Below are 57,671 nucleotides of genomic sequence, written 5' to 3' on the forward strand. Positions count from 1 at the left end.
TGTATTACCAGGCATCGCGCCCACTGTTCGCCTGGGCCGTTGCACAACCCCGCGCTCCCCCGGCTTTTTCCTGATCGTTGCTGAGTACCGTTAGCACGTACGCCCGTAGGCGTGCGTCTGTCTGGCGGTGTGTCTTCATCTCGAAACAGGAGTTCGCCATGTCAACTCGCCGTAAATTCGTCATCACCCTCAATCTGATTGCGCTCGTGATCGTTGCGCTGCTCGTCAGCATCCAGCGTCATGCTTCTGTCGCTGCATCGACGGCTGAAAATCCAGCCGTTGAAATGCAACTGGTCGCACTGCCGATATTGGCCAGCGCCAGCCAGTGCGGCGCTTCCTGCGTCGTTACCAGTCGCGCTGCGCTTGGCATATCAACACAAATCGCGCAGTAATCCGCATCCATCTTCCATCAGAGGAAATCCATATGAACAAGTTCTTACTCGCTTCATTGCTGAGTCTCGCCTGCGCGTCGTCTTTTGCTCAAGTAACGGTCAGCGACGCCTGGGTACGCGCCACCGTGCCACAACAAAAAGCCACCGGCGCCTTCATGCAACTAAACAGCGCCAAAGGCACACGTCTGGTAGATGCACAGTCACCCCTTGCACGCGCAGAAATCCATGAAATGGCGGTGCAAGACCACGTCATGCGCATGCGTCAGATCAGCAGCCTGGATCTGCCAGCAGGCCAGAACGTGATGCTCAAACCGGGTGGCTATCACATCATGTTTTTCGATCTGAAGCAGCCAGTCAAAGAGGGGGATGTGATTCCGCTCACGTTGACATTTGAAGACAAAGACAAGAAGCGCGAAACGCTGGAATTGCAAGTCCCAGCGCGCGCACTCAACACCGCGCATAAACACTAAGCGCCCTTCAGACTACTTTTGGATCAACAATGAAACTCGTATTTGAAAGCCACACGCTGCCACGTCGACTGGCACACGCTGTTTTGTACACGCATTGCACACTGGGATGTCTGCTGGCGATGCACTCTGCATCGGCGGCTGACACCACCACCTTGCCCAGCATCTCGGTCAGCCCGGAACCAGCCGGCACCTTAAAGTCGCCGGCCTCTACCGGCTCCAACCTGGACCTCACACCATTCCAGACACCAGCCAGCGTCAGTGTCATCACACGTGAACAACTGGAGCAGCGCGGCGATGCCAATCTGGTCGACGCCATTACCCGCAGTGCTGGCATCAGCGGCATGGGGCATCCGGGCAATAGCGGCTCCTCGCTTTCCGCCCGCGGCTTTACCGACACCACCTCTGTCATGCGTTTGTATGACGGCACCCGTCAATACGGCGGCGTCGGCGTGTCCTTTCCGTTCGACACCTGGTCTATCGATCGCATCGAAGTACTACGCGGACCGGCTTCCGTAATCTATGGCGATGGCGCTATTGGTGCGGTGATAAATGTGATACCGAAAAAGCCAACTCGTGGCGCGATACAAAATGAAGTGCAAGCCACCATAGGCACCGACAACACGCAACGCCTGGGCTTCGGCAGTGGTGGTGCTATCAATGACAAGCTGTCATATCGCATCGACCTCAGCGGCGATCGTTCCGATGGCTGGGTTGATATGGGCGACTCACGCAACCTGAGTTTTTCCGGCGCATTGCAACTCGACGTCTCGGCCGACTTCCGTCTGAAGCTCAGCTATGCACAAGGTCGGCAAGAACCAATGCGCTACTTCGGCACGCCATTGGTCAACGGCCAGCAACTGGAAGCCCTGCGCAAAAAGAACTACAACGTCAGCGATAGCAAAATCCAGTATGACGATCGCTGGACTGAATTGTCCGCTGAGTGGACACCGAATGCGGATACGACCGTACGCAGCAAGTTGTACTACATAGACAGCAAACGGCACTGGCGCAATGCGGAATCCTATGTCTACAACCCTGGCACCGGCCTGATCGACAGACCCGCATCCAGCGGTGCGACGGAAATCATGCACGACCAGACCCAGATAGGGAATACCACCGACGCCACTTTCCGTGGTCGTCTGTTCGGCCTTAAAAATCAGGTATCGGTAGGCTTTGACGTGAGCGACAGTTCGTTCCAGCACACCAACAATACTTACTTCGGTGCCTCACCGTCCGTTGATCCTTATAACCCGGTACCGGGTACCTTCTTCAGCGCGATACCTACCATCCCGCGTTACCGCAACAAAGCGCAACAATATTCCGTCTTCGCAGAAAACCGTCTAGAGCTAACGGATAAATGGTCGGTACTCGGCGGCTTGCGTTACGACCATGCCGATGTATCCCGTGCCGACCTGGTGACGAATACGCCTGCCTTTGATCAAACATATTCGAATGTAGGCTGGCGTCTGGGCACGGTCTACAACATCACTCCTGATACAGCGCTCTACGCACAGTATTCGGAAGCAGCCGATCCTGTCGGCGGCCTGTTGATGATTACGGCTGCCAACAGCAAGTTCGACCTGTCTACCGGCAAGCAAATCGAAGTCGGTGTGAAACAGGCATTCTGGAACAAGAAGGGCGAATGGACACTGGCCGCTTACAACATCAAGAAAAATAATTTACTCAGCCGCGACACGACCAATCCTGCGGTGCGTATCCAGGTCGGCGAACAATCGTCTACCGGACTGGAAGGAACCCTGGCGCTGGCCTTCGCTCCGGGCTGGCAACTCGATGCAAACGCAGCCATCCTGCGAGCAAAGTTTGATGACTTCAATGACTCCGTCGGTGGTGTCGCGGTCTCCCGTTCCGGCAACGTCCCGCCGAACGTCGCCGAACGCCTGGCCAATATCTGGCTGAGCTGGAACTTCATTCCCGACTGGACTGCCAGCGGCGGCCTGCGTTACGTCGGCAAACGCTATGCAGACAATGCCAATACTTTGGTCATGCCTGCGTACACCACGACCGACCTCGCACTGCAATGGAAAGCATCACGCGATACCACGGTGACGTTGCGTGGTTTCAATGTGTTCGACAAGCAGTACTTCACCACTGCTTACTACTCCGGCACGCAATGGTTTAACGGTCCTGGACGTCGTATCGAGTTGACCGCCAACTATCGCTTCTGAGTCGTAATATGAATCTGTCCGCACGCGCCAAACGCCTGACTTACCTGATCCATCGCTGGACAGGCGTGGCCGCGTGCGTGCTGATGGCTTTGTGGTTTGTCAGTGGCATCGTGATGCTGTTCATCGGTTACCCGAAGCTGACGCCATGGGAGAGATTGCAGGCTATGCCTGCATTGCAGGTACAGCAGTGCTGTGTGTCGCTGCATCAGGTACTGACACATAGCATCGCGCCGGACAAGGTGCAGGAGATCGTGCTCACGTCTGTCCGCAACCAGCCGTATTACCGTTTGCGTGAAGGCAAAGGAAATTATTTGCTGGTCGATGCACGCAGCGGTGCGCTGGCTCCCGCAATGAATGAGCAAATGGCGCTATCAAGCGCACGTGCCTTTGTCGCTGACGCTGACGCTAATGCACATTATCTCGGCACCGTGCACGAAGACAGATGGACACATGCACGTTCACTCGATCAGCATAGGCCACTGCATCAGGTACAAATGGATGATGCAGACCATACCTTGCTGTATCTGTCTGATCGCACCGGACAAGTCGTGATGGATGCGCCGCGTGCACAACGCATGTGGAACTATGTCGGCGCGTGGTTGCACTGGTTATATATGTTTCGTGACAAACCGGTTGATCCGGTCTGGAGCTGGATAGTGATCGTGCTGTCTGCGTTCGGCACGCTGACTGCGATCACCGGTACGCTGGCAGGTATCTGGCGCTGGCGTTTTCGCGGACGCTATAAATCCGGTGCGCGCACGCCGTATCGCGAAACCTATTTGCACTGGCATCACATCATCGGCTTGAGCTTTGCCGCGATTATCTTTACCTGGATCTTCAGCGGGCTGATGTCGATGAATCCGCTCGGCATCTTTGATGCACGCGGTGAGAAACCAAATAGCGCAGCCTATCGTGGGACGACTCCTGGCATCACGCACTTGTCACTGGACGCGACGCAGGCTATCCATTTATTGAATGATGCAGGGTTCCGTGCAAATGAAATCGAATGGCGCGTATTGCATGGGCGTCCTTATCTGCTGGCACGCAACGCCGCCAATGCGACACGTTTGATCATCGAGGACGGCGGACGCTATCAAGTGCGGGAACGGTGGAGTGATGCCGAGTTGTTGCAGGCCGCAACGCAATTGATGCATGCACCGATACGCGATCATCAGGTGCTGACACACTACGACACTTATTACTACGGACGACAGCAGGAAGCGATGATGGGAGCCGCGGAACGACGCCTGCCCGCATTGCGCATACGCTTTGATGAACCGCATCAAACCTGGGTACACCTCGATCCGTTTACAGGTGATGTAGAAAGCAGCTCGGATCAGGCGCAGCGCACGGGACGCTGGTTGTTCAGCTTTTTGCATAGCTGGGATTTGCCAGTGATGCTGCAAGCCGGTGCATGGCGCGACGCGATACTGATACTACTCAGCCTCGGCGGCCTGGCGCTTAGCCTGACCGGCATCGTCATCGGCTGGCGTCGCCTGCGCGTCTGGCTCGGCCAACATCATCGCGCACATTGACATATCAAGCCGCTGGCACAGATAGATCAGTTCGTACAAATCATGGTGTTACTATTACGCAAGTTCTCGTATCAGCTCATAGCAAAGCACGGCAGGATCACAGCCAGTTCACGATAAACCGGTGTCAACAGATTGATATCGGTGATGCGCCAGCATCGAATCCGGGAGGCTTATGACGATAGTTACCGTATTCAACCAGAAAGGCGGGGTGGGTAAAACCACGACAGCCCTGAATCTCGCCGCTGCATTGGCACGGCGCGGTTGCCACCCCTACGGTATCGACCTCGACCCACAAGCCCATTTAAGCGCCATTGCCGGTATCACCGCGCAATCGGGTGATGACACCATACTCAGCATGTTCCAGCGCGACCGGCCGTTGAAGGAGCTGGTACAACGTTCATCGACCAGTAGCCTGGGTCTGATCCCGTCACATATGGAATTGTCCAAGGTGGATACCTTGTTCGGCAAAGGCTATGACGTCGTCAATCGACTCAATGCCAACCTGCGGGCAGAAAAATTCAACACAGAAAACACACCGGTGATGATTGATTGCTGCCCACTGATAGGGGTGCTGTCACTCAATGCGATTTTTGCGTGCGACTGCATCATCGTGCCGGTATCGGCCGATCATTTGTCCGCCAAGGGTGCGATGCAAATCGAAAAAACCCTGCGCGCGCTGGAGCCCGTACTAAAACGACGCGTGAACCGTCGCTACCTGCTGACGCGCTTCGACGGGCGACGCAGTATGGCGTGGGAAGTACTTAAAGTGCTGGAAGAGAAATTCGGTGCCGATGTATGTCGCACACGCATCGCAGAGAACGTCAGTCTCGCGGAAAGTCCTGCTCACAATAAAACGATATTCGAACATGCGCCCAACAGTCGCGGCGCTCAGGACTATGAAACCTTGCTCGATGAATTACTGGCTGACGGCTTTATCCAGCAACCGGCATTAACGCGAGATGAGCGAGAGGATATCGTCAACTGAGTGCGCAATGCCGGGACGCTGCACCGCACCTTTGATATCACAACGCAGTATTTCGCAATGCCGATACATCTGTCGTAGCTTGCGCTCCGCATCACTACGATCCATACCGCCGATAACGATGCTTTCCAGCCTTTGGCCTTCGCGCGTTTTCACAGAAAAATCATATTTCAACATGAGCACCTCCTTACACTGCACAAATGGAGCAGTCCGCATTGCGCTATAAAGGGGCGCAACGAATTGGCAGATTAGCACGCGTTAACAAATTTGGTTGCCAAAACGTAACACCAGGCAATAAAAATGGGCTTATTTTGTGCAAAAAAGCCACTAACTACGCCTAAAACCCTGATTTACAGCCCGCTACTGCCAAAAAGTCTTACGAAAAGCTTAACTGGAGGAAATCCATAGCAAATATCACGCCATCGTCCTGCTTTTAGATCGGCTATGCTGATGACGCAACCTTTATAGTGAAGCCTGGTCACAAAAGACCTTACCCTCATTTTTCCAAGGACTTGTCATGCGCATAGATATATATCGAAGAGCTGAAAATGCAGGCCACTTTTCTTACCTCGCTGTACCTGAAGGTAAGCTGCTACCGGAAGAAGTCGTCAACACTGACTGGGAACCAACCGACCGCAGCGTCGACTTGGCAGATGATGCGAAACACCTGGCGGATTTTGCGATTGATGATCCTTTCGAACAAATCAATGCCAAAGGGTATGCCATCACCAGCGTAAAAAATCTCGCGAACGAACCACCGCGCTAAAAATAAAAGAATACTGAAACCGGACCGGTGACCCGGCCTGGTTATAGATCAGCCCCTGCCGCGGAATATCACTTCCCCGCTGATCTTTGAGTTGATATAAGCTATCCCGCCCGGCATGTACCGGGCGGTTTTCAAATCCAACTTGCGCAGAGGCCTGTATGCATATTCCATCCATCAGCACTCATCTCCTCGCCGCCGCACTCCTACTCACATCCGTCTGCGCATATGCGCAAAACACCGCTCAGCTACGTACTGAATTACTGGCAGAAGGCCTCGACCATCCATGGGCACTCGCCTTCATCGGCAATGGGCGCATCCTGCTGACCGAGCGCTCAGGAGATATGCGCGTGTTCCAGCCTGGCGCGCCACTGTCTGCACCGCTGACTGGCTTACCCAGGATAGAAGTCGGCGGGCAGGGCGGTTTGCTGGATGTCATTACCGATAGCAAATTCTCCGAGAACCGCATGATTTATTTTTGCTATAGCGAAGAAGCAAATGCCCGCACCGGCGGCAGCGGCAACTCAACTGCGCTGGCATCGGCGCGCCTGTCGAGCGATTTGAAAAAACTGGAACAAGTCAAAGTATTGTTCAGCCAGCAACCTAAATTTGCCAGCCGCGCACACTTCGGCTGCCGCATCGTCGAGCGCCCGGACGGCACCCTGTTCCTGACGCTGGGCGATCGTTACAGCCGCATGCAGGATGCGCAGACACTGGACAACCATCACGGCAAAGTCATACGCATACGCAAGGATGGCACTGCACCACCGGACAATCCCTACGTCGGCAAAGCAGGTGCACTGCCGGAGATCTGGAGCATAGGACATCGCAACTCGCAAGGTGCAACGCTGGGTGCAGACGGCAAATTATGGATGCATGAACACGGGCCGCAAGGCGGCGATGAAATCAACCGGCCGGAAGCAGGCAAGAACTATGGCTGGCCCGTCATTACCTACGGTGAAAACTACGGCGGCGGAAAAATCGGTGCCGGGCTAACCGCACAAGCAGGCATGGAGCAACCGCTGTATCAGTGGACACCATCGATAGCACCGTCCGGCATGACTTTCCTGCGCAGCACGCGCTATGGCAAAGCATGGCAGGGAAATTTGTTCGTCGGCTCGCTCAAATTCCGCTACCTGGCGCGACTGGAACTCAAGGATGGCAAGGTCGTGCGCGAAGAACGCCTGCTACCCGATCTGGAACAACGTGTACGCGATGTACGTGAAGGGCCGGATGGCTTGCTGTACATCCTGACCGATGAGGGTAACGGACAACTGATACGCTTGCTGCCGCCGCAATAAAACTGCACGTATCCCCTGAGCGTGACCTTACTCACTTACAATAGCGACTCTATAAATGGAGTCACTATGTTTTCAAGTAAATCGCTGGACGAACTGTTGGCGCAAAAGAAGGTCAGGCTCGCACTCACCGCGCTGTGCACTTACTTCGCAGTCATGGGTGCTTATCAATTACTCACAGGGGTGAACCAGGTGGACTGGTTGCGCGGTGGCGGCAATTTGTTGGTGTGGGGTGGATTTGCGGTGTCGAATGCAATGAAAGCGTATGGCCGTACGCAGCCCGGCATCAACATTCCTATCAATATCGGCGTCGTGCTAGTGGTCGCGAGCTGGATCGTCCGCATGTAAGCTGGGAGTCATCATGCAATTCAGACATTTCAAAGGCGGCATCTACGATTTCGTGTGCGCCGCCAAACTGGAGTCCGATCCGACGGTCACCATGATTGTGTACACGGCTGCCGACGGCTCCTACTGGACACGTCCGGAGAGCGTGTTCTTTGAGAAAATCGAACACAACGGACAGACGGTGCAACGCTTCACGCCCATAGACGAGTAAGTAACCCAGGCTTGCATTTCCACTCGTGGTACAGGGCAGGCTACAATCACTGCACACCGTTACGATTCCCAACCAGCAGGCAGACCGAGAAGAACACGTGTACGCACTGATCATCGAAGATAACCCCGATATCGTCGCCAATCTGTACGGCTTCCTGGAGCCATTGGGTTACACGCTGGATGTCGCACTGAGCGGCACTGCCGGCGTCACCCGCGCCACCAGCGCGCACTACGATGTAATCGTACTCGACCTCGAATTGCCGGGACTGGACGGGGTCGAAGTCTGTCGCCAGTTGCGCAAGGAACAACGCCTGGCAACGCCCATCCTGATGCTGACCGCACGCGATACGGTAAAAGACAAACTGGTCGGCTTTGAAGTCGGCGCTGATGATTATCTGGTCAAACCTTTTTCGCTGGTTGAACTGGAAGCCCGGCTCAAAGCACTGGTTCGACGTGCCCGCAATGAAACGGTGGAACACATCCTGGAATTCGGCGAGCTGCGCCTGGACCTTAGCCGCAACGAAGCCACCCGCGCCGGACACAAGCTGGCACTTACACCGACCGGCTATAAATTGCTGGAAGCATTGATGCGCAAAGCACCTGCTTTAATTACAAGAGATGAAATACTGCGCGAGATATGGGGTGACGATCCACCGGACAGCGATGCCTTGCGTACTCACATCCATGCACTGCGCCAGGCGATGGATAGATCTTTTGCCCAACCCATGTTGCGTACCCTGCCGGGTAGCGGTTATCGCCTGATCAATAACGATGAAAGCTAGTCAATCACTCAAGAACCGTATAGCCGGTTCCTTCGTCTTGCTCGCTTTCGTACTATGCAGCTTCTTTACGCTGGCCGCCTATACCGCGGTCGAGCTGGCCGAATCACAACTGATAGACCACAACCTCGATAAGCTGGCGACCAATCTGATTACCCAGCACATCAACAAGATCACGCTGGAGTTACCGCCGGATATCAGCTTCTACGTCAACGAAGAAATCCCGCCAACCTTCCGTAACCTGCCAGTCGGCATACATGAAATAGAAACCGGCGAAACCGAAGCGCATCTGGTGGTACGCAAGGTCGGCGATCAGCATTTCGTGGTGGTCGATGACACCAGCGACTTTGAAGAAACGGAACTGCTGATCTTTATCTCACTGGGCGTTGGTTTCGTCACCAGCATCCTGCTTTCGATCGCATTGGGCGTGACCTCGGCCAAACGTCTGGTGGCACCGGTGACGGCATTGGCCGAAGCAGTCGAACGCAACGACGCACCCGGTGATCTGCCGTCGCTGGATAAAGAAAACGAGATAGGCATCCTGGCGCGTGCATTTGCCAAACGCACCGATGAATTGCAGCGCTTCCTCGCGGATGAGAAATTATTTACAGGTGATGTCAGCCATGAATTGCGCACACCGCTGACCATCATGCTGGGCGCTTCCGAGCTTTTGAAGACCAAGCTGGCCGATACCCCGGATGAGCTGGAGGTGGCCGAACGCATACGTCGCGTCGCGAGCGAAGCTTCGGAGCGGGTTGGTGCCTTGCTGCTGCTATCCCAGTCGCCAGATATGCTGGGTGGTTCACAGCTGTCGCTGACGCATCTGATAGAGCGCGAAATCGAACGCTGCCAGCAAATCCTGGGCGATAAGCCGGTCACACTGCAGCTCCACGCACCGCAGGATGTCTGGGTCCATGCCCGTACCGAACTGGCCGGGATCGCGATCGGCAACCTGCTGCGCAATGCCTGCCAATACACGGAACAAGGCACAGTCCAGGTCTGGCTGACCCCTGATGATTTAACAATTGAAGATGACGGCCCCGGCATCCCGGAAAATGTACGTACGCGTTTGTTCGACCGCTTCGTCCGTGGCCACGACAATCAGCACGTCGGTTCCGGCCTGGGACTGGCAATTGTTAAACGAGTCATCGATCATATGGGCTGGGACATACGCTACGAAACACCGGCTGGCGGCGGTAGTCGATTCATTGTTACTTTTGCCAGCAACCAGCAATAAGAAAATAACTGGCTGACGTAATCGGGAAGCATTTCCCGGTCTTAACGCGGCATTAACGGCGCTCTCGATAGCGTAGCGACTTCTTTCCCTTGAAGTCGGTGCGCGTCTTGAAAATTTCCCAGACTGCCGGTACTCCCGGCGCAGTATTAGAAGCAAGTGGCAGCCGCCACTTCTACTCTGCGTTCTTTGCTCGTCTCCCTGCAATCGGAGTTGAAAGGCTGGCCATATTCGCCGGCCTGTTTTTTACACTGAGCTGCAACTACCTGTTCTTTTCTGCAGCGCTGGCCAATCGCGACTGGAGCAGTCCATCTTCATGGCTATTCGGCGCAGGTTTGTTTGTTTCCATCACCGCACTGCAAACTATCGGCCTGCTGGTACTGCTCAATCGCTGGACCAGCAAACCCTTGCTGACTATCTTGTTCATCGTGACGGCGGCGGCGAGCTATTACATGAATAAGTACACCGTGTTCTTCAATACGGAAATGGTCAGGAACATCCTGCGTACCGACGTCAAGGAAGCCAGCGAACTGTTCTCGCTCAATTTTTGCATACACATGCTGGTCTACGGCGTGCTGCCTAGCGTGCTGGTGTGGAAGCTGCGTCTGCGCACCACACCATTGCGTCGTGCGATTCCGGTACGCCTCTTATATATAGTCGGCGCGATCGTGGTAGCGGCAGGTTCTACCATGCTGATCTTCCAGGATTTCTCTTCATTGATGCGCAATCAAAAAGAAGTCCGCTTCCTGATTACACCTAGCAATTACCTGTTTTCCCTGTCACGTGTAGTCGCTGCGGATACCGCCCAGGCCAATACCCCACGGATCAAAATCAGCGATGATGCCAAACTGGCTGCAGGCTGGGGTGGTCGCACCAAACCAATGCTGTTTGTACTGGTCGTCGGAGAAACCACACGCGCTGCCAACTGGGGCCTGAACGGATACGAACACCAGACCACGCCACAGCTCAGCAAGCTGGACGTCGTCAATTTCCCGCACGCGACTTCATGCGGCACCAATACCGAAGTCTCGGTACCTTGCATGTTCTCCATCTATGGCCGTCACGACTATGACGAAGCGAAGATACGCGGCCATGAATCGCTGCTGCACATCATAGACAAAGTCGGCATCAACACCGTGTGGCGCGACAATCAATCTGGTTGCAAAGGAGTGTGTGACGGACTGGAAGAACAAATGCTGGGTGCCAGCAAGGATCCGAAGCTGTGCGACGGCGAACGCTGCCTGGATGAGATCATGCTGGAAAATATGGATGGCGTGATACAGAAAGCCAAGAACGGCAATCTCTTCGTCGTCATGCATCAACTCGGCAATCACGGTCCCGCCTACTACCGTCGCTATCCGGCGGCGATGCGTACCTTCACACCGACTTGCGATACCTCAGATCTGAGCAAATGCACACGCGAACAGATTACCAATAGCTACGACAACGGCGTGCTCTACACCGATCACTTCCTGGCCAAAACGATAGCCTTCCTGAAAACGCAAAGTGATTCGTATGACACCGCGATGCTGTATCTGTCCGACCATGGCGAATCGCTGGGCGAACGTGGCATCTACCTGCATGGTTTGCCATATTCGATCGCACCGAAAGAGCAGACTGAAGTGCCTATGGTGATGTGGATGTCATCCGGCTTTGCATCCAGCTTCGGCGTCAACAAGGACTGCATGCAACGTCGCGCCGGTAATGCAGTCAGCCAGGACAATCTGTTCCACTCGATACTCGGCATGCTGCAAATCGAATCCAAGTACTACGATAAAGCCCTGGATATGACTGCAGGCTGCCGTATCTGAACGATCAGCTAATCTGGTGGGCGACTATTATGCCGCCGACCAGGAAACCGGTCGGTGCCAGCAAGCGTTTCTTGCTGCCCGGCCGGTTCTCTACCCAGCGGAACAACAAAGCACCACCGCCTATGCTGATGCATACCGCGATCAGCATGCCGATAATGTTAGCAATCGGCTGCTGCGGGAAGAAGTGAAAGAACACTGCATTCACGAGCATGCACAAAGGGAAATGTATCAGGAAGACTGAATACGAAATGCGCCCGAGGTAAGTCAGGAAGCCCGGCATCATCCAGCGCTCCAATGCACCAGATTGACGCGCCACACCCAACAGCAGCATCACGCAACCCGCCACCAGGATGCGGCCACGAAATTCCACCAGCAACGCGGCCAATACCACCGCGCACAGTACGGCCAGCCATGCCATGCCCTTAGGTCGGCGCGTCGCCCAGTATGCCAATGCACCGAGGCCATAAGAGCCAAAGAAATACAGGGCGGTTTCGTCCAGTCCCTGATTGCGGTTAAACACAAATAGCGAAGCCAGCGTCAGCAACGTGATGAACAGTGGTCCGAGTATGCTCAGGCGCGGATAGTGTGCTTCGATTTTCCCTGCCAGCCACAAGAGCAGGGCAGCCAATGCAAACAACTGAAAATCGATGGCGACATACCAGACCCCTGCCGATAGCGCTTCCTGGTCCAGCAAATCCTGCAACAGGAAAATATGCGGCAACAATTGTGCAAAGCTGGGTGCATCCGGAATCGAATCATTGCTTACCCACTCACGTGCCAGCGCAGCGCACACAATGGCAAATACCAACGCCACCAGGTAGGGGATGACCAGACGCAGATAGCGCTGGTAAATCGCATTCAGCGGACGACTCACAGTGGCCGCACCTTCCGGTGCAAATTTGGTCGCCAGCAGGAAACCGGCGATCACAAAGAAGGCTTGCACTGCCATCCGGCCATATTGATACAGCAGGTCTATCACAGTTGGCATGAGCGGATAAGCGATATCCGACATAGGACCGTAAAACGCGAGGTGATGAAAAACAATCAATAAGCAGGCAACGGCCTTGAGTGCATCGACGCAAGGCATTCTTGAAACAGTGGACATGAACTCTGACTTGGTGGAATTTAATCTTGGTGCAGGCGCGCCATCCGGGGATGGGCGACGGGCAGCGGAAAAGCGCCGCAAGGGCGCAAGTCTACACGCTGTGAGGCTTTTTTGCAGCGGAGCCTGGTCTCACAACGGCAGCGGAAGCCAATACCAACTATGATATGCACCCCGGTAGCCAGCCATAAAAGATTGCAGATGTACAACGAAGACGCAGAACACGACGCCCCTATCAATGAGCCACGCCTGTGGCGCGACAACGGCTGGACCGCGCGCGTCATCAAGAATGAAGATGACGAAGGCTGGGCGGTGGAAATGATCAAGGATGGCGAATCCGAACCGGCGCTGGTCGGACCGTGGACCATGGGACGCGATAAAAAGAATCCGAAACCGCTGGATACACCCGCCTTCCACACCCTGGTCAAAACTGCATCCGAAGTCTTGCGCCGCCACGAACAGCAATTGCACGCAGACCTGCACAAGAGCGTGATCGTCAACACGGCGACCGCCAGCATCACGGTAAAACTCGATATCGTGCCGGATGAAGATGATCCTTATGCGACCTTGAGCGCTGTCGACGAGGACGGTGAACCGATCGCCGAGGTACGCGTCGCACCCAACTTCAAACTGACGCGCAGCAGTGCGGCGGACTGGATCGCAGCGGAATACCGCAGGCCACGCTAAGGCCGGATATCACACTGCAAAGGGGGAGGATTACAGGCGGCTGTACAAGCGCTGAAATTCTTCTTCGAGCGTATTTTTAGGCAGGCTGCTATTGCCACGGCCATACCAGTAACGTGCATTGCCGAGGTCACCTTCAACCCGGTGCAGATAGCCGTGGATCTGACACGAAAACTCATCCGAGTGCACTTGTACCAAAGCATGTGCTTCTTCCCAGTTTCCCGCTTTTTCCAGATCCAGTACTTTTTTGTGATCGCAAGCCATTTCAATTCTTTCCTGTTGTTTCATCTTCCGGTCCGTAATGCTCCAGTTCAAAGGCCTCCGCATACTCTGCGTTAAGACCTGACCCGGTACGACGATTCACAGCCAGCACGCGCTCATCAAAACCTTGCGCGCGTGTATTCAAATTCCGTTGATGCTGTGATGCATGCAAACGCAGCAACTCAGCCTTCCACTCTGCATCCGCTGTGCCAAACGGCGTGTACAAATCCGTACGCATCGCCACTGTCTTGGCATCCTGATTCAGTACTGCCCACAGCTTCCATTGCTCGGCCAAGGCAACAGCGCGAAACAAAGCATACGTACGCTGGTGCGTGACATTGCTGTCATTACCATGCGGCATGAAGACCAGATCGGGCTGACGTGCCGCCAGGTAATCACGTATGCATCGCTGATTCACCTCATCCAGTCGCGGATTACCTTTTTCATCAGGTGGCAGGCGCAGGAAACTCAATCGTTCCGACGGCAAACCAAAGAATGCGCAACTCGCCGCCTGTTCCTTTTCACGCAAAGCCGCCTTGTCATCAGCAGTATACGCTTCGCCGTAACCATCTTCCACACCGCTGGCACCGGTCGTCAGCACCGCCAGATGTATGGTGTCGCCACGCTGATGGAAATAACGCAGCGTGACAGCAATCGCATCGAAGTCATCCGGATGCGGTGCCAGCACCACCAGTGTCAGTGGCGCTGGCAACACTAACTGCGCTAACTGTAGTGGACGTTCAGCAGGCAAGTGCAACATCAATGTTTCTCCGTACCCAGTTGCTCTGCAGGCTTGGCTGCGTCATGCGCATCGTGATGCGTCATCCCGCGCGCCTTGCGCATCATGCGCTTCAGCCAGTGCTCCAGATCATCGATATAAGTAAACACCGCAGGCACCACCAGCAGACTCAACAGCGTCGACGTAATCAAACCACCGATCACGGTAATCGCCATCGGCGAGCGGAAGCTGGGATCAGCACCCCAGCCCAGCGCCAGCGGCATCATGCCTGCACCCATCGCGATCGTCGTCATGATAATCGGACGACTACGCTTATGACAGGCGTCAACCAATGCATCGAAGCGATTCATCCCTTGCTGGCGCGCCATGATGGCGTAGTCGACCAACAGAATCGAGTTCTTGGTCACGATACCCATCAGCATGATCAGGCCGATCATCGACGGCATCGATAAGGCACGACCAGTGATCAGCAGCGCGACAAAAGCACCACCGATGGAAAGTGGCAGGGCAGCCAGAATCGTGATCGGTTGCATGAAGTCCTTGAACAGCAGAACCAGCACGCAGTAGATACACAAGACACCAATCGCCATCGCCAGGCCAAAGCTGTTGAATAACAGCATCATCTCTTGTGCATCACCCAGTTCCGCGATCTTCACCGCAGGCGGCAAATTGCGCATGGATGGCAAGGCACGTGCTTCGGTATTCAATTCGCCCAACGAGCGTGAACCGAGTTCCACATCCAACGTGACGTTACGGCTGCGATTCAGCCTATCGATCTGCGCCGGACCGCTATCCATATAGACAGACGCCACATTACCCAACATAACCGGGCCATTGCGGCCCGGTACCGTCAGGCGCTCGATCGCAGCCAGGTCGGCACGCATATTGTCCGGCAGCTTGACGCGTATCGGCACCTGGCGTTCGGACAGATTCATCTTCGGTAGATTCATATCATAATCACCGGCGGTCGCCACGCGCACTGTTTCACCGATGGCTGAGGTAGTCACGCCGAGATCACCGGCACGTGCCGGATCCGGACGCACGATGATTTCCGGACGCACCAGCGAGGCGCTGGAAGTCACATTACCTATGCCTTTCAGGCCACGCAGTTCACGTTCCACTTTCTTCGCTGCTTCCGACAAGGCCAATGGATCTTCACTGCGCAAGACCAGTTGCATCTTGACGCCGGTATCCGGTGTGCCGACAGTAAAACGTGCACCAGGAATGTTCGCTATGCGCTCACGTATCTTGGCTTCGATATCCGAGATCTTTTCCTTGCGCTCGCTGCGATGTACGGTCGTCAGCGTCATCACGGCACGACGTGCTTCCGCCGATGCGCCCGGTGCAAATGCATCACCGCTGGAACCGCCACCTATCGAGCTGAAAATGCTGATGATGTTTTTATCCTGCGCCACCGCCAGACGTACCCGCTCGGTGACCGCCATCGTTTCCTTCAGCGTACTACCCGGCGGCAATTCAATATTGATTTGCGTCTGTGCACGATCAGTAGGCGGTACGAAGCCGGTCGGCAGCAAAGGCACCAGCATGATGGAACCGATAAAAAACACACCGGAAGCAATTGCGGTTTTCAGGCGGTTGGTCAGACACCAGCGCATCACTTTGATGTAACGCTGCATCAGCCAGCCATCTTCCTGCTCTTTGTGCTTCTTCGGCTTCAGGATATAAGCCGCCATCATAGGCGTCAGCAATCGTGCGACGACCAGCGAAGCCAGTACCGCCAGCACCGCTGTCCAGCCAAACTGCTTGAAGAACAGACCCGGAATACCCGCCATGAATGCCGTCGGCAGGAACACGGCAACCAGTGCAAAGGTCGTCGCGATCACCGCCATACCAATTTCATCAGCGGCTTCCATCGCTGCCTGCATAGGTGTCTTGCCCATGCTCAGGTGGCGTTCGATATTTTCAATTTCCACAATCGCATCATCGACCAGCACACCCACCACCAGCGCCAGCGATAGCAAGGTCACCATATTCAGCGTGTAGCCAAAGTAAGCGAGGCCGAGGAAAGTCGGGATCACGGACAACGGCAAAGCGGCGGATGCCACCAGCGTCGCGCGCCAGTCGCGCAGGAACCACCACACCACCAGCACTGCCAGCAATGCGCCTTCGTACAGCAAGGACATCGAACCATCAAAGTCTTCCTTGATAGGCTTGGCGTTATCGATGGCTTCCTTGAAGACGATATTGCTATTGTTCTTCTGCAGTTCGGCTACCGCTTCTTTCGCGCCTTTGGCGACAGCCAGTTCACTCGCGCCCTTGGTACGGAATACTTCGAAACCGACCACAGTCCGGCCATCCTGCGATGCCGAGGTACGACGCTCTGCGATGGTATCCGTCACAGTTGCTACCTGCTCCAGGCGGATGTGATGACCATCAGTCAGCGGGATATCCATCTTCGATAATTCGGCAGCCGTCTTCACGGTCGCGATGGTACGCACTGCTTGCTCCGCACCACTGACATCACCGCGTCCGCCCGGTGCTTCCTGCTGTACCTGACGCAAACGACGCGAGACATCAACCGCCGCCACATTCAGCGCTGCCATCTTGGCCGGATCAAGTTCTATCCTGACTTCACGCGTCACGCCGCCGACACGCTTGACCGAACCGACACCCGGCACCGCCAGCAAACGTTTGGAGACAGTGTTGTCCACGAACCAGCTGAGTTCCTGTTCATCGACGAAGCTGCCCGGAGCGGCTGCTGCGGTGAAGGTAGTGATCACTCGTCCGGCGGTAGATACCTTGGTAACCGACGGATCGCGCAAATCGGCGGGCATGTCTGCACGAACCAATGCGACTGCATCGCGCACATCATTGACCGCGTCCGAAATATTTTTTTCCAGGATGAACTCCACCGTCACGGTGACCGTGCCGTCGAGTACCTTGGTATAGATATTTTTAATGCCTTGCAGCGTTGCAACCGAGTTCTCTATCTTGCGCGCCACTTCCGTTTCCAGCTGCGCCGGTGCAGCACCAGGCAAGGAAGCGTTGACGATGACGATAGGCAGTTCGATATCAGGGAAGTCCTGTACCGCACTCGATTTGAACGCGAGCAAGCCTCCAAGTCCCAGCAAAAAGAACAACATAATTGCCGGGATCGGGTTCTTGATGGAAAGCGAGGAAAAATTCACGCGTGCTCCTATTTGGTCGCAGCGGTCGCGCCCACTGGCGGCGTCGCTGCTTTTTGTTCTTTAGTGCTGTCTGCGGTTGCAGGCGTATCCACGACGACTTTCACCAGATCGCCATCGTTGAGAAAGCCTGCACCATTAGCCACCAGCACTGCATCCGTCGGCACACCGGAGATGATCTCGATGCGATCCGCCAGACGACGTCCCGGCTGCACCTTGATCTGCGTCACACGGTTATCCGGATTCATGCGGAACACATAGCTGAAGCCGTCGCGTATCACGATGGTCTGCTGCGGTACCGTCACCGCGGTCGAGTTACCCAGATCAAACTGACCTGTCGCAAACATACCGGCACGTACCGGTGCCACATCCACTGCGGTTGGCGCGAGATCGACATACACCAGCGCCGCGCGATTCTGTGCATCCACGGTCGGTGCAATCATGCGCACCTTGCCTTTGACTTGTGTGCCGTTGGCAGCGGTAATCAGAGCGACTGTGCCGGTTTTAATACGGCCAAGCTCAGCCGACGTCACTTCTGCACGCCACTCCAGGCGTCCTTGTCGTATCAGGCGGAACAATTCGGTACCGGCGCTGACGACGGCACCCACCGTCGCACTGCGTGCAGAAATCACACCATCATCCGATGCCACGACCTGGGTCTGCGACAAACGGACTTCCTGCACAGCCAGCAATGCTTTCGCTGCTTCAGCCTTGGCCTTGGCGGTTTGCTCGGTGGTCAGGTATTGATTGATCTGTTGCGTGCTCAACGCACCAGTGGTTTCCAGTGTGCGTGCACGCTCTGCATTGTTCTTGGCATCAGCCGCATTTGCTTCGGCTTCCATCAGGCTGGCACGTGCTTGCGCCAACTCGGCGTTCACTGATGCAACCGAAAAGGTCGCCAGTACCTGACCGCGCTTCACGACGTCACCGACGTTGACCCGCACGTCGGTCAGCTTCAGGCCGTTCGACTCACTGCCTATGATGGCTTCCTGCCACGCCGTCACGGTGCCGTTCGCCGTCAGGTAAATCGGCAGACTGGCTTGTGATGGCTGGACAGTGGTGACCGCCAATGCCGGTTTAGGGCCGGTTTCGTCTTTCTTCTTCGCGTCTGATTTACCGCCACCGACTACGAGTACTATCCCTGCCAGCACCAGTACGGCGACCACAGCGATAACGATGGTTTTTTTATTGAAACGTTTCATGTATGCGTCCGTCAATTAAATTCAGGATGGTTTTATTTTGTTGCGGCCGTACTTTGCGGATTTACCCAGCCGCCGCCAGCGGCGCGGTACAAGGCTATCCAAGCCGACATGCGCTCACGCTCCAGCGTGGTGGCATTCAGTTCTGCGGCAAGACGGGTACGACGTAAATCTTCGAGGTCGATCAGGCTGGCCAGTCCGTTCTGATACAGACTTTGTGTGCCGTTGAACGAAGCGCGATAACCCTCAACCGCGATGCGTGCATCTTCACTACGCGACGCAGTGCTCTGCAGGTTGACCAACGCTTCTTCCACTTCGCGCACTGCCTGCCGCACGCTGGCACGGTAAGCAACGACCGCTTCTTCATAGCGCGCCTTGGCTGCTTCTACATTCGCCACCCGCGTACCGCCATCAAAGATAGGCAGCGACAAAGACAGCGGGCCTACCGACCAGGTTTCCATATTGGTGGTCGTGCCACCCGAGCGGAAACTACCAGCGCCTATCGAACCACTCAGCGTCAGGCGCGGATAACGTTGTGCTTGCGCGTTACCGACTTCAGCACTGGCAGCTGCGACTTCACGTTCGGCGATGAATACGTCCGGGCGCTGCGACAAGGTTTGCGCTGGCAGGCTGTCTATATTCAACACCGTCGCGTCAACCGATGGCGCAGTGCTGTCGGCCATCTTGCGACGCAAGACCGGCTCGTCCATCGCAGTGAGGTAAACCAAAGCCTTGACGTCCAGATCGCACAGGGCGCTTTGCTGAGTTGCACGACCCTGGCCTTCCGCCGCGCTGGCGCGTGCCAATGCTGCGGTGGCCGGTGCCTGGAAACCTGCTTTCGCGCTCAGCTCCGACAAACGTGCTGTTTCTGCGCGTGAATCTGCATCCGCACGGGTCACGATCTCCAGCTTATTGCAGGTACGCAGGCTGTAGTAACGATTCGCGACTTCTGCTGCGACCGAAACACGTGCGTCGTGCCAGTTCGCCTGCGCACCTTGCAGACGTGCTTGTGCTGCACGCGCAGTCGCGCGATTCGCACCAAACAGGTCTATTTCCCACGAGGGCTGCAAAGCTGCTTGCGAAGTGGTTCCCAATGGCAGCGGTGGTTGTGAATTAGTACGCTGCACACTCGCCGTGACATCCAGCTTGGGGCCCAGCGCTGCACCAGCAGATACACTGGTCGCACGCGATTGCTCTATGCGCGACACGGCAGTTGCCACGGTCGGGCTGACAGCTTGTGCCGACTGGATCAGCTCGACCAGCAGCGGATCGTTCTGCTGCTCCCACCATTTTGACAAATCGGTGAGAGTACCGTGATGCGGCAGGTTCTCGACTTCAGGTGCGGCAGCTGGTTTGGCTGGCATAGGTGCAAACCATTTGCTCGGTGTTTGCACGCTAACGCTATCAGGCGGCGCAGTCAGTGCGCAACCAGCGAGCCAGATAGGCAAGCTCAGGCAGGCAAGTAATTTTGTATTCTTCATGATTTTTTCTTACTGATCAGCGCACGACGACGTTGCGCTTCAAACTCGGTCATGGCTTCGGCATAGGCGGTGATTCTCTCAGCCCATTCATCAATTTCAGCAGGGCTCGCCATCAATTTAGGACGAATCGCATCGATCACATCGCGCGCAATATACATTTGCAGCGGCAAGCCGACGATGGAGAAAGCCAGCCTGTGGATTTCATCATCGGCTTCTTCTACTCCCAGATATCGCGCCAGCATCGCCACCATCGCAGCATGGGCAGGCTTGATGTTGTTATCAATATCCTCGGCCCACAAACCGGTGGGTTCCAGCATTTCGCGGAAGTGCAGGCGCACACATAGCTGCACCAGATCACCCTGCTTCAGCGGCTCGAGGAAACCGGCAAAGAATCCCTGCAGCGATTCGCGTAGCGTCAGGTCCTGCTCGACCAGCATCATGAAGTCACAGGGATTGCCCATAGGTTCGGTAAACACCGCGCGATACAAACCCGCTTTGTCACCAAAGTAGTATTTGATCGCGGCGATATTCACGCCCGCGGTCTGGGCGATGTCACGCGTCGAGGTTTTGCTGAAGCCTTTATCGGCGAACAAACGCAAAGCCGTCTGCAGCAAACGTGCTCGCGCTTCAGCGCCATCGGAACGCTGCTTACGCGCGTCACCATCGACGTGAGAGGACTCGGCACCTTGCTGGGCGGCTGGGGGAGGGGTTTTATGGGCGGCAGAATTCATGCCTCGCATTAGAACACATAAATCAAACGTTTGATTTAATTAAATCGTTTGATTGTGTTTATTTGAGAAGAATAGTTGCCAAACAGGAATTACTCCGGAGAGCAGGACACGCTATCTGCATGCCGTGCGCCCGGATGCAAGACTTAGCGGGTGCTATCTGCGCGGACAGGGAGGAAAGTAATCATCAGGGCAGACAATGACAAAATGCCGAGTAATACCGCAGCAAAATCCGGCTTCATGGCAAACCAGCCTATGGAGGAAATAATTCCCCCGGTAGATAAAAGCTTGGCAATAGATAACATCGTGTCCCCCTGTCTCAATCTGGCAGATCCGGCATTTCTGGATCAGATGTCAATGTAGCCAAGATGGGTTCGGGAAACTATAGGATTAACAGCCGACTACGTGTCAGCGCAGTCCTACGTAGCCAACAGCTGTTAATCAGGAACGGCGGGCCTTCCTCGGCAATGTGCGCACTTTCGGTACATGCTTCTTTTCCCACTCCGTCAGCGCGGCGCGATACTTCTCCATTTCGAGTTCATACAAATCGAAGATACAGGGCTCGCAACCGCTATGACAGCACTCGTCGTTATCGGGACGTACGGGCGGAACTGGCGCAGTCGTATCGCTGGTTTTACTCATAGACCTCGTTAGCGGATTCCGGAAAATCGCGGAAATAAATTCGCACTCGTGTTTTCTTTAATATACTGCGGACTCTGATGTCGGGGCGTAGCACGCTTCGAGCTATCCACCCACGCATACAGCGCCGTCAAACTGCGCATATCTAAATATAGCCCACTGCGCATGAATGACACGTTTACGCTTTTCGGTCTGGTCGACACCACCGCGCTGGAACTGGTTTCCTTTGCGCTAGCGCTATGCATGGTATTGCTCAACATCCGTCAATCACCTTGGGCATGGTTATTCTCCATCATATCCGCCGCGACGTACGCAGTCGTGTTCTACGACAGCAAGATATATGGTGACATGTCGCTGCAGTTCTTTTTCATCGCAGTCTCGCTGTGGGGCTGGTATCAATGGCTGTTTGGCGGCACCACGCATCACGGCATCCAGGTGTCACGTATGGCGCCACGTTCCTGGTTGTATTCAGCAGCGGCATGGCTGGTCGGCTTCTTCGCCATTGCCGCCTTCCTGCGCATGTTCACCGATACCGATGTTCCGCACATAGACGCCTTCCTCACTGCAGGTAGCCTGGTCGGTCAAATCCTGCTCTCGCGCAAGAAGCTGGAGAACTGGTATGCATGGATAGTGATAGACCTGATCTACATCGGTCTATACCTGCATAAACACCTCTACCTGACCGCACTGCTGTTTGCGATCTTTGCCGTGCTGGCGGTGGTCGGCTTGCGTGCATGGGAGAAATCATTGCGTGAACAGGAGCTGCAGCAATGACCAGCCCGGTACGACGTATCGCATTACTCGGCGCAGAATCGACCGGCAAATCGACACTGGCTGCGGCATTGGCAGATCACTACCAAACCGTCTGGGTGCCTGAGTATCTGCGTGAATTTGTGGAAGTGAATAAACGCACGCCGCAAGCACACGAGCAGATACTGATTGCGCAAACCCAAATCGCGCGGGAAGACTTGGCCATTGAGCAGGCAAATCGCTATCTGTTCTGTGACACCACGCCGTTGATGACGGCGCTCTATAGCGAATTCTATTTTGGTGCAGCTGATGCGGCACTCATGGAGTTGGCGCGTGAACATCGCTATGACTGCACCATCGTGGCTGAACCGAGTAATCCTTGGGTTGCTGATGGATTGCAGCGGGAATCGGATAGTGTGCGGCAGGAAGTGCACAGGCGTTTGCTGCGGCAATTAGATAGCGAACGGATAGCCTATTTGCTGGTTGCCGGGGATACTGAAGAGCGGGTGAAGCAAGTTGCTGCTTACTTGCTAAGGCAAGATTTATTTTAGCTTGCTAATACTGCTCTATCTTCGATCAGACTTGGTTTGCCGGGGGTGGCCCGGCGGCCACTCACTTTTCTTGTCTCGCCAAGAAAAGTAAGCAAAAGAAAGCGATCACGGCCTCTTTGCATTTGATGCATACGCTTTTCTTAAAGTACAAATAAAAAATGCCACCTGGCTACGGTGGCATTTTTAAAATCAAACAAACTAAATCAGAAATCGACCTGCGCCGACAACCTGAACAAACGCGGCGCTCCCGGAATCAAATACCCACCAAAGGCATTCGCCGAATCACCCCAATAGAATTTGTTGAATACGTTATCCACGCCAAAACGGAAGGTCGTAGTCTTACCGCTGATCTTGGTTGCATAACGTGCACCCAGATTCAACACATGGTAACCATCCACTCTTTTATCCAGCGAAGCAATCTGGCTGTTAGGTGCAAATACCTTGCTGGTCGAGTAGATCCAGGTTGCGTTCAATTTCACCGCAGGCATTTGCGGCAAAGCATAGTCAGCATAAACCGCTGATTTGAACTTAGGCACGTTACCAACGCGTTTACCTTCAATCGCGGAATCACCGGTATCCACTGCCTTTGCTTCCATCGCAGTGAAGCTGGCACCCAACATCAGGTCACGCGTTGCACGACCCTGCAATGCGAACTCCAAACCACGATTGATTTGCTCACCAGCCGCCACATACGCTGCAGTAGTTGCAGTCGCGGTCAAGTCCGATGCTTTTACATATTCGTTGCGACGTTTGATCTGGAACAGCGCAGCAGAAACGGTGACATCCGGTGTGATGTCAGCCTTTACACCGACTTCGATCTGTTTCGATTTGTATGGATCAAGCACCGACTCCTGGTTAGGCAAACCCGACGGGATTTCGCCACCTGGTTCCAGGCCTTGTGCATACGATGCGTAGAAAGAAAGATTCGATTTCGGGCTGTACACCACCGCAACGTTAGGCAAGACAAAGCCTTCGTCGGTATTACGGATATTTGTGCCATCAGCTGCAAACTGCACACGCTTCAACTTGGTATAACGCACACCTGCAATCACCTTGAATTGCTCGTTGAGTGCGATTGCATCTTGCACGAAGACGGAGCGCTCATCATCCTTGCGACGCAGCGCGACCGGCAAGGCTTGCTCCGGCACCAAAGCACGTTGTGGCAAAGTATAGATATTGCCCGGCAAACCGCCGACGGTCGAAGTGAACAAGTAATCTGCGAAGTTGTCCCGACGATTCAACGTTGACACACCTGTGGTCAGGTCATGCTTCACGCTACCTGTTGCAAACTTGCCTTGCAACAAAGCCTGCGTGGTCATGACCGAACGCTTGTCGTTCTCACGGCGCAGGTCGTACAAACCAAAGTCGCCGTTTGAGCAATAACCGAATGCGAGGCCTTGCGACGGACAGCCGGATGACAACGCCACCGCATCATCCCTACGCAATTCGAATTTATTAGCCTGCAAAGTCGTACGCCAGTTGTCATTCAACTCGTACTCAAATTTGACGCCCAGGTTGTTGGTGTCGTCAGTAACCGGCAAACTCCAGGTCTGGTTGTTCAACATAGTCTTGCCACTGACGCCGGTCGGTATGCGCTGCTCAGGACCGAGCAACTGGAAGCCCGGCACCGTCAGCTGCGACTTATGCTGGTAATCCATATCCACTTGCAGCAAGGCACGTGGGCTGATGCGCCAGTCGAAGGAACCGGAGACGAAACGACGGTCACCGTTTGAACCTTTTACATACGATTTGATGTCTTCGGCAGCGGCATTGATGCGATAGCCAAAACGCTTGTCGTCGGAACGACCGCCGAGATCAATCGCGCTGTATATCGTGCCGCGCTCACGCACTTCAAAGGTAGCCGACCGCACCGGTGTGTCGGTAGGGCGTTTGGTTACGTAATTGAGGATACCGCCAGCCGAGGCGATACCTGCTTGCATGCCAGCCAGGCCCTTCAGGATTTCCAGACGCTCCTTGTTTTCCATCGGGATCGCGGAATGCGCGAGGATGACCATGCCGTCCTTGCGATAGTTCGAGCCCATGTCCAGCGTGAAGCCGCGGATCGCGAACCAGTCGGACAGACCGACCGCGTTATAGGAGTTCTGTACGCTGGCATCGTATTTCACCGCATCGGTTGCGGTACGTATGCTGCGTTCCTGCATCTGTTCAGCAGTGATGACGCTAATGGATGCGGGTGTCTGCAACAAAGGTGTTTCCGTGAAACCGCCAACGCTGGCATTGCGTGCGATACCGTCAGGTGCCGATTCGGAAGTGACGACCACTTCGGGCAAGACGTTTTCAGCAGACTCTGCCATGGCGACAGGCGCAAACGCACAGGCTTGGGCAACAGCCAGGGCAATCAGGGAACGACGGGAATGTGGTGCAGACATGTTTTGTTCAATCAATCGCGTTAGAAAAACCAATGCGCGCGAAGGAATGGACAAAGAAATTGCGTGGACTTTGCGCTTCCCTACGCTGGCATTATCCAGGTCAGGTACGGAGGGTTTTATCTCACCCGAAGACGTTTAACTCTTCAGGACCCCTAGCGTGGCCGAATGGTAACACGAAAGAAGAAGCGGACGGAATGGCATTTTTGCTGCAAGTTGCCGCAAATTTCGCCGATCTTAACCGAGGTCAACAAAACGGCGGGGCCTGCCCGCCGGATCGTCAACAGCTGATACGGCTTATTTGACCTTTTTGGTGATCGCCGATGTGCCCTGGCGGATACGCGTAATACCGGAGGTTACAGAGATGGGATCGCTGGCAGGGAAGCTCAGGTCCAATGCGGTATCAAGCAATTCGTCCTTCGCTTTTTCCTGCTTGGACGGTTCGCTGTCATGCGGCATTTCTGCCACCGGATCACTGGCAGGAAAGGTCGCCTCCAATGCATCGTCCAGCAGCTCTTCGTCATGTGTATGCATTGTTACGTCGGACGGTTTACCTGCAACTGCCGGTTTCGCTTTGGAACTGTGCTCTGTCATGTGAGACTCCTTGCGATGGTAGATAGTGCGCTTAACTATAGGACAACGTGCAACAACACACGTTCAACTGCTGCGCGGATAACGTACTGTCAACACTTGCAACTCTTCGTCACCGGCTGGTGTCTCTAACGATACCGCATTGCCTTCGTGCGCACCCAGCAGGCTTTGCGCGAGTGGTGATAACCAGCTGATTCGCCCTTGCGCCGGATCCAGCTCATCCAGGCCCACTATAGTCACCCGATGCCGCTCGCCTGCGGCATTGTCGTATTCCACCGTTGCACCAAAGAATATCTGGTCGCCATCTGCATGCACACTGGCATCGACTATCTCTGCCGTTTCCAGGCGAGTCTGCAAGTAATGGATGCGTGTATCAATTTCGCGTAGCGATGCTTCCGGCGCGGATTCCATATCGGCACTTTCAGCGTCTGCCTGTAAAGCCGCAGGTCGTGCGACATCCAGCAAATGCTGCAATTCTGTTTGCAGTGCTTGATAACCATCGGGCGTGATGTAGTTCCTGACGCCGACCGGCATCTCCGGCATTGGCGATACCGCATCGTCGTCATTCGTTTCTTTTACAAATGCCTTGTTCATGATCGCACTCCTGCCACTACACATGCATAGACGACTACCTTAGCGCATCCTGGGAGAAACTGCTGTACGTTGCAGCACGAAGGCATCAACGTGGACTAAGGAAGAGTTCCATACGATGTAGCTCTTCCTCCAATGCATTGCGGAAAGCGGCCGCTTTGGGTGCTGGACCTGCCGCATAGCCGAATGTAGCTTCCGGTTGGCCATCACGCGCCGACACATTCGCCCAGCCTATGACCTGATCACGCCAGAGCATGGGCAACGCGTAGTAACCGTACTGGCGTCGGGCTGGCGGCGTATAGGCTTCGAATTTGTAGGTCCAGTCCCAGAGCAAGGCGAAGCGACGCCGATCCCAGACCACCGGATCAAAAGGTGCGAGTAATCGCACACTATCGTCGACAGCATAGCGACGTGAACGAGGGTTTTCATCGACTGGCCAGTACCAGGTGGTGCCATCAATACGACAGCTGGCCAGATGCTCACGTGCCAGTCGCAGTGCTGCTTGCGTCTGCGCCGCCAGATGGGGTGCTCCGTAGCCTAGCAAGCGCGCCAGGTAAGTCAGGCTGGCGGCTGGCAATGGCGCGTATTTGCGCAGTATCAATTCGAGCAGGGCGGCCGCACGTAGTGCACCGGCCGTGGGGCTATCATCCGCAGGTGGATGCGTCGCCACTTCGTAGACACGTGTACCACTATCGCGTCGCTTCACCCGCAACAGCCCGCGGTAATGCATACCATCCAGCAATTGCGTGCTGGCATTGCTGGAGCCACCCCAATAGTTTTGCACACGTCCGTGCGCGAAATGTTGTTCGACCTCGCGTGGATGAACCACACCGCGCTCACGCACGAAGGCCAGTACGTCAGCCGCCTTGCGCTGGGTTTCGGCATTCCAGGTTTTCTTAGGCTGACGTGGATGCATCAGCGCCAGATGTGTACTTGGCAGGAAGCCGTAGTTGACGAAGCAGTCTTCGTCGATCGCGAGACGCGCATAGCGACGTTCCAGATCACCGGCACGATAATCCTTGACGCGATGACGCAGCGTTAAGTCCTGTGCCCGGGCTGGCGCTCGTATCGGATCTGCCTGTACAAAGCCCAGACGCTGGATCGCTGCTGGCAGCGTGGTCGGCCTGAACAAAGTCCGCGCGACCGCGTAGCGACGCAGGTCTTCCAGACTCGGTTGAGTGGGCATGGGAGAGTGAAAGTGCTGATGTACTGCGGACTAGAAGTGCACGCCTGTAAGCGCGTGCACTTCAGCATCGGACTTAAACGTCAGACCAGAGTTTACCGCCAGTCGCCCAGTTTTCACGCTTCACGTCTTCGATGATGATATCGACGGATTCAGCGCTGGAACCCAGAGTCGCGACCGTCGCTTCGGTCACCGCTTTGACGAATGCACGTTTTTGTTCAACGGTACGGCCTTCGAATAATTGCACATTGATGGTAGGCATGAGTTTTCCTTTTTAGTTAGTAGTATTAAAACGATTAGTTACGATAAGACGGCGACACTGCATCCAATTTGCGCAGCAGCGCAGGCCATTCGAGTATGCCTTCCGGCGAGCCGTCGCCCAGCAATTCCTTGTAGGTCTTGGCGCAGATTTCTGGGGCCGGTATATTCAGCGAACCGCCGCCGGATTGTGCTTTCAGCTGAAAAGAGCAGGCTTTGTCCAGCGTATCCATCAGCACATAGGCTTCCGCTATCGTGCGACCGCTGATCAGCGTACCGTGGTTACGCAAGAGCATGGCCGGGTAGTCACCCAGGCGTTCTATCAGGCGCACCTGCTCCACTGGCGACAGAGCCAGGCCTTCATAGTCGTGGTAACCGATCTGTTGATAGAAGCGCATCGCGTGCTGCGACAAGGGCAACAAGCCCCCTTGTTGCATGCCGATCGCGACCCCATTTTCATTATGCAGATGCATGACGCACATCGCATCCGCGCGTGCTGCATGCACCGCACCGTGGATTGCGAAGCCAGTGACATTCACGCGATAGGTCTGGTCGCCGATGATATTGCCCTGCAAGTCGATCTTCACCAGATTGGATGCAGTGATTTCATCGAAGCGGAAGCCAAAAGGATTGATCAGGAAACGACCTTCTTCGCCCGGTACCGTCGCCGATATGTGTGTATAGATCAGGTCGTCCCAATTCTTGAGGGCACATAAATGGTAGCAAGCAGCGAGGTCTATGCGGACCTGCCATTCGGCGGCGCTCATGCCTGCGGGTGGGGTTGCTGGGGTAGTCATATCACCTTGCCAAGTATTTGAAGCAAACGACGCCGTACCGGCGTCACCAAGGTTGAAATTATAGAGTCATAGCGTGCAGCCCGCCGATTCCGGCTGAAATCCGTCGATTTCACATCGATTTTTCTTTAAAAACCGGCTTGTCACACCGGAGTCGCCGTAAGACTGCATAATAGTGGATTCGATATCGGCTATGGCTTCGCCTTCTTGATAGCGAAAATAAATTGATTTACAAAATTAAATCAATTATGCAAATGATGGATACTTGTCTATCATTCGTACTTGTGCAGTAACGAACCCTCTTTTTTTAACCCAACTAAGGAAATACGACATGTCCCTTATTAATACACAGGTCCAGCCATTCAAGACCCAAGCTTTCCACAACGGCAAGTTCATTGAAGTTACCGAACAATCGTTGAAGGGCAAATGGTCCGTGCTGATTTTCATGCCAGCAGCGTTCACATTCAACTGCCCAACCGAAGTTGAAGATGCAGCTGACAGCTATGCAGAATTCCAAAAATTGGGTACCGAAGTTTATATCGTTACAACCGATACCCACTTCTCGCACAAAGTTTGGCACGAAACATCGCCAGCAGTTGGCAAAGCTAAATTCCCATTGGTTGGCGACCCAACTCACCAACTGACCAACGCATTCGGCGTGCACATTCCTGAAGAAGGCCTGTCGCTGCGCGGTACGTTCGTAGTCAATCCAGACGGCGTTATCAAAACCCTGGAAATCCACTCGAACGAAATCGCTCGTGACGTTTCGGAAACTCTGCGCAAGCTGAAAGCTGCTCAATACACAGCAGCTCACCCGAACGAAGTTTGCCCGGCAAAATGGAAAGATGGCGAAAAAACCCTGGCTCCATCGCTGGATCTGGTCGGCAAAATCTAAGTTGTAATTAAGAAGTAGTTGCAAGACTGTCCGGGCCGTGTGGCCCGGACATGCAGGACTTTATTTTTAAACTGAATAGAAAGCAGGGACCATCATGTTAGATGCCAATCTCAAAACCCAATTAGCCGCTTATTTGGAAAAGATCGTGCAACCGATCGAGATCGTTGCGTCACTCGATGGCAGCGACAAATCTCGTGAATTGCAGGAGTTGCTGCAAGAAATCGTCGTGCTGACCGACAAGATCACACTGGTCGAACGCACCGATGACAACGAGCGCAAACCTTCTTTTGTAATCAAGCGCCCGGACGCACACGCAGGCATACAATTCGCCGCGATTCCGATGGGACACGAATTCACTTCTCTGGTCTTGGCCTTGCTGCAAACCGGCGGCCACCCATTGAAACTCGAAGACTCGGTCATTGAACAGATCCGTAACCTGGACGGTGACTACACCTTCGAAACTTATATGTCTTTGTCTTGCCATAACTGCCCGGAAGTGGTGCAGGCGTTCAACGTCATGGCTTTGATCAATCCGCGCATCCGCGCCATCACGATTGATGGTGGTTTGTTCCAGGACGAAGTCAAGGAACGCGAGATCATGGCTGTGCCGACGACCTTCATGAACGGGCAACCGTTCGAGTCTGGTCGCGTCAGCATCGAACAGATCCTGGCCAAGCTCGACACCGGCGGCAACAAACGCAAAGCCGAAGAGCTGAGCGCGAAAGCACCGTATGACGTGCTGATCGTCGGCGGCGGACCTGCAGGTGCAGCAGCAGCGATTTATGCAGCACGCAAAGGCATACGTACTGGTGTAGTTGCTGAACGCTTCGGCGGTCAGGTGCTGGATACGCTGTCGATCGAAAACTTTGTTTCGGTACAGGAAACCGACGGCCCGAAATTCGCCGTCGCGCTGGAACAGCACGTACGCAGCTATGAAGTCGATATCATGAACGTACAGCAGGCGTCCGAGCTGGTACCGGGCAAACTGATCGAGATCAAGTTGAAAGATGGCGGTTCGCTGAAAAGCAAATCCGTGATCCTGGCAACCGGTGCACGCTGGAAAACCATCAACGTGCCGGGCGAAAACGAATACCGTAACAAAGGTGTTGCGTACTGCCCGCACTGCGACGGCCCATTGTTCAAAGGCAAACGTGTAGCAGTCATCGGTGGTGGTAACTCCGGCGTCGAAGCAGCAATCGACCTGGCCGGTATCGTCGGTCATGTGACCCTGATCGAATTCGGCGCAGAATTGCGTGCCGATGCAGTCTTGCAACGCAAGTTGCATAGTCTGGCCAACGTCACTGTGATCACGTCGGCACAAACGACCGAAATCACCGGCGACGGCAAACGCGTCAACGGCCTGGTCTACAAGGATCGCAAAACCGAAGAAAGCAAATCGGTGGAACTGGAAGGCGTCTTTATCCAGATCGGCCTGGTGCCTAACACCGAATGGCTGAAAGGTACGGTTGCCTTGTCGCGTCATGGCGAAATCGAAGTTGACTCGCATGGCCGTACCTCGATACCAGGTGTGTTTGCAGCTGGCGACGTGACCACGGTGCCGTACAAGCAAATCGTGATCGCGGTCGGTGAAGGTGCGAAGGCATCGTTGAGCGCCTTTGATTACCTGATCCGCAGCTCGGATACGGATGAAGTCGAAGCACCAGCGAAGACGGAAGCCGTTACGGCCTAAGCCTGAGTAATACGTAGCTCAATAAAAAAGCCGCAGCAATGCGGCTTTTTCTTTGGCTATAGCCATTACTCAAAAGTTGTATTCACCAAAGACATACTTATCAAAACTGAACTTGGTTCCGCCCGGTAGCGTATCAACCAGGCGCTTGGGATTCTTGGCCGAGATAAAGACATCAGCCATCTGATCCTTGCAGCGGAACTTGGTGGCAGGACTCAATATGGTATTGGCCTTGATACGGATGTGACGGAAGCTCTTGGCCTTTTCGCTACAGATCAGAAAATGCCGCTCCTGGCGAAAACCCGATAAAGGGATGTTCAGCCACCAGCCTTCGTCACCAGCGTAGGGCACGACTGTCGACCATTGTGTATTTTTATCATTCAACAGGTTTGCGTGCAGCTCTTCATTTACCCGTTTCATGGCTTCATTCTTAGTCATATTTCTTCCAGCGATTTGAATACCGACAGCTTATCCATTTTTAGCCGAGAAAAGCACGCAACACTTCATATTTATTGGCTTTACGCGTGATAGAGTGATCGGCAGCAGCATAAGATTTCCATATATAAAAGCCGAAGATGGCGGTAAACAGCTGTACGCCGACTCATGACGCTAAACTATCGAAGCTGGAAAAGATGAACGATATTGCACCAAAGGTGGAGCTGGATAGCTCCGTCTATAAGACTTTGCTTGAGTCCACCAAAGCCATACCGTGGAAGATAGACTGGGCCACCATGCAGTTCACCTACATCGGCCCGCAGATCGAAGGCGTGCTCGGCTGGCCGCAGGATAGCTGGGTTTCGGTGAACGACTGGGCATCGCGTATCCACCCGGATGAACGCGACGCCATCGTCAACTTTTGCGTCGCGCAATCGCAAGCCGGTGCCGACCACGAAGCCGACTATCGGGCGCTGGCACAAAACGGCGACTACGTCTGGATACGTGATGTCGTACACGTGGCGCGCAAACCGGATGGCACAGTCGATGCGCTGATCGGCTTCATGTTCGATATCAATGAACGGAAAAAAACCGAAGCCAAGCTGATCGACCTGCAAAAGGAACTGGAAACCCTGTCCTTCAAGGATGGCCTGACCGGCGTTGCGAACCGCCGCATGTTCGACTCGGTCATGGAACTGGAATGGGCGAATGCCAAAAATGACAAGCGACCTATCTCCATCATCATGTTGGATATTGATTACTTCAAGCAATACAACGATCACTACGGTCACATCCAGGGCGACCATTGCCTCAAGCAAGTTGCACAAACCCTGAGTAGTGCTGCGAGCCGCTCACGCGATTTCTTCGGCCGCTTTGGCGGCGAGGAATTCATCCTCGTCCTGCCGGAAACCAATGAAGTTGCTGCCCTGACTGTAGCTGAGCGTTGCCGCAAGCTGATCGCAGATCAATGTATCCCACACGAGAAATCCGGCATCGGTCAACGCCTGACCATCAGCCTCGGCGTGCATACCGTCATCCCATGTTATGGGGATGAGCCTCTGCAATTCATAGAAGAAGTAGACCGCAGGCTTTATCGGGCGAAACAAAAAGGGCGCGACTGTATCGCCACCGACGCGTAAATTTTACAAATCCCGATTATGTGACTGTTGCGAAATCGCTTAATCATTCAACCAGCAGTTGTAGAACTTTTTTGAAGAGGGTAATGTAAGAACGCATTCCAAAAAACTGCCGAAGCATAACAACATGAGGGGACTAATAATGACAAAACCTTTAAGTGTGCTATCCAAACTTGCCGCTGTATCTGTACTTGCGGCAGTTGCTTTACCCGCAGCAGCGCAGCAAGCCGGCGACAACATCGTCAACGTAGGTTGGTTTCATTTGCGGCCCGATGAAAAAAGTGAACCTCTTACTTTTAGAACCCCGGCTCTCGGTCCTATCGCTGGTAGCAGCGCCACCATCAGCAATGCAGACACTTTAGGGATCGCCTTCACCCACTTCTTTACCGATAACTTTGCGCTTACGGCTGATTTAGGCATCCCACCAAAATTCAAACTGTATGGCGGCGGCACACTTGCCAACCTCGGAAAGTTAGGCGAAGCAAAACAATGGAGTCCAGCACTTATTGCGAAGTGGTACTTCGGCGATAAGAACTCTCAACTCCGTCCCTTCGTTGGTCTTGGTGTCACCCGGGTCTGGTATTCAAGCGTAAACCTCACACCATCATTGCAGGCTGCAATTGCAGGCCCAGGTGGCAGAGCATCCGCAGATCTCAGTTCGTCATGGGCACCGGTAGCCAATGTGGGTCTCACCTACAATTTGACGGAAAAATGGTCGCTGGGATTGTCTGTTGCGCACATCCCGCTTAAGACCGACGCAGATATTACCGGCACAACGGCTGGCGGTGCTGCACGCAGAGCCACCACCAAACTGACCCTCGACCCACTCGTCACCTTCCTCTCGGTAGGCTACAAGTTCTGATCATCAGTTGACTTGTGGATGATGAAACACCTGGCGCAAATAGGCCAGGAAGGTTTCATCCGTACATAAAGTCTTGCCTGGAGAATCGGACAGCTTGGCGACAGGCTGTCCGTTGCAGGACATCAGCTTCATCACGATATTCAAAGTCTTGATCCCGGTATCATTCGACAAGTTCGTCCCTATGCCGAAGCCGGTCATGACGCGATCAGCGAAATGACGATACAGCACAAACGCCGTCGGCAAATCCAGCGCATCAGAAAACACCAGCCGCTTGGTCATCGCATCTATCCTCAGCTTCGCATAATGCGCGAGTGCTTTCTCACCCCATACGACCGGATCGCCGGAATCATGGCGCAAGCCATCGAATAGCTTCGCAAAGTACAAATCGAAATCGCTGAGGAAAGCATCCATGCCAACTACATCGGTTAATGCGATCCCGAGGTCACCGCGATATTCCTGTACCCAGTCTTCCAGCGCTGCCTTCTGGAAGTCGCGCAAACGCACGCCGAAGGATTGATAGGCTTGCAGGTATTCATGCGCCATGGTGCCTATAGGCGTCAGTCCGTACTTCTTCGCCAGATACACATTCGAGCTGCCTTTGAAGTACTGCGGCACTTCACGCGCCAGCGTGAGCACCACTTCTTCCTGCCAGGCTGCGGAGTAACGACGGCGCACGCCGAAGTCAAAAAATTCAAACGGATGCTTGCATGCAGCTTTACTGTCTAAGGTACGCAGCAGCTCTATCTTCGCTTGCAGTCGTAGCCGTCCTTCGGTCAACGCGACTTGCTGGTCGAAGCGACGGAAATACAGTTCATTGACTATATAGAGTACGAAGATCTCAAAGCCCATCACGTGCACCTGCGGCCCGGCCGCATATATGTTCAGGGTATCGCCATCGCTACTGACCGTAATGAATTTGCGCTGGAAACGAAACACGGTGAGGAAGTCGACAAAGTCGCTTTTCATGAAGCGCAGGCCACGCAGGTAAGCCAGTTCATCTTCGGCAAAGTACAAGGTGCACAGATGATCCAGCTCGCGCTCGACATCTGCTTGCAACTCACTCAAGGGATAAGCCGGGGTATTGCGACAGACAAACGCATATTCAGCCTGCACGCCCGGATGGCTGTGCAGCAGCGCCTGCCACATCGTGAACTTGTACAAATCGTTTTCGAGCAGGCTGCGAACAATAGGAATCATTTGATTTATATCAAGTTTTGGAAGGGACTTGCCCGTTATTGTTGCCGGGCAAATGCCGATAGTAAAACGATTACAAAAAATATATGGCCTTAATAAACCTCTCGCTGTTCCGAAACATTACACGCTAACTGTTTGAATCGTTGGCTTTTAATGTTCACCCGCAGTCCTTAGCCGGTTTTATCGTAGTGCGGACGCACAACATCGTGCAATGCAGCATTACTTGATTCCTGCGGAAATCAACCGTTATACAGTTATGATGTTTCCACAGTGCATCATCGCCAGTCGCAGTTTTTCGTACAACCTCATCATGGATGGAAGTAAGAAATGAACAGCCTTAAGCGTTACTTAGCCAAGCTCAGCGTCGGTGTCCGACTTTCCGCCATTTCCTTCCTGCTGATCGCGCTCAGCTTCGGCGCATTTATCTGGCTCAGCGGCCAGGTGACCACCGACCTGCTGCTGCAACGCGCGACCGCCGACGTCAACGCAAAAGCGCAGCTGGTACTGGGCATGAGCAACGACCCCGTCCTCATCAAACAAAAACTGCTGGCACTGAAAGTAGGCCAGAGCGGACAGTACTCGGTACTGGACGCGAGCCAGGGTGCAGGCTACGGCAAACTGCTCATCGCTGCGCAAGGGCCTAATGCACTGGGCGGCAAAACTGCTGACGGACGTGAACTCGCCAAGGAAATCCTGGCGCAGAAAGAAGGCAGCCTGCGCTACGCAGATGCGAGCGGCGAAGAACGCATCGCCATCTTCAGCGCGGTGCCGGATAAAAATTGGGTGGTCGTAGGCGACACTTACCTCAGCGAATTCACACAAGAAGCCACCACCCTGCGCAACATCTCTGCCGCTGTTGCGCTCGTCGCCACGCTGATCCTGGCGGCATTGCTCTACAGCGCAATCCGCAGCATGCTGCTGCGTCCGCTGGCACAAGCCACGCACACTGCACGCAAGCTGGCGACCGGCGACCTGACCGTACGCCTGCACACCAAACGCACCGACGAAGTTGGACAACTGCTGACTTCGATCAACAGCATAGGCCAGGGCCTGGCCAATGTCGTATGGAATATCCGTCACGGCACCAAGACGCTGTCCACCGCGACCAATGAAATTGCCGCAGGCAACCTGGACCTGTCTTCGCGCACCGAGCAGCAAGCCAGTTCGCTGGAAGAAACTGCATCTGCAATGGAAGAAATGACTTCCACCGTCAAGGAAAACGCCGCGAATGCCGAACAAGCCAATCAACTCGCGCGCACCGCGTCCGAAGTTGCGGTCAAAGGCGGCAACGTCGTATCCGAGGTCGTCAACACCATGGATTCGATCAACCAGTCTTCGAAAAAAATCGTGGACATCATCAGCGTCATCGACAGCATCGCCTTCCAGACCAATATCCTCGCGCTGAATGCGGCAGTCGAAGCCGCACGCGCAGGCGAACAAGGTCGCGGCTTTGCTGTGGTAGCAGGTGAGGTGCGCAACCTGGCGCAGCGCAGCTCCGCTGCCGCCCGTGAAATCAAGGGCCTGATCGAGGACTCGGTGCACAAGGTGCAAAGCGGCAGCAAGCTGGTCGCGCATGCCGGTGAAACCATGAGCGAAGTAGTCGCCAGCATCAAGCGTGTCGACAATATCATGCATGAGATCAGCTCTGCCAGCCGTGAGCAAAGCATAGGCATAGAACAGGTCAACCAGGCAATCGCACAAATGGATCAGGTCACCCAGCAAAATGCGGCGCTGGTCGAACAAGCTGCAGCTGCTGCCGAATCGTTGCAAAGCCAGACCACCGAACTCAACAATGTCGTCGACGTCTTCAAGATCAAGAGCGACGGCCACGGCACCGCCGATGAAGCGACAGAAATGGTGACACGTGCAATCGCGACCATGCATGAAAAAGGCAAGGACGCGACCTTCGCTGAAATCAACAACAAACTCGGCCCGTTCTGTGATCGCGACCTGTACGTCGTAGTCTACGATATGACTGGTAAAAACCTGGCGCACGGTGCCAACCCGGCACTCATAGGTAAAGACCTGATCAATGCCAAGGACGGTGCAGGCAATCTCTTCATCCAGGAACGTCTGTCCATCATCAAGACACATGGCAGGGGCTGGCAGGATTACCTCTTCCTCAATCCGATCTCGAAACAGATGGAAGCCAAGTCCATGTACCTCGACAAGTACCAGGACCTGATCATCGGTTGTGGTGTCTACAAGGATGAAGGCGCCGCAAAGAAGCCCGATAGCAAGGCCATAGCTGCCAGCACCACTTTGCGTATCAGCAGCGATACCAGACGCCTGGAGCGCAAAGCTGCATAAACTTTAGTCGCTCCATCAAAAGCCGCTGCCCGCCTGAGGTCAGCGGCTTTTTTACGTGCGCACCATAGCGAGCGTTAACACCTGCCACACAGATGTAACACATGAAATCGCATTTGCACGTAAAGTAAGGGCTAGCTCTCCACTACTTATGCACATGAAGGACAACATGGGTCACAAAGAATTATCGTTTGCTTCGCAAGCTGCACCGGCACTCCCTGGCGATTCGATAGATCACGTAGACACACCAGCCTTGCTGGTCGATCTCGATGCCTTTGAAGACAATCTGACACGCGTGCATAACCGTGTGCTGCAAGCAGGCCTCAAAGTAAGATCACATGGCAAGGCACACAAGAGTCCGGCGATTGCGCATCGCCAGCTGGCGGCGGGTGCCACCGGCATCTGCTGCCAGAAAGTCAGCGAAGCAGAAATCTTTGTGCAGGCAGGGATACAGGATATTCTGATCACCAACCAGATCGTCGGTCTGCGCAAGGTCGCGCGGGTAGCCGCTCTCGCCGCGCACGCAAAGATAGCTATCTGCGTCGATCATCCTTTGCAGGTCGAACAAATCGGTGATGCCGCCAGCAAGCAGGGCAGCCACCTTGATGTCCTGATCGAAGTCGATATCGGCCACCAGCGTTGCGGCATCAGCAATGCGCACCAGGCCATAGACCTGGCACGCACCATAGAACAATACAGTCCGCACCTGCGTTTCGCTGGCATCCATGCCTTCCGCGGCTCGGCACAACACATGCGCCTGCCACAAGAGCGCGCAGCAGCAGTCAGCAGCGCCGTGGAAAAAGTACGCGGCATCATCCGTGAACTGGAAGCTTCCGATTTTCACTGCGACATTGTTACCGGCGGCGGCACCGGTACTTATATGCTGGAAGCCAACTCGTCGCTATACACCGAGGTGCAACCCGGTTCCTATGTATTAATGGATACCGACTATGCGGCCAATACACCGGAAGCGGATAGCCCACCCTTGCGTCATGCGCTATTCGGTTTATGTACTGTCATCAGCGTACAGGCCGGACATGCGGTACTGGATGGCGGGCTGAAAGCATTTGCCGTCGATCACGGCTTGCCGCGCCTGCAATTGCCAGGCTGGTCGGTACAGACCTTATCCGATGAGCACACGGTGATCGTGCCGGAAGCGGGTGCGACACCGGTACATGTCGGTGACAAAGTACGCCTGATTCCCAGCCATTGTGACCCTACCGTTAACCTGCATGACTGGCTCATCGCTTATCGCGGCCAGACCGTGCAGGAAGCTTGGCCGGTATCTGCGCGTGGCGCCTTGTTCTGACAGGAAACGCTGAACGAATGGCAGGCCTCGCAGGTCCCAAGCTACGTGCTAAGATAAATTATTCTTCGAGGAGGGTGTCATGGCTTTGAAAAAACTCAACAAGCAAGAATTCCTGGATGAACTCAATCGCAACCTGAAAGATCATCCCGGTTACGAAGACTGGATGCAGTTCGTACCACCGCCTGAAGGGGTAGAACCGAATACGGTGGAAGGTTTTGAACGCGCCGGTCCGGAACCGCGCCATTCACTGTACGACCTCGTCGCACTGAAAGTCGGCGAAGCGTTTGAAATGTTTCCCAAGTAGTTTTCTACCTGCTCCCAACTATTTCCCGTCCGCTGCAGGGACGGGAAATTTCATAGTCGCCAGACTCTAACGAATCAGGCTTCAGAGATCAGAACACCGCGCGCGTATGCCCAGTGATCTTTCGGTGCAGGCCGCGCCTCGCCTTCATCCATCAAGTAAGCTTCTGTCACTTCACGCGGGAAATATTCCAGGTGCACCCAAAAATTGCGGGTCTTGCCCTGGTAACCGGCAGATGCAGTTTCGCCCGATATGGAGTCTTGATACCAGACGATACGCACGTTTTGCAGTTCTACTTTAGTCATTTCTATACTCAGCGAAATCGGATGACATCATTCTACGCGAACTGACTTAAGCGTCGTAACTGTCCGCTATAGTAAAACCTATACTGGTGACACCCGTATTGCTGGCAGCAAACACTGTCCCGCCATGCATATGCGCAATCGCCTTGACGATAGCCAGACCCAGACCGTGGCTATTGCCGCTATCGCTACGTGCGGAATCAACACGATAGAAGCGTTCGAATAGTCTATCCAAATGGTGCGCCTCGACTGACGATCCCTGATTACTGACCTTGACCGCCACTGCATGCTCCGCACGCTCGATGTGCACGCGGATAGTCGACAATCGTTCACTATGCTGGATCGCGTTGTACAGCAAATTGGTAATCGCACGGCCGAACAATGAGCGATCTATACGCGTATCGGCATCACCTTCTATCTGCAGCGAGACGCCAGCATCTTCAATCAGCATGTCCAGGAACTCTGCACTCTTCAATACTTCGGATGCAATCGATGTCTGCTCCAGGTTAGCCGCACGTATGCCGCGATCAGCCTGCGCCAGGAACAACATATCGTTGATGATGGTGCGCAAGCGTTCCAGCTCTTCCAGGTTCGATTGCAATACTTCGGTCAATTCTTCCACCGAACGTTCACGCGACAACATCACCTGCGTCTGCCCGATCAAATTCCCCAAAGGCGTACGCAACTCATGTGCAACATCGGCATTGAAAGTCGACAGCTGTACATAAGCCTGCTCGACCCGCTCCAGCGCACCATTAAAAGAGAGAACCAGGCTGTCCAGTTCAGTCGGCAAATCGCGCGCGGGTATACGTTCAGCCAGATTGAGCGGGCTCAGTCTGGCGGCGTGACGTGATAGCTCGTCGACCGCAGCCAGTCCGCGTCGCGCTATCCACCAGCCCAGTCCGGCCACCACCACCACGCCGAACAAAAAGGCGATTACCAGCGCAGCGTTGATGGCGCGGCTGGTACTATCAAACGCGCTGGCATCCAGTCCTACCGTCAGGAATACAGCGGGCCGTTCACCGGAGGCAGGGATCTCGCCACTCAGGGTCAGATAGGTACCGTTTTCGGTAACGATGCGACGTACGCCATTACCTTCGTTACTGATCTTCGCATCGCTGGCGAATGGCTTGCCCAGGCGGAACTGTGGATTGTTGCTTTCCACCAGATAAATGATGCTGCCATCCTGCGGCATGAGCTCCGTCATTTTCCCTTCCAGCAGCGTCCACTTCTCCGCATTGTTAATGCGACGCACGATCAGGCTTTCGACGAATTCAAAACGTGTTTTGATTTCCTGCAGCTGATGCCGCCGCAACTCTATGCACTGGAATTGATACAGGGCGTAGCCGGTGACGGAGAATACCGCCGCAGCCGCCAATGCAAACATCAGCGTCAGGCGGCGGGCTATCGAATGTGTGCTGACGAGGGCGCGTGCGTTCATGTTTCCGCCTTGCTGCGTTCTTCCAGCAGATAGCCCATGCCGCGTATCGTATGCAGCAGTTTGATTTCAGATGGCTCATCCAGCTTGGCGCGCAGACGTTTGATCGCAACCTCCACCACATTGGTGTTGCTGTCGAAGTTAACGTCCCACACCATTTCGACAATCACGGTTTTGGACAATACCTGGCCGCGATGACGGGCCAGCGCCGCCAGCAGGGCAAACTCCTTGGCCGTCAGGTCCAGTCTGCGTGTACCGCGCGTGGCACGGCGTGCGATCAAGTCTATATGCAGATCGGCAATACGAATATGTGTCGACTCCTGTGGACGACCACGTCGCCCCAGCGCCTGCAAGCGCGCCAGCAATTCGAGAAAAGAAAATGGTTTGACCAGATAATCGTCAGCACCAGTCTGCAAACCATGTATACGGTCATCGACTTCACCGCGTGCGGTCAGCATGATGACCGGTGTACTTTTCTCACGCCGCAATGCCTGCAGCACCGCAATCCCGTCACGCTCCGGCAACATGATATCGAGCACGATGGCGTCGTAATCACCGGTGAGCGCAAGGTGCTGACCGTCGATGCCATTGCTGGCGACATCAACAATGCAACCTTGCTCGGTCAGTCCGCGCTGCAGGTAGGCAACGGTTTTGACTTCATCTTCGATCAACAGGATTTTCATAAGATAAGCATCTTTCCTTGTGCTGCCTTATAGGCGACCCTACTCATGCGCGTGCCAGCCGCCACCCAATGCCTTGATCAGTTTCACTGTATTTACCAGACGCTGTCCGTTCAACTGTACTTCCTGCCGACGATAGTTGAGGAAGGTCTGCTGCGCAACTACCACCTCCAGATTGGTAGTGATACCGCTCTGATATCTATCCGTCGACAAACCCAGTGACCTGTCCGCACTGTCAGCCGCCACCTTGGCCGACGCGATCGCCTGCGCCAGTGCCAGGTCGCTATTCAAGCCATCCTGCACTTCCTGCATCGCGACCAATACGCTTTGTCGATACGTCGCCACTGCCTGCTGGTAACCAGCCTCGGCAAATGCAACATTGGCTTTTGTGCGACCACCATCAAAAATGGTTTGCGTGGCGCTGATACCGATAGACCATAACAATGCCGGTGCACTAAACAGATTGCTGAGCTGGTTCGCATCGCTGCCATACAAACCCGACAAACCCAGCGACGGGAAATAAGCGCTGCGTGCCACACCGATTTGCGCATTGGCCGCAGCCATTGCACGTTCAGCCGCGGCAATATCCGGACGCCGCTCCAGCAATGCAGCAGGAGCCATCAGTGGTATCGTCGGCACTTCAGTTTTCGCCAGTTTTACCGGCAATTTGAAATCAGGTGCAGGTACACCGACCAGCGTCGCGATCGCATTCTGATAACGTGCGCGCTGATCCTGCAGCAAAGTCAGCTGCGTCTGCGTCGCCGCCGTCAATCCTTGTTGCTGGTTCAGATCGAGACCTGAAGCCGCGCCCAGTTCATGACGTGCCGAAATAAAATCGAGCGCCTTGGTTTGTGCCGCCAAGGTTTGCTGCAGCACATCGATCTCAGCATCAGTCTGGCGCAACACCAGATAATCGGCAGCCAGCTCGGCCGTCAGTACCAGACGGGTATTTTCAAAATCAGCCTTCGCCTGTTGTGCACTGGCACCCGCGCCTTCAGCCGCGCGTCGCACGCGACCAAACAAATCGAGCTCATAACTGACCGTAAACGCAGCATTGAAATCGTTCTGGATGACGGAGGAATTTTGCGAGTTGTAATTAGTCAGCGGACGTTCTGCCGAAGTGCGGTTACGTGCAGATCCGGCCTGCGCGCCTATCTTCGGAAAGAAGGAGCTATTCGCAACATTCGCCTGCGCGCGTGCCTGGTCGACGCGTGCCTGTGCGATGACCATGGTTTGTCCGTTGGTCAGCGCTTGTTCCTGCAAGGCATTCAGTTCTGCATCGCCGAATATCTTCCACCAAGCGCCTTTTAATTCATCGTCACGCGGATTGCTGGCTTGCCAGCCGGGTTCGGTTTTCCACGCTTGCGCCACCGGTGCGGCAGGGCGCTGGTAGTCGGGACCAACCGCACAGCCGCCCAGGATCAGCAGCGCCAGCAAGGAGGCACAGGCCGGAGGTCGACGTATGATCACGACGCTTTCCCCTTACCGGCGACAGGCGCGACCGGTGTAGCTGCCTTGTCAGCTGGTGGCGTAATCACACTCACTGCGTCGCCACTGCTGAGCGAGTCAGCCGGATTGATGATCAGCTTGTCTTGTGCGGTCACACCACTCGCCAGTTCGATATCCACACCAAGTTCACGTGCAATCACGACTGCTTGCAAGCGTACCTTGCCATCGTCACCAACGACTGCGACACGCGGACCTTCAGGGCGGAACAACAAAGTGTTATTCGGTATCGTCAGCGAATTCGCACCACCACCGCTGGCCTTGATCGCGACCTGCGCGTATGCACCTGGCAACAGCACGCCATCCGGATTCGGCAAATCGATGGCGACCTGCAAGGTGCGGGTGACCGTATCGATCGCGCCTGCGGTACGGGCGATCTTGCCGTCAAATACTTTGCCCGGGATTTCATTCAGTGTGATGCCTACCGTGTTACCGGCCTTGATCTGGGTGGAATAGCTTTGCGGCACATAAACATAGACACGCAATGGATCACTTTTCGCCAACGTGAACAGCACCCGCGTGCTGCCGCCTGAATCGACCAGCGTACCGATATCAATATTACGGCGCGTCACGATGCCGTCGAACGGAGCAACGATACGGCTGTAACCCAATTGATCCTGCAGGCGTTGCACTGCCGCTTTGCTGGAGTTATCAGCTGCCACCGCGACTGCCAGCGCATTGCGCTTCTCATCCAGATCCTGTTGCGATACCGCATCGCGCTTGCGCAGTGCATCCCAGCGTTCAAAGGTGCTCTTCGCCAATTGCAGGTTAGTCGTGGCTTGCGCCTGTGTTGCCTTGGCTTCATTCAATTGCTGTGCGACTTCCGGTGTATCAATCACGGCCAGCAAATCGCCGCGCTTGACCGGATCACCGATGTCTTTCACCCAGCGGCTAACGTAACCATTGGTGCGCGCATTGATAGGCGCTTCGATAATTCCCTGCAGCGTACCCGGCAGACGCAACACATTATCCGTCGCCGAACTGCGCGGGCTGGTTACCGAGACATAGCGCGTGGCTTGCTGCTTCGATACCTCGGCCAGCTCAGTCGCTTTCGCGAAGCGCAGGCCAATGACTATGGCAGCGCCTATCAGCAGGACGGCAACGACGATCAGTGCAAACTTCCGCGTGCGAGACAACAGATGCAAACGCTGTATCCCGTGCGCGGCCTGGTGCGCGTGCAAGCCGTGGATACCAATATCAGAGTGGCGATCTTGAGTCATATCAGCTATTTCCTTCGAGTACTGCAGTATGGGGCGGCGGCAAACCTTTTTTGGCTGCACGCTGCGCCAGGAATTGATGAACACCGGCAAATACCAGCGGCACAAAGAATAGAGTGGAGGCAGTCGCAAACAAGAGACCACCGATAGTGGCGCGGCCCAGCGGTGCATTTTGCTCGCCGCCTTCGCCAAAGCCCAAAGCCATAGGCAACATACCGATGATCATCGCCAGCGCCGTCATCAGCACCGGACGCAGACGCGTGGCACCCGCTTCCAGCGCCGCCGACAATGGCGGCTCGCCAGCCAGCAAACGTTGCCGTGCAAACGACACCATCAGAATACTATTTGCCGTCGCCACACCGACCGTCATGATTGCACCTGTCAACGCAGGTACGCTGAGCGTAGTACCGGTCAGGAACAGCATCCACGCGATCCCGGCCAGCGCAGCAGGCAGGGCGGTGATGATGATCAGCGGATCTATCCACGACTGGAAGTTGACCACGATCAGCAGGTAGACCAGCACGATCGCCATCAGCAAGCCGATGCCGAGGCCGACAAAGGACGACTGCATGGTTTCGACCTGGCCACGCATATTGATCTTCGAGCCCTTAGGCAATTGCGCGCGTATCGGTTCTATCGCTTTCTCCACTTCACGCGCCACCGAACCAAGGTCACGCCCGCTGACGCTGACGTACAGATCAATCACCGGTATGATGTTGTAACGCGATACGACTGATTGTTCACGACTGGTTTTGACGTCCACCAGATTGCTCAGCAATTGAGTAGGCGTGTTCGCATTGCCGGTCCCAACCGGGATTTGCATCAGCGCATCCAGGCTGTCTATCTTGTACTGCGGCGTCTGTACGGTGATGTTGTAAGCGATACCATTGGCCGGATTCAGCCAGAACGCCGGGGCCGTCTGCGAACTGCCGGACAGCGGGATCAACAGATTCTGCGCCACATTCGAAGCACTCAAACCCATTTGCTGCAAACGACTACGATCCATCGTCAATTGCATCGCAGGCTGGTCGATACGCTGACGGATGTAGACATCGACTGCGCCCGGGATTTGCTTCACTGCATTCTGCAACTGCGCAGCCAGGCGATAGTTTTCCTTGATGTTGTTCCCGGCGAACTGCACGTCAATGGCGGCAGGCAAACCAAAGTTCAGGATTTGCGTCACCACATCGGCCGGCTGGAAGTAAAACTCTATGCCCGGGAAACGCTTGGGCAATTCGGCGCGCAATTGCTTCACATAGTCATTGGTCGGCGCATGGCCTTTCTTCAGCGCAATCTGGATTTCACCATCGAAAGTGCCTATGGTGCCGGCGTTGCTATACGACAGATTGATACCGCTGTATGGCAAGCCCAGGTTGTCCAGCACGGTTTCCAGTTCATTGGCCGGGATGGTTTCGCGTATCACCGCTTCTATCTCATCTGCCAGGCGGGCGGTTTCCTCAATGCGGGTGCCGGTCGGTGCGCGGAAATGCAGACGCGCCAGACCAGCATCGACACTAGGGAAGAAGTCCTGTCCCAATGTGAAATACAGGCCGCTGGACAACACCGTGAAGCCGAGGAATACCGCTGCATAAAAACGACGACGCGGCAGCAGTGCACTCAGAACCAGGATGTAGCCGCGACGCATACGCTCGAAACGCGCATCGAAACTCAGGTAGACACGTTGCAACAAATTCGGTTTGTCCTGCACTGCAGGCTGGCCAGCACCGTGCGATTTACGCATGAACAGCATCACCAGCGTCGGCACCAGCGTACGCGACAGGATGTAGGACGCGATCATTGCAAACATCACTGCCTCGGCCAGCGGCACGAACAGATAACGTGCAACACCAGTCAGGAAGAACATAGGGACGAAGACGATACAAATACACAGGGTCGCAACCAGGGTCGGAATTGCAATCTCACCTGCACCTTCCAGGATCGCCGTTTCCAGGTCATGTCCCAAATGCAGATAGCGTTCTATGTTTTCTATGGTGACGGTCGCGTCATCGACCAGGATACCGATCGCCAGCGCCAGTCCGCCCAAGGTCATGATGTTAATAGTCTCGCCCAGCGCATGCAGCGCCAGTATCGAAGATAACACCGACAATGGAATCGAAATCGCGATAATGCAGGTGGTGCGCCAGTTGCCAAGGAAAAGCAGGATCATGGTCGCGGTCAGGCAGGCTGCGATCAGTGCTTCATGCATCACGCCGCTGATTGCCGCCTTGACGAAAACCGACTGGTCGAACAAGGCAGTAACCTTCACGTCATCCGGCAGGGTCGGGATGATTTCCGCCAGCGAAGCACGCACTGAATCGACAATCTCCAAGGTCGAGGCACCGCCATTTTTCAGTAGCGACAAGAGCACGCCGCGCTGGCCATCCTGTCTGGCGATATTGGTTTGCGGCGTGAAGCCGTCGCGCACATGTGCCACTTCGCCGAGATACGTAATAGCGCCATTCACGGTGCGCACCGGCAAGTCATTCAGCTCATCCAGTACGCGCGGTGAACCATTGATATTGACGGTGAATTCGGTGCCGCCAAATTTGGCCGTACCGCCCGGCAGGATCAGGTTTTGCGCATTGACCGCATTGACAACATCGGTCGGCGACAAACCTTTGGACTGCAAGGCCTGCGCATCCAGGTCGACTGAAACGACACGGCTCTTACCACCGTAAGGATAGGGAATTGCGACGCCGGGGATGGTCACCAGCTTGGTACGTACCGAGTTGAGGGCGATATCGAACAAACCCTGTTCCGACATGGTCGGGCTGGATAAGCCCAGCTGTATGACTGGAATGCTGGACGCAGAATACTTGATGATGAGCGGCGGCGTCATGCCGGGCGGCATCTGGCGCAGGATCGCTTGCGAGACCGAAGTCACCTGGGCAATCGCGGTCTGGATACTCGCGCCAGGCTGGAAGAAGACCTTGATGACGGCCACCCCGGCCACCGTTTGCGATTCTATGTGCTCGATATCGTTGACGGTCGTCGTCAACACCCGCTCATTAACAGCCGTCACCCGCTGCCCCATCTCCTGGGCGGACAAACCGTTGTAGTTATAGATAATGCTGATGACCGGAATATCGATTTCCGGAAGAATGTCGGTCGCCATGCGCGTCAGCGCGACAGGCGTGGCAAGAAAAATCAGCAGCGCCATCACGAGGAAGGTATACGGCCGCCGCAAAGCGATTCTGACAATCCACATCGAATAATTTCCGTTCTTGTTTGGGATACCGCTGGAGCTGCATCTCAGTATGACTATCCTGCTACAGCATACTGCGAGAGCCTTGGACATAAAGCGCCACTAGGCCGCCAATATACCGCGCTGTCCATGTCTGCTTGCTGACCAGAAACTGACAAATTTGTCAGTTTGGTACTGTTTTAGGTTGTAAACAGTGCGAGGACAACGATTTTACGCCTATCGCGCAAAATATTTCCGTCCATACATTTTTCCGTAACTTGCCTGCAAAAAGGCGCTGAAAACCGCACAAAACCCGCAAATAACATGCCTGATTGGTGTAATCTGGCGAAAACGCGGAGCTTTTGAGGCCGCACAAAAAATATAAAGACATACCAGACAGACAGGGCCAGCGCGTAGCGAGGGCCACGGAGGAGACATGAAGACGATAACGTGCGCCTTGCTGGCGTTATGTTTAGTCGCCTGCGGCAAAGCAGTCGAAACCCGGAGCAGCGATGCGCCGGAGCGCCATAGCAGCCTGAACCGGGAAGCTGAATTCGAACTGACGACAGAACAGTTCGCCAGTGCCTTCAATGCGGCATCCCGCGCTTACGGCCAGTCGTTCAAAATCAACAAGGTCGAAGTACAGCACGGCCCCGTGCATGACTACTTCCAGCAAACCTTCCCGAGTGGGATCTCGTTGACGGCCGCAATTTCCAAGGACAGCGGTCACATCACCAGCGTCACCGCTCTGGTCGCGGAAAATAGCGCCGCGGCTGAAAACCGCAGCAATGTCCTGGCGATTTCTAAAGTCGTCGCGGCCGCCGTCAATCCGCGCCTGAGTCAGAGCAAGTCCGCCGAACTGGTGCAGAGCATGTTGCAGGAAGTCGGCAGCAGCCAGGATGCAGGCAAATTCCCGCAACGCTTCATCAATAACGTTCGTTATGTTTTGCGCAGTGGCAGCGGCATAGGCTATTGGTGGATCGCCAATCCGGTCTGAAGCCGGATCTGGCACACCCAGATAATCAGCTCTGACTGGCGGCCTGGCCGCCAGAACTTCCCATAGTCCGCCCCCTCTGGTGCACATCCGCTGCACCGGCATCCAGCCGTTTTACCAAAAGTGTTGTGCCGTATCCGCGCGCAAGTTGATTTGCCCCCGGAATTACCCCAGTATTTACTCACTTTTGTTAACGCTTGCGGCGCACTTAAATATGGCATTCGACTACCTATTCCGCCATAATGCCCAGAGGCAAGACACATTAAAACAAAGCCGCGCTCCTACCTGCTCACCTTATAAAAACCAAACGCCAGAAAGTCTGCCCACATGAAAAATTGGACAATCAAACAACGGATCCTCGGAAGCTTTGCGCTCATTCTGCTGGTGATGGCCCTGATGGCGGCGGTAGCCTGGGTACGACTGGCAAAAATCGATGACGCAGCCAGCAGCCTGCAGGAAGACTCGACACCTGGTTTGCATGCCAGCGCGATGATCAATGCCTACTGGTTTGAAAACTACATGCTGACGCAGCAGATCGCGGAAATCGCTGATAGTGAAGCGAACCGCAAGAGCGATCTGGCCAAGCTGCAAGTCAACAGCGACCACATCAACAGCTTGCAGGCGGAGTACGAAAAATCGATCTTCGCTGCCGATGACAAAGCGCAATTCGAAGAATTCAAACAGGCACGCGCAAAGTATCAGCAGGTCCAGCAGGAAATCCTGCGTCAGGATCTGAGCCGTTCCTCGCCGCTGGTACACAAATTATTCATCGAGCAATTGCGCCCGGCATGGAAAGACGCGCATGCGTTGATCCAGAAAATCACAGAGAACAACAAAATCATCGCTGATCAATCGGCGCAGCACATCATAGACTCGGTGCATCAAGCCAAGATCAATATGATTGCGGCACTCGTCGTCGCACTGCTGGCGGCGATCATCTGGGGTTACTTCCTGCTGCGTGCGATTACCGTACCTATGCAAAAACTGATCGGCATACTCGACGTCATGCGCTCCGGCGATTTCTCGCAACGCCTGCATCTGGAACGCAAGGATGAATTCGAACACCTGGCCTCCGGTTTCAACCGCATGACCGACGAGCTCACCATCCTGGTCGGACAAGCGCAAAAATCATCCGGACAAGTGTCAACTTCGGTTACCGAAATTGCCGCCACTTCCAAACAGCAGCAGGCAACCGCAGCGGAAACCGCAGCTACCACGACGGAAATCGGCGCGACTTCCCGCGAAATTTTTGCCACCTCGCGCGACCTGGTACGCACCATGAATGAAGTGTCGCTGGTATCGGAACAGGCAGCAACACTGGCGGGCAGTGGCCAGACCGGCCTGACCCGGATGGAAGACACGATGCAGGCGGTGATGGATGCCGCTGGTTCGGTCAGCGGCAAGCTGGCGATCCTGAATGAAAAAGCAGGCAACATCAATCAAGTCGTCACCACCATTACCAAGGTCGCCGATCAAACCAATCTGCTCTCGCTGAACGCCGCGATCGAAGCAGAAAAGGCCGGTGAATATGGCCGTGGCTTCTCGGTAGTCGCTACCGAAATCCGTCGTCTGGCCGATCAGACTGCGGTCGCTACCTATGACATCGAACTGATGGTCAAGGAAATCCAGTCTGCGGTTGCAGCGGGTGTGATGGGTATGGATAAATTCTCCGACCAGGTACGTCGCGGCATGCAGGAAGTACAGCAAGTCGGTAGCCAGCTCTCGCAAATCATTGCGCAGGTGCAGGCACTGGCGCCACGCTTCCAGGTCGTCAACGAAGGCATGCAGGCACAAGCCAACAGCGCCGAACAAATCAATCAGGCATTGGTACAACTGAGCGAAGCCGCACAGCAAACCGTCGAGTCCTTGCAGCAATCCAGCCAGGCCATCGATGAATTGCATCTGGTCTCCAACGGTTTGCGTAACGGCGTGTCGCGCTTCAAGGTTTCGGCCTGACGGAAGATTGATATGACCTCCGGTAACGGACAAAAAATGCTCTTCCTGCTCTTTCAGATCGGGCGTGATCGCTATGCGCTGGAAGCGGCGCAAGTCGCGCTCGTGTTGCCGCTCGCGCAGTTCAAGAAAGTGCCAGGCACGCCGGCATGGGTGCAGGGCTTGTTCAATTACAACGGTCAACACGTTCCGGTCCTCGACATCAGTTTGTTGGCAACCGGTCAGCCAGCGGCAGCGCGCCTCAGCACCCGACTGGTGCTGGTGCACTACACACCGGCAGGACAGGCGACACAATTGCTCGGACTGGTGGTGGAAAAAGCCACCGACACCCTGCGCTGCGATCCGGCTGACTTCAGCCACTCGGGACTATCTAACGAAGATGCTGCGTACCTGGGGCCGGTCTTGCGTCGTGATGACGGTTTGATCCAGCGCATCAATGTGCAGGACTTGCTCGATGCATCGGTGCAAACCTTGCTCTTTCCGGAAGCGGCCAGCGCATGAGCACGCTCAACCGCATCGCCAGTCTGCTCCGGCACAGCATGGGGCTGGACGTCGCCTCCGTCGGCATGGGGCTGATAGAGCGCGCGGTCAGCGAACGCATGGCGACGCTGGGACTGAATCAGGACGCCTATCTGCTGGCCTTGCAATCAGCACCGGCGGAACTACAAGAATTAATCGAACTGGTGATCGTGCCGGAAACCTGGTTCTTCCGTGATCGCGAAGCCATACTATCGCTGGCACGCATGGCGCGTGCGCAGATCGCCGAACAGCCGGAGCGTTGCGTACGCGTGCTCAGCCTGCCGTGCTCTACCGGCGAAGAACCGTATTCGGTAGCAATGGCTCTGCTCGACGCAGGCATCCCGCCAGCCAACTTCCATATTGATGCGATCGACATCTGTCACCGTTCGCTCGCGACTGCGGAACGTGGCGTATATGGACGCAATTCCTTCCGCGGCAAATTGCTCGACTATCGCGACCGTCACTTCAGTACTGAGAAGGAAGTATCGACCTTATCGGAAGAAGTGCGCCTGCGCGTGCACTTCCGGCACGGCAATATGTTCGCGCCTGACTTCCTCATCAATGAAAAAGCGTATGACTTTGTGCTGTGTCGCAATGTCCTGATCTACTTCGATCGCGAGATGCAACAACAGGCGGTGGAAGTACTGGACCGACTCCTGCATACGCAAGGCACCATCTTCGTCGGACCGGCAGAAGCAGGCGTGATGCTGCGACCTAATCTGGTCTCAGCCGGAATACCACTCGCATTCGCTTTTAAAAAGCGCAGCACGCCTTTACCTGCCGCCGCTATTCACAAGCTTAAAAAAATCGATGTACCTCCATCGATCAAGATGCAGGCGCTGCCACCGGTACCGCCCATCCGCAAACCGTTTGCGAATGTGCCGCCGCTGGCACCTGCTGCACCCCAGGCCAGTCCATCTGTGGAAACTCCTTCCAGCGACGCCATACTCGCACGCGCCATGCAATGCGCGAACCAGGGTGAACTGATAGAAGCCGCACGACTGTGCAAGGAATACATGCAGCAGAACGGCCCGAATGCCGCCGCTCACTACCTGATGGGATTGATCAGCGACGCCAGACAAGATACCAACGACGCCATGCAGCACTATCGCAAGGCGATCTACCTGCAACCGAATCACTATGAAGCATTGACGCATCTGGCGGCACTGCTGGCCGCACAGGGTGATGCTGCCGGTGCCCGCCTGATGCAACAACGTGCACAACGCGTAGCAGGTACACAGGAGCAGCCGCATGCATGAACAACTGCAAACAGGTAATGCGGCCATGAGCATAAAAATCGATGATTGCTGGAATCGCATCGGTGTACGCGGCGACAGCACTTGCCCGAAACTGCAAGACTACTTCCGCTGCCTGAATTGCCCGACCTATGCGGCGGGTGCTTCGGCTCTGCTCGACCGTCCCATGACGGCAGAAGATTTAATCAGCGACTGGGGCCAAGGTGCGCAAAGCCTGGCTCGCAGCGAAACTGCTGTGTCTGCATTGATCTTCCGCGCCGGTGTTGAATGGCTGGCCTTGCCGACTGACGCCATCATCGAAGTCGCCGAGCAACGCACTATCCACACACTACCGCATCAGACCAATCGCGCGATCCTGGGCTTAAGCAATATACGCGGCTCGCTGCTGCTATGCGTCTCGCTGACGCAAATGCTGGGCGCGGAACGTGGCGAAGCAGCTGCCATCCAGCGCCTGCTGGTAGTCGGACACCAGGGACAAACACTGGTCTTCCCGGTAGACGAAGTACTGGGCGTGCAACGCTACACCCAGGCCGAATTGCAAACGGTGCCATCTACCGTGGCGCAATCACACACGACCTACACGCAAGCGATGATCGTCAGCAAGGACAAGAAGATAGGCCTGCTTGATTGCAATCTCTTGTTTTACGCGCTGAACCGGAGCCTGACATGAGCTCGCCCGACCTGAGCCAAATGTCCATGCTGGAGCTGTTCCGCCAGGAAGCGGAAAGCCAGACGCATGTCCTCAGCATAGGCTTGCTGGAACTCGAACAAAATCCGCGTTCGGCCGATCAGCTCGAAGCCTGCATGCGTGCTGCACATTCACTCAAAGGCGCGGCGCGTATCATCGGCCTCGCTGCAGGTGTTGATGTCGCGCACGTGATGGAAGATTGTTTCGTGTTGGCGCAGCGTGGCGAATTGCTGCTGCATCGCAAGCAAATCGATGTCTTGCTCAAAGGCGTCGATCTGCTGACGCGCATCGCCAATCCACCAAACAATGATGAAACCTGGGGCGACCACGCGGGAAAACCCGAGATCACGGCGTTCATCGCCAAACTGACTACCGCAATCGCAGAGCCGGATGATGGTGGCAGCACGGCAGAACAGGCGGCAGAAGTAATTGAAGCTGTTATCCCTGAAACCGACACACGACCAACAGGCAATGGTGCAGCGCTGTCAGATAGCCGCGAAAGCAGCATACGTTCGGTGCGCGTCAACGCAAAGAATCTTGATCGCCTGCTCAGCCTAAGCGGTGAATCACTGGTTGAATCACGTCGCCTCAAACCATTCACTGCCTCCATCCTGCGCCTCAAACGTACACAGCGTGAAGCAGGCCAGGCACTCGATCTGCTGCATCAACAGTTATCCGCACAAACTGCGGATGAAGCAACGCAAGCCGCGCTATCCGAAGTGCGCACGCTGATGATGCAGTGCCAGCACATGGTCGCCGACCAGCTGGGTGAACTGGAAACATTTGACCGCCGCTCGGTGAATTTATCGCAACGTTTATACGACGAAGCACTGGCCTGCCGCATGCGCCCGTTTGCCGATGGTACGCAGGGTTATGCGCGTATGGTGCGCGACGTTGGCCATGCGCTGGGCAAATCAGTACGGCTGGACATCATAGGTAACGCAACACAGATAGACCGCGACATCCTGGAAAAACTGGAAGCGCCTATCGGCCATCTGCTGCGCAATGCCATCGACCACGGCATAGAAAGTCCGCAACTGCGCAAAGCTGCAGGCAAACCGGAGCAAGGCACGATCACGCTGGAAGCACGTCATAGTGCGGGTATGTTGCTGGTAAACGTCAGCGATGATGGCGCCGGTATCGATCTCGATCAATTGCGCGCGACCATCATCCAGCGCAAGCTATCGAATGCCGACACGGTCGCGCAGTTGAGCGAAGCCGAATTGCTGGAATTCCTGTTGCTGCCCAGCTTCAGCCTGCGCGATACCGTCACCGATATCTCCGGTCGCGGCGTCGGCCTTGATGTCGTCAGCAATATGCTTAAGCAGGTGCGCGGCACCATACGTATCTCCAGCACCGTGCAGCAAGGAACCCGCTTCCAGCTGCAACTGCCGTTGACACTGTCCGTCATCCGCAGCCTGCTGGTGACCATCAACGATGAACCTTATGCATTCCCGCTGGCATACGTAAATCGCACGCTGGAACTACGCCGCGATCAGCTCGCCATGCTGGAAGGACAGCAGCACTTCACTTTCGATGGTCGTCAGATCGGCCTGGTCAGCGCGCATCAGATTTTGCAAAAGGGTGAACTGCGCGCCAAGGATGACCTGGTCTCGGTCGTTGTCATCGGTGACCACGAACACACTTACGGCCTGGCAGTCGATGCCTTCCTCGGTGAACGTATGCTGGTGGTACAACCTCTCGATAGCCGTCTCGGCAAGATACCGGATGTACTGGCCGGTGCGCTGATGGAAGATGGTGATCCGGTACTGATACTCGACGTGGCCGACATGGTGCGCTCGGTAGAAAAGCTGACCGCCGCCGGCAAGCTGGATGTGGTCCAGCATGGCAACAAGAATCTGAACGACGTCAAACGCAAAAAAGTACTGGTGGTCGACGACTCGCTGACCGTGCGTGAACTGGAACGCAAGCTGTTGAGCAATTGTGGTTACCAGGTTGTCGTCGCGGTCGATGGCATGGATGGCTGGAACGCGGTCCGCACCGAACACTTCGACCTCGTCATCACTGATATCGACATGCCGCGCATGGATGGCATAGAGCTGGTGTCATTGATACGACAAGCGCCTAACCTGCAAGCACTGCCGGTGATGATCGTGTCATACAAGGACAGGGAAGAAGACAGGCAACGCGGCCTTGATGCCGGGGCTGATTACTACTTCACCAAGAGCAGTTTCCACGACGAGAGCCTGCTGCAGGCTGTCACCGACCTGATAGGAGCGGCCTGAGCGTGAAAATCGGCATCGTCAATGACGTCCCCATGGTGGTTGAGATATTGCGCAGGGCGCTGGCAGAGCACCCCGCACATCAACTCATCTGGGTCGCTCAGGACGGTGTACAGGCAGCAGAGATGTGCGCATGGCAATTACCCGATGTGGTTCTGATGGACATCATCATGCCGAATGCGGACGGCGCCGAAGCAACGCGTCGCATCATGCAAAAAACACCTTGCCCGATACTGCTGGTGACAGCTGATATCAGCGCGAATGCCGTCAAGGTGTATGAAGCACTCGGTTACGGCGCGCTGGATGTGGTCACCACGCCAGTCATGACCGGTGGTAACTTCCAGCAGGGCGCGGCCGCATTAATTGCGAAGATAGAAAAAGTCGCACGCATGAGCAAGAAGGTGGAAGCACCGGCTCCTGCAAAGAAGCCGGTGGCCATCCGTGCACCAGATCTGTCCAACAAACTGGTCGTGATCGGTGCTTCTGCCGGCGGCCCGGCAGCCCTGGCCGAACTCTTGCGCGGCCTGCCTGCCGACTTTCCGGCCGCAGTCGTTATCGTGCAGCACATCAATCCAGCCTTTGTCGATGGCATGGCGGACTGGCTGCAACAACAAACCGCCTTGCGTGTGCGCGTGGCGAAAGAAGGCGATCAGCCGCTGAGTGGCACCGTCTTCATTGCTGGTACCAACCAGCACCTGCAAATCAAAAATCGCGACAGCCTTGGTTATGTCGCAGAGTCACCGACGGATATTTATCACCCGTCTATCGATGTGTTGTTTCACAGCGTGGTGCAGCAATGGCAAGGGAAGGCCGTGGGAGTACTGCTGACCGGCATGGGACGCGATGGCGCGCTCGGCCTGAAGGCGATGCACGATCATAAATATCACACCATCGTGCAGGATCAGGAAAGCAGTTCTGTATACGGGATGCCGAAAGCTGCCGCTGCACTGAATGCAGCGACAGACATACTGCCCGTATCCGGCATTGCACAAAAATTAGTCCATCTGTTTAATTGAATCTAGGGGTAAAAAATATGGAATCTTCCGCACTGAGCGACAGCGAACTCGGAATCCATCTACCGGCTGAAGAATACAAAATCATGGTTTTGCTGGTAGATGACCAGCCCATGGTCGGCGAAGCAATACGGCGCGCCTTGCTGAATGATCCGAACATCGACTTCCACTATTGCGCGCGTGCAGATGAAGCTTTACGCGTCGCAGAAAAGACCAAACCCACCGTCATCCTGCAGGATCTGGTGATGCCTGGTGTGGACGGCCTGACGCTGGTACGCCAGTACCGCCAGAACGCAACGACTTGCGACATTCCTATCATCGTGCTGTCGACCCGCGAAGATGCTGAAGTCAAACGCGATGCTTTCGCGACAGGCGTCAACGACTACATGGTGAAGCTACCAGATACGATAGAACTGATCGCACGCATCCGTTATCACTCACGCTCGTACAACAATTTGTTGCAACGTGATGCGGCTTATCGTGCCTTGCGCGAAAGCCAGCAGCAACTGCAAAAAAGTAACTTCGAACTGCAGCGCCTGACCAACACCGACGGCCTGACCGGTATTGCCAACCGTCGTTACTTCGATGACTACCTCAGTGCAGAATGGAAGCGCGCGCGTCGCGAACAGCAAGAGCTCTCCATCCTGCTGATCGACGTCGACAACTTCAAGCTATACAACGACACCTACGGCCACGTCGCCGGGGATCAGGTATTGAAGCAAGTCGCCAAATCACTGGAAGCCAGCGCCATGCGTCCGGCCGACCTGAGCGCACGTTTCGGCGGCGAAGAATTTGCCATCATCCTGCCAGCGACCGGCATCAATGGTGCCGTCATCTCGGGCAAGAAAGTCTGCGCTGCGGTGGAAACCCTGCAAATCCCGCATGCACATGCTGCATCGGGAGCATGGCTCACCGTCAGCATAGGCGTCGCCACCATGACGCCGCAATCGGACGACGCACCGAGTGACTTGATTGAACAGGCGGACAAACGCCTGTATCGCGCCAAGGAACAGGGCAAACATCGGGTGGTGTGGGAAGACGCATAAGTCTGCGTCTTGCTAAGGGATGAAACAAAAAAGGCTTCCATCTGGAAGCCTTTTTACTTTGCTCTTCATTTACGGACTGCCGTGTTGCACGCCGACATCGATGACACCGTAGGCTTCAACACTGGAACTACTATTGGGTGTGCGGGCATAAGCACCGCATCCGGCCAATGCCAGCGTAACAGGCAGTAGCAAAAGCAAAATCAATTTGCGCAGTAATTGTTTCATTGCATCACCGTATCAGATTTGCCTGCCGAAATTTGGCATGCTTGACTCATACGACATCACAACTCAATAAACATTCCCGCTGCATCATCAAACCTAACGCACCTCGCAATCGACCGCATTGGATTTAGGAGCGTTACTTGTTCCTGATACGGGAGGAGGCGCGCTAAACGCCGGTGGTAGCGTAAATTGCAA

57 protein-coding genes and 1 riboswitch (2 of these 58 only partly in view) are annotated in these 57,671 nt (G+C 55.0%); of the genes, 31 read left to right on the forward strand and 26 right to left on the reverse strand.

Features of this window, described 5'->3' with window-relative positions; translation table 11 throughout:
• The 6 genes from H7U06_RS00845 to H7U06_RS00870 all read left to right on the forward strand — a co-directional run.
• Window positions 1–74: the end of a DUF2946 domain-containing protein gene (locus tag H7U06_RS00845; RefSeq protein ID WP_175624348.1), read on the forward strand. It extends 325 nt beyond the left edge of the window; 74 of the gene's 399 nt are visible here — the last part of the coding sequence; its start codon lies off the left edge, out of view; it ends in the stop codon at window positions 72–74.
• 84 nt (window positions 75–158) lie between these two features.
• Entirely contained in the window at window positions 159–392 is a 234-nt protein-coding gene (locus H7U06_RS00850; RefSeq protein WP_175624349.1) for a hypothetical protein, read from the forward strand.
• Window positions 393–424: 32 nt separating this feature from the next.
• Complete coding sequence (locus H7U06_RS00855; RefSeq protein ID WP_175624350.1) at window positions 425–862, forward strand: copper chaperone PCu(A)C; 438 nt, start codon at window positions 425–427, stop codon at window positions 860–862.
• A 29-nt stretch (window positions 863–891) separates the two neighbouring features.
• Window positions 892–3,048 carry a TonB-dependent siderophore receptor gene (locus H7U06_RS00860; protein WP_175624351.1) on the forward strand — a complete coding sequence of 719 codons (2,157 nt, stop codon included), beginning with the start codon at window positions 892–894 and terminating at the stop codon, window positions 3,046–3,048.
• An 8-nt stretch (window positions 3,049–3,056) separates the two neighbouring features.
• Complete coding sequence (locus H7U06_RS00865; protein WP_175624352.1) at window positions 3,057–4,583, forward strand: PepSY domain-containing protein; 1,527 nt, start codon at window positions 3,057–3,059, stop codon at window positions 4,581–4,583.
• Between the two features lie 172 nt (window positions 4,584–4,755).
• Window positions 4,756–5,568 carry a ParA family protein gene (locus H7U06_RS00870; RefSeq protein WP_175624353.1) on the forward strand — a complete coding sequence of 271 codons (813 nt, stop codon included), beginning with the start codon at window positions 4,756–4,758 and terminating at the stop codon, window positions 5,566–5,568.
• On the opposite strand, the gene H7U06_RS00875 is transcribed toward H7U06_RS00870, so the two are convergent.
• On the reverse strand, window positions 5,533–5,742 hold the full coding sequence (locus H7U06_RS00875) for a hypothetical protein (protein WP_175624354.1): 210 nt from the start codon (window positions 5,740–5,742) through the stop codon (window positions 5,533–5,535). The two genes, H7U06_RS00870 and H7U06_RS00875, sit on opposite strands and share 36 nt — an antisense overlap.
• Before the next feature lie 340 nt (window positions 5,743–6,082).
• Between H7U06_RS00875 and H7U06_RS00880 the strand changes: the two genes are divergently transcribed.
• The 7 genes from H7U06_RS00880 (at window position 6,083) to H7U06_RS00910 (ending at window position 12,005) form a co-directional block, all read left to right on the forward strand.
• A complete protein-coding gene (locus tag H7U06_RS00880; protein WP_175624355.1) occupies window positions 6,083–6,331 on the forward strand; it encodes a DUF6139 family protein in 249 nt (82 codons plus the stop codon).
• A 158-nt stretch (window positions 6,332–6,489) separates the two neighbouring features.
• Window positions 6,490–7,629, forward strand: coding sequence for a PQQ-dependent sugar dehydrogenase (locus tag H7U06_RS00885; protein WP_175624356.1), 1,140 nt, complete (start codon window positions 6,490–6,492; stop codon window positions 7,627–7,629).
• Between the two features lie 66 nt (window positions 7,630–7,695).
• On the forward strand, window positions 7,696–7,974 hold the full coding sequence (locus tag H7U06_RS00890) for a hypothetical protein (RefSeq protein ID WP_175624357.1): 279 nt from the start codon (window positions 7,696–7,698) through the stop codon (window positions 7,972–7,974).
• Between the two features lie 13 nt (window positions 7,975–7,987).
• Window positions 7,988–8,182: a DUF1653 domain-containing protein gene (locus H7U06_RS00895; RefSeq protein ID WP_175624358.1), complete on the forward strand. Its 195-nt coding sequence runs from the start codon at window positions 7,988–7,990 to the stop codon at window positions 8,180–8,182.
• Window positions 8,183–8,279: 97 nt separating this feature from the next.
• Window positions 8,280–8,963 (forward strand): response regulator transcription factor, encoded by a 684-nt coding sequence (locus tag H7U06_RS00900; RefSeq protein ID WP_175624359.1) that lies wholly within the window; start codon window positions 8,280–8,282, stop codon window positions 8,961–8,963.
• Window positions 8,953–10,197, forward strand: coding sequence for a HAMP domain-containing sensor histidine kinase (locus H7U06_RS00905; RefSeq protein WP_175624360.1), 1,245 nt, complete (start codon window positions 8,953–8,955; stop codon window positions 10,195–10,197). The genes H7U06_RS00900 and H7U06_RS00905 overlap by 11 nt, the downstream gene beginning before the upstream one ends.
• A 98-nt stretch (window positions 10,198–10,295) precedes the next feature.
• Window positions 10,296–12,005, forward strand: coding sequence for a phosphoethanolamine transferase (locus tag H7U06_RS00910; RefSeq protein WP_370458590.1), 1,710 nt, complete (start codon window positions 10,296–10,298; stop codon window positions 12,003–12,005).
• A gap of 4 nt (window positions 12,006–12,009) precedes the next feature.
• Here H7U06_RS00910 and H7U06_RS00915 read toward each other — a convergent pair whose 3' ends face one another.
• Window positions 12,010–13,110 (reverse strand): acyltransferase, encoded by a 1,101-nt coding sequence (locus H7U06_RS00915; protein WP_175624362.1) that lies wholly within the window; start codon window positions 13,108–13,110, stop codon window positions 12,010–12,012.
• 198 nt (window positions 13,111–13,308) lie between these two features.
• Here H7U06_RS00915 and H7U06_RS00920 point away from each other — a divergent pair, with 198 nt between their 5' ends.
• Window positions 13,309–13,794 (forward strand): hypothetical protein, encoded by a 486-nt coding sequence (locus H7U06_RS00920; RefSeq protein WP_175624363.1) that lies wholly within the window; start codon window positions 13,309–13,311, stop codon window positions 13,792–13,794.
• 30 nt (window positions 13,795–13,824) lie between these two features.
• On the opposite strand, the gene H7U06_RS00925 is transcribed toward H7U06_RS00920, so the two are convergent.
• The 8 genes from H7U06_RS00925 to H7U06_RS00960 all read right to left on the reverse strand — a co-directional run bounded on the left by H7U06_RS00925 (window position 13,825) and on the right by H7U06_RS00960 (window position 21,987).
• Window positions 13,825–14,079, reverse strand: a complete 255-nt coding sequence (locus H7U06_RS00925; RefSeq protein WP_230089501.1) for a hypothetical protein — start codon at window positions 14,077–14,079, stop codon at window positions 13,825–13,827.
• On the reverse strand, window positions 14,057–14,812 hold the full coding sequence (locus tag H7U06_RS00930) for a PIG-L deacetylase family protein (RefSeq protein WP_175624364.1): 756 nt from the start codon (window positions 14,810–14,812) through the stop codon (window positions 14,057–14,059). Before H7U06_RS00930 ends, H7U06_RS00925 begins: the two co-directional genes overlap by 23 nt.
• The gene (locus H7U06_RS00935) at window positions 14,812–17,940 is read right to left on the reverse strand and encodes an efflux RND transporter permease subunit (RefSeq protein ID WP_175624365.1); all 3,129 of its coding nucleotides are present in this window, start codon (window positions 17,938–17,940) and stop codon (window positions 14,812–14,814) included. The genes H7U06_RS00930 and H7U06_RS00935 overlap by 1 nt, the downstream gene beginning before the upstream one ends.
• 8 nt (window positions 17,941–17,948) lie before the next feature.
• On the reverse strand, window positions 17,949–19,139 hold the full coding sequence (locus H7U06_RS00940; RefSeq protein ID WP_175624366.1) for an efflux RND transporter periplasmic adaptor subunit: 1,191 nt from the start codon (window positions 19,137–19,139) through the stop codon (window positions 17,949–17,951).
• A 32-nt stretch (window positions 19,140–19,171) separates the two neighbouring features.
• Window positions 19,172–20,617, reverse strand: coding sequence for an efflux transporter outer membrane subunit (locus H7U06_RS00945; RefSeq protein ID WP_175624367.1), 1,446 nt, complete (start codon window positions 20,615–20,617; stop codon window positions 19,172–19,174).
• Complete coding sequence (locus tag H7U06_RS00950; protein ID WP_370458593.1) at window positions 20,614–21,348, reverse strand: CerR family C-terminal domain-containing protein; 735 nt, start codon at window positions 21,346–21,348, stop codon at window positions 20,614–20,616. Before H7U06_RS00950 ends, H7U06_RS00945 begins: the two co-directional genes overlap by 4 nt.
• Window positions 21,349–21,491: 143 nt before the next feature.
• Window positions 21,492–21,650, reverse strand: a complete 159-nt coding sequence (locus H7U06_RS00955) for a hypothetical protein (protein WP_175624369.1) — start codon at window positions 21,648–21,650, stop codon at window positions 21,492–21,494.
• Window positions 21,651–21,786: 136 nt separating this feature from the next.
• Window positions 21,787–21,987, reverse strand: a complete 201-nt coding sequence (locus tag H7U06_RS00960; protein WP_175624370.1) for an oxidoreductase-like domain-containing protein — start codon at window positions 21,985–21,987, stop codon at window positions 21,787–21,789.
• A gap of 162 nt (window positions 21,988–22,149) precedes the next feature.
• Between H7U06_RS00960 and pnuC the strand changes: the two genes are divergently transcribed.
• Window positions 22,150–22,758, forward strand: a complete 609-nt coding sequence (gene pnuC, locus H7U06_RS00965; RefSeq protein WP_175624371.1) for a nicotinamide riboside transporter PnuC — start codon at window positions 22,150–22,152, stop codon at window positions 22,756–22,758.
• Window positions 22,755–23,285 (forward strand): AAA family ATPase, encoded by a 531-nt coding sequence (locus tag H7U06_RS00970; RefSeq protein ID WP_175624372.1) that lies wholly within the window; start codon window positions 22,755–22,757, stop codon window positions 23,283–23,285. The genes pnuC and H7U06_RS00970 overlap by 4 nt, the downstream gene beginning before the upstream one ends.
• A gap of 203 nt (window positions 23,286–23,488) precedes the next feature.
• Here the strand turns inward: H7U06_RS00970 and H7U06_RS00975 are convergent, their stop codons facing one another.
• The 6 genes from H7U06_RS00975 to H7U06_RS01000 all read right to left on the reverse strand — a co-directional run bounded on the left by H7U06_RS00975 (window position 23,489) and on the right by H7U06_RS01000 (window position 29,092).
• A complete protein-coding gene (locus tag H7U06_RS00975; protein WP_175624373.1) occupies window positions 23,489–25,675 on the reverse strand; it encodes a TonB-dependent siderophore receptor in 2,187 nt (728 codons plus the stop codon).
• A 60-nt stretch (window positions 25,676–25,735) separates the two neighbouring features.
• A riboswitch (TPP riboswitch) is annotated at window positions 25,736–25,839 on the reverse strand.
• A gap of 130 nt (window positions 25,840–25,969) precedes the next feature.
• On the reverse strand, window positions 25,970–26,266 hold the full coding sequence (locus H7U06_RS00980) for a hypothetical protein (RefSeq protein WP_175624374.1): 297 nt from the start codon (window positions 26,264–26,266) through the stop codon (window positions 25,970–25,972).
• A 63-nt stretch (window positions 26,267–26,329) separates the two neighbouring features.
• The gene (locus H7U06_RS00985) at window positions 26,330–26,857 is read right to left on the reverse strand and encodes a GreA/GreB family elongation factor (protein ID WP_175624375.1); all 528 of its coding nucleotides are present in this window, start codon (window positions 26,855–26,857) and stop codon (window positions 26,330–26,332) included.
• A gap of 85 nt (window positions 26,858–26,942) precedes the next feature.
• Window positions 26,943–28,040, reverse strand: coding sequence for a DNA glycosylase AlkZ-like family protein (locus tag H7U06_RS00990; RefSeq protein ID WP_175624376.1), 1,098 nt, complete (start codon window positions 28,038–28,040; stop codon window positions 26,943–26,945).
• Window positions 28,041–28,113: 73 nt separating this feature from the next.
• Window positions 28,114–28,299 carry a 4-oxalocrotonate tautomerase gene (locus H7U06_RS00995; RefSeq protein WP_011979267.1) on the reverse strand — a complete coding sequence of 62 codons (186 nt, stop codon included), beginning with the start codon at window positions 28,297–28,299 and terminating at the stop codon, window positions 28,114–28,116.
• Between the two features lie 34 nt (window positions 28,300–28,333).
• A complete protein-coding gene (locus tag H7U06_RS01000) occupies window positions 28,334–29,092 on the reverse strand; it encodes a class II aldolase/adducin family protein (protein ID WP_175624377.1) in 759 nt (252 codons plus the stop codon).
• A gap of 328 nt (window positions 29,093–29,420) precedes the next feature.
• On the opposite strand from H7U06_RS01000, the gene ahpC reads away from it, so the two are divergent.
• The gene (gene ahpC, locus H7U06_RS01005) at window positions 29,421–29,984 is read left to right on the forward strand and encodes an alkyl hydroperoxide reductase subunit C (protein ID WP_175624378.1); all 564 of its coding nucleotides are present in this window, start codon (window positions 29,421–29,423) and stop codon (window positions 29,982–29,984) included.
• 94 nt (window positions 29,985–30,078) lie between these two features.
• On the forward strand, window positions 30,079–31,674 hold the full coding sequence (ahpF, locus tag H7U06_RS01010; RefSeq protein WP_175624379.1) for an alkyl hydroperoxide reductase subunit F: 1,596 nt from the start codon (window positions 30,079–30,081) through the stop codon (window positions 31,672–31,674).
• Between the two features lie 69 nt (window positions 31,675–31,743).
• Here ahpF and H7U06_RS01015 read toward each other — a convergent pair whose 3' ends face one another.
• On the reverse strand, window positions 31,744–32,109 hold the full coding sequence (locus H7U06_RS01015; RefSeq protein WP_175624380.1) for a hypothetical protein: 366 nt from the start codon (window positions 32,107–32,109) through the stop codon (window positions 31,744–31,746).
• 194 nt (window positions 32,110–32,303) lie between these two features.
• On the opposite strand from H7U06_RS01015, the gene H7U06_RS01020 reads away from it, so the two are divergent.
• Window positions 32,304–33,245 (forward strand): diguanylate cyclase, encoded by a 942-nt coding sequence (locus H7U06_RS01020; protein ID WP_175624381.1) that lies wholly within the window; start codon window positions 32,304–32,306, stop codon window positions 33,243–33,245.
• A gap of 139 nt (window positions 33,246–33,384) precedes the next feature.
• Window positions 33,385–34,104, forward strand: coding sequence for an OmpW family protein (locus H7U06_RS01025; protein ID WP_175624382.1), 720 nt, complete (start codon window positions 33,385–33,387; stop codon window positions 34,102–34,104).
• A gap of 3 nt (window positions 34,105–34,107) precedes the next feature.
• Here H7U06_RS01025 and pncB read toward each other — a convergent pair whose 3' ends face one another.
• Window positions 34,108–35,301, reverse strand: a complete 1,194-nt coding sequence (gene pncB, locus H7U06_RS01030) for a nicotinate phosphoribosyltransferase (RefSeq protein WP_175624383.1) — start codon at window positions 35,299–35,301, stop codon at window positions 34,108–34,110.
• A 324-nt stretch (window positions 35,302–35,625) separates the two neighbouring features.
• Here pncB and H7U06_RS01035 point away from each other — a divergent pair, with 324 nt between their 5' ends.
• The 3 genes from H7U06_RS01035 (at window position 35,626) to H7U06_RS01045 (ending at window position 39,218) form a co-directional block, all read left to right on the forward strand.
• Window positions 35,626–37,608, forward strand: a complete 1,983-nt coding sequence (locus tag H7U06_RS01035; RefSeq protein WP_175624384.1) for a methyl-accepting chemotaxis protein — start codon at window positions 35,626–35,628, stop codon at window positions 37,606–37,608.
• A gap of 166 nt (window positions 37,609–37,774) precedes the next feature.
• Window positions 37,775–38,914 (forward strand): DSD1 family PLP-dependent enzyme, encoded by a 1,140-nt coding sequence (locus tag H7U06_RS01040; RefSeq protein WP_175624385.1) that lies wholly within the window; start codon window positions 37,775–37,777, stop codon window positions 38,912–38,914.
• Window positions 38,915–38,993: 79 nt separating this feature from the next.
• A complete protein-coding gene (locus tag H7U06_RS01045; RefSeq protein ID WP_175624386.1) occupies window positions 38,994–39,218 on the forward strand; it encodes a hypothetical protein in 225 nt (74 codons plus the stop codon).
• A 74-nt stretch (window positions 39,219–39,292) separates the two neighbouring features.
• Here the strand turns inward: H7U06_RS01045 and H7U06_RS01050 are convergent, their stop codons facing one another.
• The 6 genes from H7U06_RS01050 to H7U06_RS01075 are packed head-to-tail and all read right to left on the reverse strand — an operon-like array spanning window position 39,293 to window position 47,566.
• Window positions 39,293–39,520 carry a hypothetical protein gene (locus H7U06_RS01050; RefSeq protein ID WP_175624387.1) on the reverse strand — a complete coding sequence of 76 codons (228 nt, stop codon included), beginning with the start codon at window positions 39,518–39,520 and terminating at the stop codon, window positions 39,293–39,295.
• Between the two features lie 46 nt (window positions 39,521–39,566).
• Window positions 39,567–40,958 (reverse strand): heavy metal sensor histidine kinase, encoded by a 1,392-nt coding sequence (locus H7U06_RS01055; protein ID WP_175624388.1) that lies wholly within the window; start codon window positions 40,956–40,958, stop codon window positions 39,567–39,569.
• On the reverse strand, window positions 40,955–41,638 hold the full coding sequence (locus H7U06_RS01060; protein ID WP_175624389.1) for a heavy metal response regulator transcription factor: 684 nt from the start codon (window positions 41,636–41,638) through the stop codon (window positions 40,955–40,957). Before H7U06_RS01060 ends, H7U06_RS01055 begins: the two co-directional genes overlap by 4 nt.
• A gap of 39 nt (window positions 41,639–41,677) precedes the next feature.
• Window positions 41,678–43,105, reverse strand: coding sequence for an efflux transporter outer membrane subunit (locus H7U06_RS01065; RefSeq protein WP_175624390.1), 1,428 nt, complete (start codon window positions 43,103–43,105; stop codon window positions 41,678–41,680).
• Complete coding sequence (locus H7U06_RS01070; protein ID WP_175624391.1) at window positions 43,102–44,361, reverse strand: efflux RND transporter periplasmic adaptor subunit; 1,260 nt, start codon at window positions 44,359–44,361, stop codon at window positions 43,102–43,104. The genes H7U06_RS01065 and H7U06_RS01070 overlap by 4 nt, the downstream gene beginning before the upstream one ends.
• A 1-nt stretch (window position 44,362) precedes the next feature.
• The gene (locus tag H7U06_RS01075) at window positions 44,363–47,566 is read right to left on the reverse strand and encodes an efflux RND transporter permease subunit (RefSeq protein WP_175624392.1); all 3,204 of its coding nucleotides are present in this window, start codon (window positions 47,564–47,566) and stop codon (window positions 44,363–44,365) included.
• 412 nt (window positions 47,567–47,978) lie between these two features.
• Between H7U06_RS01075 and H7U06_RS01080 the strand changes: the two genes are divergently transcribed.
• The 8 genes from H7U06_RS01080 to H7U06_RS01115 all read left to right on the forward strand — a co-directional run bounded on the left by H7U06_RS01080 (window position 47,979) and on the right by H7U06_RS01115 (window position 57,254).
• Window positions 47,979–48,539: a hypothetical protein gene (locus H7U06_RS01080; RefSeq protein ID WP_175624393.1), complete on the forward strand. Its 561-nt coding sequence runs from the start codon at window positions 47,979–47,981 to the stop codon at window positions 48,537–48,539.
• Between the two features lie 324 nt (window positions 48,540–48,863).
• On the forward strand, window positions 48,864–50,492 hold the full coding sequence (locus H7U06_RS01085) for a methyl-accepting chemotaxis protein (RefSeq protein ID WP_175624394.1): 1,629 nt from the start codon (window positions 48,864–48,866) through the stop codon (window positions 50,490–50,492).
• Between the two features lie 12 nt (window positions 50,493–50,504).
• Window positions 50,505–50,990, forward strand: a complete 486-nt coding sequence (locus tag H7U06_RS01090) for a chemotaxis protein CheW (RefSeq protein WP_175624395.1) — start codon at window positions 50,505–50,507, stop codon at window positions 50,988–50,990.
• Window positions 50,987–52,267: a CheR family methyltransferase gene (locus H7U06_RS01095; protein ID WP_175624396.1), complete on the forward strand. Its 1,281-nt coding sequence runs from the start codon at window positions 50,987–50,989 to the stop codon at window positions 52,265–52,267. Before H7U06_RS01090 ends, H7U06_RS01095 begins: the two co-directional genes overlap by 4 nt.
• The gene (locus tag H7U06_RS01100; RefSeq protein WP_254873103.1) at window positions 52,260–52,934 is read left to right on the forward strand and encodes a chemotaxis protein CheW; all 675 of its coding nucleotides are present in this window, start codon (window positions 52,260–52,262) and stop codon (window positions 52,932–52,934) included. The genes H7U06_RS01095 and H7U06_RS01100 overlap by 8 nt, the downstream gene beginning before the upstream one ends.
• Window positions 52,931–55,198: a hybrid sensor histidine kinase/response regulator gene (locus H7U06_RS01105; protein ID WP_175624397.1), complete on the forward strand. Its 2,268-nt coding sequence runs from the start codon at window positions 52,931–52,933 to the stop codon at window positions 55,196–55,198. The genes H7U06_RS01100 and H7U06_RS01105 overlap by 4 nt, the downstream gene beginning before the upstream one ends.
• 2 nt (window positions 55,199–55,200) lie before the next feature.
• Entirely contained in the window at window positions 55,201–56,211 is a 1,011-nt protein-coding gene (locus tag H7U06_RS01110; protein WP_175624398.1) for a chemotaxis response regulator protein-glutamate methylesterase, read from the forward strand.
• Window positions 56,212–56,228: 17 nt separating this feature from the next.
• Complete coding sequence (locus H7U06_RS01115) at window positions 56,229–57,254, forward strand: diguanylate cyclase (RefSeq protein WP_175624399.1); 1,026 nt, start codon at window positions 56,229–56,231, stop codon at window positions 57,252–57,254.
• Window positions 57,255–57,323: 69 nt separating this feature from the next.
• Here the strand turns inward: H7U06_RS01115 and H7U06_RS01120 are convergent, their stop codons facing one another.
• Entirely contained in the window at window positions 57,324–57,479 is a 156-nt protein-coding gene (locus tag H7U06_RS01120) for a hypothetical protein (RefSeq protein WP_175624400.1), read from the reverse strand.
• Window positions 57,480–57,572: 93 nt separating this feature from the next.
• Window positions 57,573–57,671: the final stretch of a FecR domain-containing protein gene (locus tag H7U06_RS01125; protein ID WP_175624401.1), read on the reverse strand. 795 nt of this gene lie beyond the right edge of the window; the window shows 99 of its 894 coding nt (coding positions 796–894); its start codon lies beyond the right edge, outside the window; the stop codon is at window positions 57,573–57,575.

This window comes from Herminiimonas sp. Marseille-P9896 (assembly GCF_903993245.1).
GTDB classification, from domain to species: domain Bacteria; phylum Pseudomonadota; class Gammaproteobacteria; order Burkholderiales; family Burkholderiaceae_D; genus Oxalicibacterium; species Oxalicibacterium contaminans.

Bases quoted from the DNA above. Each gene is read 5' to 3' on its own strand.
- H7U06_RS00850 (WP_175624349.1), top strand. From the start codon at position 159: ATGTCAACTCGCCGTAAATTCGTCATCACCCTCAATCTGATTGCGCTC.
- H7U06_RS00855 (WP_175624350.1), top strand. From the start codon at position 425: ATGAACAAGTTCTTACTCGCTTCATTGCTGAGTCTCGCCTGCGCGTCG.
- H7U06_RS00860 (WP_175624351.1), top strand. From the start codon at position 892: ATGAAACTCGTATTTGAAAGCCACACGCTGCCACGTCGACTGGCACAC.
- H7U06_RS00865 (WP_175624352.1), top strand. From the start codon at position 3,057: ATGAATCTGTCCGCACGCGCCAAACGCCTGACTTACCTGATCCATCGC.
- H7U06_RS00870 (WP_175624353.1), top strand. From the start codon at position 4,756: ATGACGATAGTTACCGTATTCAACCAGAAAGGCGGGGTGGGTAAAACC.
- H7U06_RS00875 (WP_175624354.1), bottom strand. From the start codon at position 5,742: ATGTTGAAATATGATTTTTCTGTGAAAACGCGCGAAGGCCAAAGGCTG.
- H7U06_RS00880 (WP_175624355.1), top strand. From the start codon at position 6,083: ATGCGCATAGATATATATCGAAGAGCTGAAAATGCAGGCCACTTTTCT.
- H7U06_RS00885 (WP_175624356.1), top strand. From the start codon at position 6,490: ATGCATATTCCATCCATCAGCACTCATCTCCTCGCCGCCGCACTCCTA.
- H7U06_RS00890 (WP_175624357.1), top strand. From the start codon at position 7,696: ATGTTTTCAAGTAAATCGCTGGACGAACTGTTGGCGCAAAAGAAGGTC.
- H7U06_RS00895 (WP_175624358.1), top strand. From the start codon at position 7,988: ATGCAATTCAGACATTTCAAAGGCGGCATCTACGATTTCGTGTGCGCC.
- H7U06_RS00905 (WP_175624360.1), top strand. From the start codon at position 8,953: ATGAAAGCTAGTCAATCACTCAAGAACCGTATAGCCGGTTCCTTCGTC.
- H7U06_RS00915 (WP_175624362.1), bottom strand. From the start codon at position 13,110: ATGTCCACTGTTTCAAGAATGCCTTGCGTCGATGCACTCAAGGCCGTT.
- H7U06_RS00920 (WP_175624363.1), top strand. From the start codon at position 13,309: ATGTACAACGAAGACGCAGAACACGACGCCCCTATCAATGAGCCACGC.
- H7U06_RS00925 (WP_230089501.1), bottom strand. From the start codon at position 14,079: ATGAAACAACAGGAAAGAATTGAAATGGCTTGCGATCACAAAAAAGTA.
- H7U06_RS00930 (WP_175624364.1), bottom strand. From the start codon at position 14,812: ATGTTGCACTTGCCTGCTGAACGTCCACTACAGTTAGCGCAGTTAGTG.
- H7U06_RS00940 (WP_175624366.1), bottom strand. From the start codon at position 19,139: ATGAAACGTTTCAATAAAAAAACCATCGTTATCGCTGTGGTCGCCGTA.
- H7U06_RS00945 (WP_175624367.1), bottom strand. From the start codon at position 20,617: ATGAAGAATACAAAATTACTTGCCTGCCTGAGCTTGCCTATCTGGCTC.
- H7U06_RS00950 (WP_370458593.1), bottom strand. From the start codon at position 21,348: ATGAATTCTGCCGCCCATAAAACCCCTCCCCCAGCCGCCCAGCAAGGT.
- H7U06_RS00955 (WP_175624369.1), bottom strand. From the start codon at position 21,650: ATGTTATCTATTGCCAAGCTTTTATCTACCGGGGGAATTATTTCCTCC.
- H7U06_RS00960 (WP_175624370.1), bottom strand. From the start codon at position 21,987: ATGAGTAAAACCAGCGATACGACTGCGCCAGTTCCGCCCGTACGTCCC.
- pnuC (WP_175624371.1), top strand. From the start codon at position 22,150: ATGAATGACACGTTTACGCTTTTCGGTCTGGTCGACACCACCGCGCTG.
- H7U06_RS00970 (WP_175624372.1), top strand. From the start codon at position 22,755: ATGACCAGCCCGGTACGACGTATCGCATTACTCGGCGCAGAATCGACC.
- H7U06_RS00975 (WP_175624373.1), bottom strand. From the start codon at position 25,675: ATGTCTGCACCACATTCCCGTCGTTCCCTGATTGCCCTGGCTGTTGCC.
- H7U06_RS00980 (WP_175624374.1), bottom strand. From the start codon at position 26,266: ATGACAGAGCACAGTTCCAAAGCGAAACCGGCAGTTGCAGGTAAACCG.
- H7U06_RS00985 (WP_175624375.1), bottom strand. From the start codon at position 26,857: ATGAACAAGGCATTTGTAAAAGAAACGAATGACGACGATGCGGTATCG.
- H7U06_RS00990 (WP_175624376.1), bottom strand. From the start codon at position 28,040: ATGCCCACTCAACCGAGTCTGGAAGACCTGCGTCGCTACGCGGTCGCG.
- H7U06_RS00995 (WP_011979267.1), bottom strand. From the start codon at position 28,299: ATGCCTACCATCAATGTGCAATTATTCGAAGGCCGTACCGTTGAACAA.
- H7U06_RS01000 (WP_175624377.1), bottom strand. From the start codon at position 29,092: ATGACTACCCCAGCAACCCCACCCGCAGGCATGAGCGCCGCCGAATGG.
- ahpC (WP_175624378.1), top strand. From the start codon at position 29,421: ATGTCCCTTATTAATACACAGGTCCAGCCATTCAAGACCCAAGCTTTC.
- ahpF (WP_175624379.1), top strand. From the start codon at position 30,079: ATGTTAGATGCCAATCTCAAAACCCAATTAGCCGCTTATTTGGAAAAG.
- H7U06_RS01015 (WP_175624380.1), bottom strand. From the start codon at position 32,109: ATGACTAAGAATGAAGCCATGAAACGGGTAAATGAAGAGCTGCACGCA.
- H7U06_RS01020 (WP_175624381.1), top strand. From the start codon at position 32,304: ATGAACGATATTGCACCAAAGGTGGAGCTGGATAGCTCCGTCTATAAG.
- H7U06_RS01025 (WP_175624382.1), top strand. From the start codon at position 33,385: ATGACAAAACCTTTAAGTGTGCTATCCAAACTTGCCGCTGTATCTGTA.
- pncB (WP_175624383.1), bottom strand. From the start codon at position 35,301: ATGATTCCTATTGTTCGCAGCCTGCTCGAAAACGATTTGTACAAGTTC.
- H7U06_RS01035 (WP_175624384.1), top strand. From the start codon at position 35,626: ATGAACAGCCTTAAGCGTTACTTAGCCAAGCTCAGCGTCGGTGTCCGA.
- H7U06_RS01040 (WP_175624385.1), top strand. From the start codon at position 37,775: ATGGGTCACAAAGAATTATCGTTTGCTTCGCAAGCTGCACCGGCACTC.
- H7U06_RS01045 (WP_175624386.1), top strand. From the start codon at position 38,994: ATGGCTTTGAAAAAACTCAACAAGCAAGAATTCCTGGATGAACTCAAT.
- H7U06_RS01050 (WP_175624387.1), bottom strand. From the start codon at position 39,520: ATGACTAAAGTAGAACTGCAAAACGTGCGTATCGTCTGGTATCAAGAC.
- H7U06_RS01055 (WP_175624388.1), bottom strand. From the start codon at position 40,958: ATGAACGCACGCGCCCTCGTCAGCACACATTCGATAGCCCGCCGCCTG.
- H7U06_RS01060 (WP_175624389.1), bottom strand. From the start codon at position 41,638: ATGAAAATCCTGTTGATCGAAGATGAAGTCAAAACCGTTGCCTACCTG.
- H7U06_RS01070 (WP_175624391.1), bottom strand. From the start codon at position 44,361: ATGACTCAAGATCGCCACTCTGATATTGGTATCCACGGCTTGCACGCG.
- H7U06_RS01075 (WP_175624392.1), bottom strand. From the start codon at position 47,566: ATGTGGATTGTCAGAATCGCTTTGCGGCGGCCGTATACCTTCCTCGTG.
- H7U06_RS01080 (WP_175624393.1), top strand. From the start codon at position 47,979: ATGAAGACGATAACGTGCGCCTTGCTGGCGTTATGTTTAGTCGCCTGC.
- H7U06_RS01085 (WP_175624394.1), top strand. From the start codon at position 48,864: ATGAAAAATTGGACAATCAAACAACGGATCCTCGGAAGCTTTGCGCTC.
- H7U06_RS01090 (WP_175624395.1), top strand. From the start codon at position 50,505: ATGACCTCCGGTAACGGACAAAAAATGCTCTTCCTGCTCTTTCAGATC.
- H7U06_RS01095 (WP_175624396.1), top strand. From the start codon at position 50,987: ATGAGCACGCTCAACCGCATCGCCAGTCTGCTCCGGCACAGCATGGGG.
- H7U06_RS01100 (WP_254873103.1), top strand. From the start codon at position 52,260: ATGCATGAACAACTGCAAACAGGTAATGCGGCCATGAGCATAAAAATC.
- H7U06_RS01105 (WP_175624397.1), top strand. From the start codon at position 52,931: ATGAGCTCGCCCGACCTGAGCCAAATGTCCATGCTGGAGCTGTTCCGC.
- H7U06_RS01115 (WP_175624399.1), top strand. From the start codon at position 56,229: ATGGAATCTTCCGCACTGAGCGACAGCGAACTCGGAATCCATCTACCG.
- H7U06_RS01120 (WP_175624400.1), bottom strand. From the start codon at position 57,479: ATGAAACAATTACTGCGCAAATTGATTTTGCTTTTGCTACTGCCTGTT.